Raw genomic sequence first — 48,234 nt, 5'->3', positions numbered from 1 at the left:
TAACTACTACCATATTTTATGTTTATTAATTTTTTAATAAATAAAATTTCTTTCATTATTTATTATCTTTTATATTTTTTTGTTTTTTTTAATTTCTATGAATTATCATGAAATATTCACTTAAGCGTATTTTATAGAGGGAGGATATCAATTGAAAGAATTAATAAAAAAAGAAAATATAAAGGTTAATGTAGACGTATCTAATTGGGAAGATGCGATTAGAGTATCTGGAGACTTATTGGTTAAGAGTAAGAGTATAAGTAAAAAATATGTTGAAAATATGATTGATTCTGTTAAAAAATTAGGTCCATATATAGTTATTGCACCAGGAATAGCAATAGCCCATTCAAAACCCGATAATAAAATAGTATATAAGTCTGATATAAGCCTTATAACATTAAAAAAACCTGTAGAATTTGGAAATAAAAAAAATGATCCTGTTAAGCTCGTATTTTCTTTTGCGTCGAAGGAAAGTGAAGGGCATTTACAAAACCTATCAAAAATAGCAGATCTTTTAGAAAAAGAAGGTTTTGTAGAAGAAATATCTGAATCTTCTGATGAGAATGAAATATATAATTTATTAAATAAAATTTAAGGAGGAATAATTTATGTCAAGAATTAAAGTTATGGCAGTTTGTGGATTTGGAGTTGGATCTTCAATGATTTTAAAGATGAAAATAGATGAAGTTGCAAAAAGTAATGGAATAGATGCGGAGGTTTTTACTTCTGATGTTGGTAGTGCATCTTCTACAACATGTGATTTAGTTTTTACATCTGAAGAACTTGGAGAAAGTTTAAAAGAAAAGATGAATGTACCAGTTATAATAATAAACAATTTTTTAAATAAAAAAGAAGTTGAAGAAAAGGGATTAGAAATAATGAAGGAACTTTCTAAATAAAAATAGGGGAGGAAGAAGATTATGGCTGTTATAAATTTTATAATTAATCAAATTTTTAGAGAACCTGCTATATTTTTAGGGATTATATCTTTTGTAGGTTTGCTAATTCAAAAAAAATCATTTTCAGATCTAGTTAAAGGTACTATGAAAACGATAATAGGTGTGGTAATATTAACTCAAGGAACAACTATACTTGTAAATTCAATTTCACCTTTATCAGAAGCTTTTAATGTATTGTATAAAATAGATGGTGCGGCAACTATGAATCCTATGGGAACAGATAAATTTTTATCAACATATGGTTCTCAAATAGGATTGGCAATGGTATTAGCATTTGCAATCAATTTAATCGTTGCAAGATTTACAAAGTTAAAGAATGTTTTTTTAACAGGACATATGCTTTTTTGGTTTCCATTTGTTTTCACCGCTGTTGGCGTTGAATCAGGATTAAAAGGTGCTGGATTAACTGCTTTTTCAACTATTTTGACGGCGATATATATAATAGTTACTCCAGCTTTGATCAAACCATTTGTAAAGAATGTTACTGGTGATGATTCATTTACATTGGGTCATCCAACAGTGGGATTATCATTGATTTCAGGATATCTTGGAAAATTATTTGGAGATAAGAGTAAATCTACAGAAGATATAAAATTTCCAAAACAATTGGATTTCTTAAAAGAGATCACAATAACTTCTTCTATAGTAATGTTTTTTGTTTATATAGTTGTAGGATTAATGATAGGGGCAGATAGAGCCAGTGTATTTGGTGCTGAAAAAAGTCTTGTTATATTTGCTATTATGCAAGGAGTATTATTTGGTGCTGGATTAACGGTTCTCTTAATGGGTGTAAGAATGATGCTTTCAGAAATAATACCGGCATTTAAGGGAATATCTGATAAGGTTATACCTAATGCTGTACCAGCATTAGACTGTCCAATAATATTTCCATACGCTCCAAATGCTGTAATAATAGGTTTCGTTGTATCAATGATAACATCTATAATAACTCTTGTTATAGTTGGAAAAGCAGGTTTATTTAATTATGCTGTTTTACCGCTTACAATAACTTGTTTCTTTGAAATAGGTACAGCTGCAGTAATAGGTAATGGTACTGGTGGTAAAAGAGGAGCTATAATTGGTTCAGCTGTTGCTGGAATAATTATGATATTCTTAGTAGGTTTCTCTGTTCCTATATTAAAAAATACAATATCTGAATGGATATTAATCTTTGGAGGTAATGATTTCTCCATATGGGCATTAATTTCTAGTGGAATAGGTAAGATTTTTGGTATGTAATATTGTAGGAGGTTTTTTAATGAATGATTATATTTCTTTATATATGAATCATATACGCGAAATAATAGATAAAGTTGAAAACACACAAAAAGATACTATAAAAGAAGTATCAAAATTATTTAGTAAAACAATAATGAATGGAAATACTCTATATGTTTTCGGTGCTTCTCATGCAGGAATAATAGCAGAAGAATTGTTCTACAGAACTGGCGGTCTTGCTTTAATAAATCCTATATTCAATTCTTCAATAATGTTAAATACAAGACCTGTTACTTTAACTTCTAAAATGGAGAGACTTGAAGGATATGGAACAGAAATACTTAGAAGTTCTAATATAAAAGCGGGAGACACAATATTAATTCACTCCGTTTCTGGAAGAAATCCAACTGCTATAGAAATGGCTATAGAAGCTAAAAAAATAGGAGCCAATGTAATTGCACTCACAAATATAGAATATTCTTCTAAAGTAAATTCAAGACATTCTTGTGGTAAAAATCTTTATGAATTAGCCGATATAGTTATAGATAATTGTGGAGATTTTGAAGATTCAAGCATGAAAGTTGAAGGTTTGGAACAAAAAGTAGGCCCTACATCTACTGTTATAGGAGCTTTAATAGTTAATTCAATAGTTTTGGAAACTGTCAATGATCTTATAAAAAATGATGTTGAACCACCTGTTCTTCACAGTGCAAATGTTGATGGTGGAGATGAATTTAATAAAAGAATATTTGAAAAATATGGAAATAAAATACATTATTTATAAAATTTATCTATAAAACAAAAAACTGTCCTTCTAATTAAACTCTTAGTAGGACAGTTTTATTTTTAGGGTGATATTATGATTATAAAAAAAAGAGTTTATGATATTATAGAATTTTTGTTTGATAAAGAAGAGTATACTACTATAAAAGAAATATCTGAACATTTCAAAATAAGTATGAGAACTGTTAGATATGATATAGAAAAGGCTGAAGAATTAGCAAAAAAATATGATTTTAAAATATATTCAAAACCTGGTAGTGGAATAAAAATAATCTCTGAAAATGATACAAAAGAAAAATTTTTAAATAGAAAAGAAGAAAAAGAAGAAGATACACTTTATTTTTCAAAAGAAGATAGAAAACAAATAATTCTTTTCAAACTTTTTCAAAGTTCTGAACCTATAAATATTTCAGATTTAGAAGAGGAATTATTGATAAGTTCTTTTACAATAAAAAAAGATCTTAAAGAAATAGAAAAATGGTTGAATAAAAGAAATTTAAAATTAATAAGAAGAAGAAATTTTGGCATTAAAATAAAAGGAAAAGAAGTAGATATTAGACATGGTATAACATCATTGCTCGACGAAACGAGTAGTGAAGGAGATTTATTATCTTTTTTAAATAAAATTCAAAGTAAAAAATTTGATGAAAATAATTTTTTTAATGAATTTGATAAATTAATTGGAAATATTGATATGTTTAAAATAGAAAAAAATATAAAAAAGATGCAAAAAGATTTGAATTTTAAAATGGTTGATTCAGATTATGCAGCACTTATGATACATATAGCTCTCGCAATAATGAGAATAAAAGAAGGTAAAGATATAATAATAGATGAAAATCAATTAAAAAATCTTATAAAAGAAAAAGAATTTAATATTGCCCGAATACTTGCAAAAAATTTAGAATATGATTTTAATATAAATATTCCAGAATCTGAGATAGGGTTTATAACTTTTCATCTTTTGGGATCAAAAAAAAGAGAAATAAAGAAAACATATATATCAGATTATGATAACACAAGAATTATGGCAGAACAAATGTGTAAAATAATAGATGATTATTTTAAAATAGATCTAATAAATGATCAAGAGCTAATAAATGGCCTTTCACTTCATCTCGATGCGGCAATAAATAGAGTTAAGTACAACTTACCATTGAATAATCCATTGCTTGATGAAATAAAAACCAAATATGAAGAAATTTATAAAGCATCTGAAATTGCTTCGAAAGTCATATTTACCAATTTTGAAAATGAAATAGCGGATGATGAAATTGGATATATTGCACTTCATTTTGGTGCTGCTATAGAAAGAAATTATACATATAATTTCGATAAATTAAAAGTGTTGCTCGTTTGTTCAAGCGGTATAGGAACAACAAATATTCTTAAAAGCAGAATAAAAAATATATTTGGTGAAGATATAGAAGTATTAGATACTATTTCATATGTTGATATACCGAACTATTTTTTAAAAGATGTAGACATAGATTTAATAATAACAACTATTTCAATAGAAGAAGAGAACATAAAAATTCTAAAAGTAAATCCTCTTCTACCTGAAAAAGAAATAATAGAGATAAAAAACATATTAAATAAAAGAAAAAGAGTTTTAAAGAACAAAAATGATTTTAATAAAATAGATTCAAAAAAAATAATCAATATAATAAAAAAATATTTTAATATCGATAAAGACTTAGAAAAAAATATAAAAAAAGATATAGACAATGAAATAAATAAAAAGAAAATATTAAAAAATGAAAAAAATTTGAATTTTGGCCTTGAGCATTATATAAGTTTAGATACGATAAAAATAACTAATAAAATACTTTCTTGGGAACAATCAATAAAATATGCCGGTGAAATACTTTTAAAAAATGATAAAATAAATAAAGAATATATACAAAAATCTATAGATATAATAAAAGAAAAAGGACCATACTCAGTCATATCACCAGGTATAGCTTTGATTCATGCATCTCCACAAGATGGAGTATTAGAAACGGGGTTTTCTTTTTTAATTTCAAGGCAAGGTGTAAAATTTAATTCTAAATATGATCCTGTATATTTTTTAATAATGCTTGCAGCAAAGGATAAAATAAGTCATTTAGAAGCACTTGGCGATTTAATAAAAAGTATGAATGATGATGATTTTATCAAAAAACTTTTAAATTCAAAAAATAAAAATGATGTTTATAATTATATCATGAGACATAAAAATGATTTACTTTGATAACATAAATAAATATAAATTAATCATCACTTAAATCAAATTTGTTAAAATTTATATGTACAAAATATAGTATAAAGGATGATGAAAAAAATGAATTTAATTGCAGATTTACACATGCATACATTAGCCTCAGGTCATGCATACAATACTTTGATGGAAATGGTAAAAAAGTCGGCTGAAAAAAAATTACAAGTAATAGCAATTACAGATCATGGACCACAAATGCCTGGTGCATCGCATGAATACTATTTTGGAAACTTATTAATATTGCCAGATTATATATATGATGTTAGAGTTTTAAAAGGATGTGAAGCAAATATTTTAAATGATGGAAGTTTAGATTTGCCAGAATATAGACTTGAAAATCTTGAATTTGTAGCGGCGGGTATACATCCAGAAGCTGAATTTGATTTAACTGAAAAGAAAGATATAACAAAATCTATGTTGGCTACGATAAACAAAAGTTATGTTAAAATGATTACACATCCAGATAATCCAAAGTTTCCAGTAGATTTTGACGAAATTTCTCATGCGGCATATGAAAATAATGTGATTCTTGAATTAAATGCAGGATCTTTTGATAAATTTAAAATTGGTAGAAGAGGTGTTGAAGAAGTAACTTTGAAATATCTTCAAGCCATAAAAAAATACAATGTAAAAATTTCTATAAACTCTGATGCACATTATATAGATGAAATAGGTAGAACATCGGGATTAGAGAAACTTGTTCAAAAAGTTGGTATAAAAGAAGAAAATATATTAAATAATAATAAAGAAAGACTTTTAAAATATTTAAATTTAAAATAAAGAGTTTCCAATTAATTTGGAAACTCTTTTTATAAAATATAAAAAATATATATCGCATATAAGGATATGAATATAAAACCTTCAACTTTAGAAATTTTTTTATCATTTATTGAGAATATAAATAAAATAAAAGTTATACCAATTGAGATTATTGTATCTGATATCAAGTTAAAATTTACTGATGAAATTGAAGAAGCAATTCCAAGAACAAACAATATATTGAAGATATTACTACCCAGTATATTTCCAACAGCTATATCATTCTGACCTTTTAGAGCTGCAACTATAGAAGTTACCAGTTCTGGAAGAGATGTTCCTATAGAAACTATTGTCAAACCTATAATTTTTTCAGATATTCCAATATTTTTTGCTATGATAACCGCATTATCTACTGTAAATTTACTTCCAAATATTATACATACTAAACCTATAATAGTAAAAATTAGACTTTTGATGATACTATATTGTTTTATTTCTTCTTGATTATTATCTTCTTTTGATATTTCAAATAAATAATTTATGAATATGATCATGAATAATAAAAGAATTAAACCATCAGTTCTTGATATTATTCCATCTATACCCATTAAAAGCATTACTAAAGATATTAAAAACAAAAATGGAATTTCTTTTTTTATAGTATTTTGTTTTATATTTAATGGTTTTATAAAAGCTGTTATTCCAAGTATTAATAGAATGTTTAAGATATTACTGCCAAGAACATTAGAAGCAGCTATATCACTGTTCCCCTGAATTGCTGCTATAGTACTAACAAAAGCTTCAGGAGCACTTGTACCAATAGCTGCAATTGTAAGTCCTATTATTATAGGCGGTATTTTAAATGAATAAGCTAATGAAGAAGAACCATCTACAAATTTATTGGCACCAAAAACTAAAAGTATAAAACCAAAGATTAGCAATATAAAAGGTATCAATTTATCCCTCCATTAATAAAAAAGTATTTAAATTTATTATACAGTAATTTCATTAATTAAATACCATTTAATATTAAATTATGATAAAAAAATAAGCCAAAAGGCTTATTTTTTTATATTTTTCTTATCATCTCTTCAAATATATGTCTCATATCTTCTTTATCTATTCTATCAAAAGCTTCTGCATATGATTCAATTCTTTTTCTGGTTTTTTTTAACATGAGATACACCTCCCTCTTAGATGTGTCTTATGAATTCCCAAACAATTTCTCTATTAATATCAAGTCTATCCAATACTCTGATGTTTTTTCTTTTTTCTTTCATATCAATTCCTCCCTCTGTTTTTAACTTTCATAAGTATTATATCAATATTTTTAAATAAAGTCAAGCTAAAATTTAAAATAATTTATTTTATTTTTAATATTCTTTATTTTTTTTAATTTTTATTTTAAAAAAATTAAAAAATAGAATACAAAACTAAATAATTTTAATATTATTATAAATAATGAAGTTATCTTTTTGTCAAGCTTGAAAATAATTTAAAAATGTAAATATTATGAAACATTTGAAGTTAACTCCATAATAAAAGATAGTATTTCATCAGAAAATGAAATACTATCTTTTATTTTTTAATAGCTCTAAAGCTGTTAATAATCCAGTATAAGAATAATTTAAAAAATATATATTATATTTTTCAGGATTATATTTAAAATTTTTGAGGTTCTCATTGTATATTTTCAATTCTTCGAATTTAGCATTAAAAATTTTTTTATATTCTTCCCAAAGTTCTATATCACTTTTTAAGGGAATTTCTTCTATTAATCTTTTTATATTATTATCTTTAATCAAACCATATTTTTCTTCATACAATGATTTTATAAAAGGACTTCTAAATTCATTACTTAATTTTTGTTTTATTGTAGAAAAATTGTATATAAAATCTTTTATATAGTTTTCTGAATGGTCTAAATTTATATTATTATATAATTTTTTTATACAGTCTTCGATTTCTTCCTTTTTTGCATTTTTATCCATTAATTTTAAATGTATTAGTTTTCTTTTTGCATCATTTAAGTCCTGTTCTGATAATTCATCTTTTATAAATTTAATTTTTGTATTTTTTAATTTTTTAGTATTGTTTAAAGAATTTTCTATATCAATTTTTTGAATTTTTTTGAATTTTATTAATATTATTATATAGAAAATTATATCATTTATTGTCCAATCATAAGGTTTGTTTTTTAATGTTTCAAATAAATCAAATAAGGTATTTTCATTAAATAATCTCAAAGTTTTATATTCTATGGTATTTGTATTTATACATTCATTTTTAAAATATTCAGGATAATTCTTTATTATTGTTTGATTTTCATGATTTTTTATATATATTATATCTTTTTTCTTTTTTTGAGTATCAAGACTTTTTGAATAGGCTGTTTTATATACTAAATTATTTATAAAATTTAGAATTTCTTGTTCGAAATCTTTTTTTATAAAAAAACTTTTTTCTTTATAATAATATATTTCAGATGATTCAAAAAGTTTTTTAAGATTTTTTTCGATTTTATTTTCATAGTATTCTTTTATTTTTGATATATAATTAATTTCTTTTTCAATATTTGATTTTTCTTCAAAAATCAAAATTTTGGTGAGTTTGTTCAAATCTTTTTCAATATTTTTTTCTTTTTTTAGAATTATAAAGATTTCATCATCTGTTTCTAGAATTTCTTTATAATTTAATTGTTTTTTATCATTTAAAATAGTTATCATTATATTCTTTTTTTTGTTTAAAGCTGTTGGAGAATTGTTTATGATTAATTTCTTTTTTTTACCATTTTTTGAAGTATAATATAAATTTGAAAATATTTTTTCATAACTTTTTAAAAGAGTTTTCTCCTTTTTTTTCATTAATAAATATTCATCATTTATTTTATTTATTTTTTTATTTATTTTTAGTTCATAGTCATCAAATAAAATAATTTCTTTTTCTTTTAATATAATTAATTCTTCAGATTCAATTTTTTTTAGTTTTTTCATTATATCAATTTTATGATCTATTAGTTTTTTTGTTATATTATTTATAGTTAATTTAGTTAGGGTATCTATATTTAATTTATTATTGTATAGAATTAGAGTTTTCAATATATTTTTTTCTAATTCATCATCTCTATTCAAAATTTTTTTATATTTATCTGTATCTTTTATACTTTCAAAAAAATCGTATATACATATTTGCCTCGTTAAAATATCATTTTCAAATCTTTTTAAAGTTTCATAAATTATATTGATGAGACTTCTATTAGAAATATTTTGAATTATATTTGGAAGTATTTTTAAAATTTCGGGTTTTAAAGGATGAATTTGTTCAAAAAAATTTAAGTTTATTTCATCTTTTAAGATTTCTAAATCTGAATTAATTATTATATTTGAATTGTATTTTTCATATAATCCTTTCATAGATATATTTTTCTTGAGAAGTCTTTTTATTATTACTTGTTCAATATCTTCATCTTTTATATGTATTATATTTTTAATTCTATCTGCAATACTTTTAATTTTTTCTATTTTATAAGGGTTTGATTGAGATATAAATATAATATATTTATCTTTTGATATTTCAAATTGATGTATGATTCCTTGTATTTCTAAAGAATTTAAATTAGATGATTTTATAAACTGTTCTATTTCATCTATTATTAATAAGAGTTTATTGTCTTTTATTAAAGAGTTTATAAAAGTATCTAAATTTCTTGTATTATCGGAAACATCATCAAATTTATTTTTTATATTTAAAGTATGAAGTAATTCATTTATTATTATTTGACTTAAATTTAATTTTGAATTTGCGTATAAAGAAAGATCTATTTTTACAACTATAAAGTTTTTATTTGATTTATCTATTAGACTTTTTAGCTTTTTAGATTTTATATTATTTTTGTATTCTACATTTAAACCAAATTCTAATATATAAGAAATTATTTTTGCAAAATGAGTTTTTCCAGAACCATAATTTCCATATATCCAATTTCCCACAATATTTGAATTCAATCCTTCAAAAATTTTTATCATTGAATTTTCAATATTTTCAGTAAAGATATAAGATTTTAAATTTTCTGTATCATATTCTTCTGAAAGTTTTATTATAGTTTCAATTTTATTATTAAAATTATAAGTTAATATGTCCTTTATTTTTTGCATCGTATCTCTCCTAATTTTATTTTTTCAGATATATTATACTATTTCAGGGCATATTTTGATATGTTTTTAATATTTATATGGAAAAAACCCGGAAAATTCCGGGTTTTATATTTTTAAAAAGTATTTTTCAATATAATCCCATCTTTGTTCATTATTCATTTCTGTTTCAAAGAATTCTGTCATTATATTTTTTTGTTTTTCAATGTTTTCTTTTAATTCTTTAGCTTTGGTAATTTTAAGTTCTTCTGGGAGTTCATCCATTTTTTCATATATTATTATACCATTTTGTTCGCCTTCGGTTTGTATTTCAGCCTGATGTAACATTTCAAGTATACTGGCAATTATTACAGATGGAGATGAATTTACATTTTGAATATCTATTATCATATCTCTTTCAAGTGTATTTTCTGAATAAGAATTTTCAAATATTTTTAATATATTCTCTCTTATATGAGGAGCTATATTTTTATTATATCTTAAATTGAGAAAATTATTTTTATTAAAGTATGCAAAAGGCATTTCATTTTCTTTATTATCTATAAAAAATGAAGAGAATATTCTGGTTATTTTTGAAGTTATTTCGGTTTTTGATTCATTTATCCATTCTAATTTATCATAATTTTCTCTTATATATTTTTTTAGATGATTTTCTACTGTTTGTTGTTTAACTTGACCACTTAATAGATTATCTTCTCTATCTTCTAATAAGAAAGCATTAAAAAAATCTATAACTTTTTCTAAGGTTTCTTTTGATTTTTCATAATCAAAAATTTTTAGTTTATAATATATTTTAGGTGAAACATTTTTACCAAAAAAATCTTCATTATTTCCCCAAAAAAAGTTATAAATGAACTTTTGATAAGATATATCCGGATAATTATTTTTTAGGAATTCCTTTACATCAAGTTCGTAAAAATTTTGTAAAATTTTCTTTTCATTTCCCATATAGTTAAAATCATTTTTAAAAGTTTCATTTGGTATATGCTTTATTTCTTTTACTTTTTTTTCTACAATATCTGCATCATATTTTAAAATTCCAAAATATAATTTTTGATTTCCTTCAAATATTTTTTTTAAGATTTTTTTGTTGAAATTTCTTTCTAATTGCCTTTCTACAATAAAAAGGGCTGAACGACTTTTTTGTATGGATGATGAACTTGATTCACCATTAAAAAGATGAGATATATCTCCAGAAGAAATTCTGAATTGTTTGTTTTCTGTTTCTTCTGCTCTTTTTTTTATAGCTTTATATGTATGTTCTAATTGCCATTTTGCTGGAATTGCTGATTTTTCAAGTTTATTAGAATCTTTTATTGATTTTTCATTGTAAAAAACAGTTGCTTTTGATTTATCACCATCTCTACCACTTCTACCTATTTCTTGAATATAATCTATTAATGAGTTTGGTAGTTTGAAATGTATTACTTCTCTAACATCAGGTACATCTACACCCATTCCAAAAGCTTTTGTTGCTATTACAACTGTAAGATTTCCAGATTTGAATCTTTCTTGAATATTCTTCCTTTCATTGGATGAAGTATCGCCTGTTAAATATCCAACTTTTTGTAGCTCATATTGAATCTTTCTTTTAAATTGATATACATGACTTTTGAATGGACAATAAACTATTGTTTTTATTTTATTTTTTATATTATCTTTTATTCTTAGTATTATTTTTTCATAAAGATACTCAGTGAAAGATCCTTTTATATCATCTATTTTTATTATGTTAAAATCTATATTATCTCTTCTATAATTTGTTATTATAATTTCTGGATTTCTTAAATTTAAATATTCTTTAATTTCATTTACAGTATCCAATTCGCCTTTATATATAGCAGTTGCAGTTAAAGCAAGTTTAACATATCTATGATTTGAAAGTTCTTGTAAATCTTCTAGATAATCTCCTAAATAACCATAATCTGCTCTAAATGTATTTCCCCAAGAATTTACGACATGAGCTTCATCTATTACGAATAGTCCTATTTGTCTGTTTTTAAATATTTCATTTACTGGATTATTAGCTAAAAATTCTGGTGATACATAAACTATAGAAGTTTTTCCAGATTGAATATTTTCATATATTATCTTTCTTTCTTCATAAGTTGTATCTGAATTTATTTTTTCCACAATATCCCCAAATTCTTTATTTGATTTTAATGTTTTTATCTGATCATTCATAAGTGTTTTTAAAGGGTCTATTATAATAGTCATTAAATTCATATCATGAAGAATTCTTCCAAGCATTTGATATATTAAAGATTTACCACCACCAGTTGAAGCTACGAACATCATATCTCTTGGAGTTTCTTCTGAATATAAAAGTTCATTTAAAACAAATTTAATTATATATTCCTGAGATATTTCTTCTTTTTTCAAATTTTCAGAGTATATTTCAAAACTTCTAAAATCTTCAAAATTAAAGTATTTTATCAACTTTTCTTTTAAATTCATATTTTCTATATTATTATTAAATTTCAAAGTTTTACCTCCCATTTTATATATTAATAGTTATTGTATTTATTTTTTGAATATTTTTTTCTATTCCATCATCGAAATTTATATTATCTATTTTTATCTTTTCAATATTCTTTTTAAATTCATTATATTGAGATATCAATTCTTCTTCTTTTTTTGTAATAGAAACTTTATTTTTTAATTTTTCAATAGATTCATTTATATATATTTTATTTATCATAGAAAGAGTATTTTTTTCAAAAGAAAAATAATATAAAAATATTGTTATATCTAGATTTTTATTTCCTATGGGAATTATTAAAGGTCTTTTTTTGTATAATTTTTTATGAAAAACCATAAAATCTGTTTTTAAGTAATTCACCAAGTTTTTTTCAAAAATATCTATGAATAAATCATTATTTAAAGATGTTTTTGATATTATATATTTTTCAATGGAGTCGATATCTTTTGTGTTTTTTTCAATACTACAAAAACCAAAATTTAAACTTTTTAAATATTTTATTATTAATTTATTTATTTCAAGAGATAATAAATTTTTTATTTCAAAAGATTTTTTTGATAATTTTTTTTGATTTTTGCAAATGATATTGTACACATTTATCGGATTTGTTTTACTTTTTATTGCACTATATTTTATAGAATTTATATAATCAGATCTAAATTTTTTTTCATAATTTTTAATTATAATGTCTTTTGAAAAATTTTTATTTTCATATTTTATATTTTTATGGATCAAATCTTCTAATTTTTCTAAATCATCTTCATGTATTTTAAATTCATTCAAATATTTTTTATTTATATAATTTTTAAATTTTGGTAGTTTAAAATTATCTATTACAGGATATTTAATGTATGAGAACCCTTCTGATGAATATATGTTTTGTAAATCTTTTTCATCAAGATTATACGATTCGAATATTATTTCATCTATTAAAGATTCACTTAAAGCCATATAAGAATCGAGAATATTTTTTTTATTTATAAAGGTTGAAAGTTCTTCATAGACATTATTTTTAAGGTTTAAATCATATTTATCATCATAATGAGATTCTATTGGAATATGTTCTGTATTTTGTTTCATTATTAATATATTTATTTTTGATAATAAAATTAATTTTTCTCTGATTTCAGTATTTTTTAATAATTGGGGACTTATTGGTAGATTTTTTAAGTCTCCAACTTCCAAATCAACACTTCCTGCTATGAATTTGTACAAATAAGAGGATAATTTTGAATTTAACAAAGCTAAGAATACGAATATATCTTCTTCATTTTTAAAAAACAAACTACTTCCTTTACAATCAAATATGTTGCCTTTCGGAAGATATCTAAATGTAGAGCCTTTAGATGTTGTCATTGAATATGTAATACCTTCTTTGAAATAGTATTTTTCATTTGGAAGATGATTACCATTTAATTTTAATTCCCTATAACTGTTCTCATCATAAGATATTAGCCACCAAAGATTTCCATACCATTTTTTATGAGGGCCACCTTTTACGTAATTTACCCATTTATCATTTAAATTTGCAATTTCCCAATTATATCTCAAGAATTTTTTATTGTTTCCAGTTGCTACTCCTTGTCTTATATCACATATATTTTTTAGAGGTTTGAATTTAAAAATATTTCTGAATTTGTTACTTATCCAGTATACAAAAGATAATGTTGGTATTTGTTTAAAATCACTTTGGCTTATCATATAACTATATAAATCTTCTTTTTTTAAGGCATCTTTTTTATTTTGAACATCTGTTAACTTTATAAATTTTGATTGTGAATTATCATTTTTTGATTTTTTTAATATATACATGGCAGTATCGACAAGGGCATAATCAAATACGCCACCTAAACCAAAATGTACAAATTTATCTATATGAGTATTTTTTATTATAAGATCTCTCGTATCTTTGTAAGAACTTATAAACATAAATGTTTGAGGAGTTATCATTCCAATATATCCATTGTTTTTTACCATTTCGATGTTTTTTGCTATATAGCAACTATATAAATTTTTCTTGAATTTAGCATAGTTATTTTTTATTAAATATTTTAATTCATCTGAATATTCTGATGAATCCGTATAAGGTGGATTCGAAAGTATAATATCATATTTTTGATTCAATATACTAAGACTTTTTCCCGTGTATAAAGAACCCAATAGTTTTAGTTTTTTATTCTTTATTTTATTTGGAGAGAGTATGTTTGGAGTTATATCTTCTGTATATCCGTCTTCAAAAGTTTTTATTTTTATAATTAAATTAGCTATTTGTACCGCTCTTTCATCAATATCAAAACCATAGAGGTTTTTTTCTACTATATTTTTTATAGTTTCATTTAAAGAATAGCCGTTTTCTAAGTATATTTCTTTCAGATATTCATAAGTTCTTATTAGAAAATGACCACTTCCACATGTTGGATCGTAAATTTTAATATTTTCTAAACTCATATTTTTATTTTCTTGTATATATTTTAATAAAGTATTTTCTATTAAATAGTTTATTATCCACTTTGGTGTATAAAATTGAGAATTTAAAGATATATAATTTAAATCATTTTTGTTTAGAGTATTTTCACGTATTTCATCATTATAAAATTGATAGGCCCAACCAAGGAAATCATCTTCATTCCAACAAGTTATTGTTTCAAGTATATCTAAAATTTTTATTATGGCATATCCACTGGGTAAAATTTCAATGTATTCATTAATACTATCTATATCTTTAAAAATAAAATTACATTCTTTTATGGCATCTTTATAAGCTTGTAAGACTATATCTTCAAATTTTTGATCATCTTCTTTTCTTATCAAATTATAATAATTTGAATCTTTTTTTAAGTATTCTTCTGCAAGTATAAATTTTTCTTGTAGTATTTTTATACAGAGTATAATATTTGTGTGAGTAAATGTATATTCATTGATATAATTTTCTCTTCTTTTTATTTTCTCATCATATATCGAAAGAGTTTGTTCTATGTCATTTTTTAATATATTTTTTATTTGGTTTATTTGTTTATTTATTTTTAAACTCATCATTTCCTCCGATACTAAAAATCCGGCATATTATACTGCCGGATTTATTTTTTTATAGAAAATTTATCTATGATTTCATTTATAGGAGTTATTTCATAAGGATATAAAGGATCTTCAACTTTACCAACAGCATATACTGTAAAATCTATTCTATCTTGATATACATTAACTTCTACAAAATTTAGTTTCTTCAATTCATGCATTACATGCCAATCAAGAGGTTTTGCATTATGCTTTTGATTTAATTTTGCTCCACCGCCTCCAGAGGTTATATACATTATATTATCTTTATAATGTCTTTCATAAGCATGTAAATGACCATTGAATACAGCATCAACACCATATTTTATGAACAATGGCTCCCAATATTTTCTATTATAATGGCCTTCGGGTAAATTTTCTTCCATAGGTCCATATTCTGTTCCGGTAGTCCAGAAAGGATGATGATATGCAACAAATATAAAATCTTTATTTTTATTTGTTTTTAAATCATTTTCAAGCCAAGATAATTGCTCTTTAAATTTAGGATTTGTTTCTACTACATTTGAATCCAATATTATAAAATGTGAGTTACCATAATCAAATGAATACCATTGATTTTTATAATCACCGCCACCTTCGGGATGTGAAAAAGCTTTATAATATAAAAGATCGTTATATTCATGATTTCCCAAAGCTGTATAATAAGGTATCTTTGATATTAAAGGATTGGCTGCTTTAAAAAAACCTTGCCACATCTTTTCATCATGACCTTTTTCAACATTATCCCCTGGCTTTACTATAAACTCTGGATTTATTCCAGAATTTACTATGCTATTGACAACATATTCATGTCTTTTATCAAATATTTGTGTGTCTCCATATACTATAAAAGTATAGTTTGAGATAATTGATGGTTTAGTTTTAAAAGTTTTTATAGCTGAAAAAATTTCATTTTTTGTAAAAGTATCTTTTATATTCACTATATAGTTATATTCTTGATTTGGCTCTAAATCTTTAACTTCTACATGATTTATTAGATTAGGCGTATTTATTTCATATGTTTTTATTTTTTTATTATTTGAATAGATATTTAATTGTGATTTTGCAGGAAATTCAGTTTTAAAGTTTATAGTTATTCCATCTTTTGTTTGATTAGTTAAATAAGGTTGATACAAAAATCTATTTTCTGATAAATTTAAATCTATTTCAAAAAATTTTTTTAAAGCTACTTTATCAGATTTTAATTCTCCGATTTCAACTTGTGTAAAATATTCGTTTTTATCGGTATAAAAATTTATAATCCCATTTTCATCAGTGAATCCAAAAGAAATTAAAGTCCCTATTTCGTTTTCTCTCAAATAAACAGGCAAGAGTCCAGCTTTTTTACCTGTGTTTAAACTTATCTTGCCCTTATAAGTGTCATAAGTAATTTTATTTTTTTCATAATAAAATTTTTGAATATCAGCAATATTTTTTTCTACTCTTATAAATCTTGTGAAAGTAAATTCTTCCATAGGATTTATTTTTTTATATGCTGGAGATGAAAATAATCTATTATTGTTTATAACAAGTTTTTTAATATCTCCAGTTGTTTCTGGAAAATATCCAATTGCATAAACACCATTTTGCATCATAAAAATTAAGTCATCGTTTATTCTCGAAGATGTATAGTATGGCATCTCTTTTTGATAATCTATAGTTTCCGTAAATTTTAAAAGTTGTGACTTATTAGATATATTTTTTATTTTTGTTTTAATCCATAAATCGCTATCTGTCATGTAGTATACAGTTTCTGTATAATAAGTTGAATTTTTTGATATTACTTTTATACCTTCTTTTACATTTTCGATCTTATTTATTTCAAGATCATTTTTTGAGATAAAGTAATTATGATTATTGAATAGATCTTTTTCTGATGCATTGGCTCTGAAGTTTTTTATGAAACCAGGTTGTTCAGAGTCTATTCCACCTATTACAACTGTAAACTTCTCATTTTGTAAAAAATAATTTCCAGTATTTAATAACTCACCCTTAGTGGTTATAGAAAAAGATATAACAGAAATTACTAAAATGACTGCCATTAAAAGTATTTTCTTCATTTATAACCCCCCATATAATTTATTTTTATTTCCAATATATTATACTATATATATATTTATATAACATTAATTTCTATTGCTTATTTTAAAATAATTTTATAAGATTTTTCATCTATACTTTTAATTTTTGAATTTGGATAAAAATATATTGAGGCTAAATATATATGACTTATAACTATACCTAAGTCTATATAATTTATATTTCTTATATTATTTTTATTAAATTTGATATTGATTTCATCTGGAGTATAGACTTCAAAGTACCAAGGCTGTTTGTTTACTGCTGAAGGGGCCCATCTTCCAGCTTCGATTATTTTCATTATCTGTGGAGTTTGAATGGATTTTATTTTTGCTATTTCATTTATGCTTTTTCTTTTTTGAGATTTTAAAAAGAAATTCAAGATTTTTGGGTTTTTATTCTCAGATTTTCCAAAAAACAATGTTGCTGGAGAATTTTCTTCTTTTTTTGTAGCATTCCATAAAGTGTCATATCCATATTTTGTAAGACTTAAAATTATTATTTCACCATAAAATCCGTAAGATACATAATCTTCCAAATTGCATTTTGAAAAAATTTTACCAGTTGAAAAATTACTGTTAGAATAATTCCAATTTAAACTTTTAAACGGAGTTATATTTGGAATACCTTCTAATATTTTTTCAATATTTATTGTATCATCTTTTTTAAGGGGTTTTTGCAAATATTTTCTGGTTGATTTTCTTTTTTCTATCAAATCGAATATTTCATTTTCAAACATAATTATCACCTTTTTTAGAAATTTTAAGAATTTTATTATATTATAATTATATTTCACAATATAAAAAGAATATTAAAGATATTTAAAGATTGTTTTGGATTAATAATATGATATCATAATTATGAAGTGAATTTTTTAATTTAAAAATTAATTATACGACAACGATTTCATTTTATACAAAATTAAGGAGGAGATAAAATGAACGTTTTTATAATAACTGGTGCATCAAGAGGGTTAGGCGAATCAATAGTAAAAAATCTCATGAAAAATGAAAATGAAATAATATGTATATCTCGAACAGTTAATAAAGATATAATAGAATTGGCACATGAAAAAAATGTGCGTGTTGAATATATAGATTTTGATTTAAATGATATTTATAGAATAGAAGAGTTATTTGAAGAGATATTTGAAAAAATAGAAATATCTAAAACAGAAAATTTGTATTTAATAAACAATGCAGGAGTTATAGTTCCTATAAAACCTATGGGAAAGATAGAAAATGAAGAGATTATAGATAATGTTAAAGTCAATATGATAGCACCTATTTTGATGACAAATGTATTTTTGAAAAAAACAAAAGAAATATATATAAATAAAGTTGTTTTAAACATATCTTCTGGAGCAGCTGTAAAACCAGTTTATGGTTGGGGTGCATATTGTTCCTCCAAATCTGGATTGAATATGTTTTCTCAAGTTTCAGCTTTAGAACAGGAAAAAATAGGAACGAATACAAAAATAATTTCATTTGCACCTGGAGTTGTAGATACTTCTATGCAACATAAAATAAGAAATTCTAGAGAAAAAGATTTTATAGATGTAAAAAAGTTTATAGATTTGAAAAATAATGGTATACTTTTAACACCAGGAATGGTAGCTTCAAAAATAGTAGAACTTTTAATAGAAGATGAACTTGAAAATGGGGGAGTATATCATATAAATGATTTTCTTCAATGAAGCCATTAATAAATGGCTTTTTCTTATTTAAAAGCAGGAGGTTATAAAATGATAGGACTTATATGTGAATCTGCTACAGATACTCCATTTGAAGTGCTTGAAAAGGACTATGTTAGATGGGTATCTCTTAGAGTGATCTTAGGAGAAAAAGAGTATAGAGATGTTTTGGAGATAAGTCAATTAGAAGTTCTTAAATTTATGGAAACAGACATTCCGAAAACATCTTTACCGAATTATAAAGATACTTATGATGCCTTTGAAGATCTCATAAAAAAGGGGTATGAAGAAATTTTTGCTGTTACAATATCTTCTGGAATAAGTGGAACATATAATTTATTTGAAAATATTGCATTAGAAATGAGAAAAAAGTATTCTGTTAAAATAAAGATCATAGATTCAAAAAATATTTCTATAGGAGCGGGAGTAATAGTTTATAGGATTTCTGAATTAATAGATATGGGAAAAGACTTTGAATATATACAAAATGAGATGGAGAAAATTGTAGGAGAAAAAACTAATGTATTTTTTCTCGTTCCAACATTAAAGTATTTGAAAGCAAATGGGAGAATAGGGAAAGTTTCGGCTTCTATAGGAACATTTTTAAACATAAAACCAATAATATCTGTTAATAAAGAAGGTATGTATTTTGATGTAGCAAAATCAAGGGGAATGAAAAGATCTGTTGAAAAACTTTTAGAAGTTTTTCAAAAATGGGTTGGAAATAAAAAAATAAATGCTGTTGGAATATATAAATCAGGAAATTCGGATCAGACGAATGAATATGTTCAACAAGTAATAGATGAAATAAATAAAATGAATCCAAATAAAGTATTTGTTGGAGATATATCTTCTGTTGCATTGGTACATACTGGAGATGGGCTTGTTGGTATAGCGGCAATATTGTATTAAAATTTTAAAAATTAACCAATTGTTTTATTTATTTATATATATATGAATTCTATTTTTAACTATTTTATGTTTTATTTGTTATTTCTTACAAAAGTTGTATAAGTCCGATTAAAGCTTGATTTTAATGATTAAATATGATAAAATTTCAATATAAAGTTTTTATATACATTTCCTAGGGGGTGTTTTAATGAATAAGAAAGAACTTATTTCCGCATTGGCTGAAAAAATTGGAGTATCAAAAAAAGACGCTGGAACATATTTAGATTCATTTGTAGAGATTGTATCTGAATCTTTAGAAAATGGAGAAGAAGTTAAATTAGTTGGTTTTGGAACTTTCTCTGTATCTGAAAGAAAAGCAAGAAAGGGAGTTAATCCTCAAACAAAAAAACCAATAGAAATTCCAGCAAGAAAAGTACCTAAGTTTAGACCAGGTAATGAATTAAAAGAAAGAGTAAAGTAATATATAAAGGTAAGGAGGAGAAAACCTCCTTATTTTTTTATATAAATTTGACAATATATATATGAATTTTTAATCATTTTTATGTAGACTTATATGATACGATTCGTAAACTAGGAGGGATAAAATGAAAGAAGTAGACAAAATAGATTTTTTTACATTAAATGATGAAGAAGGAAATGAACACCATTTCATGTATATAGATACTATTGAAGTTGATGGTAAAAATTATTGGATATGTGATGAAGCTTTTCCAGATGAAAATGGTGAAGAAATAGTTATAGGTGATTCTGTAGTATTTAGAATACAATCAGATGGTGAAGATACAGTTCTTGAATCTATAGAAGATGAAGAAGAATATGAAAAAGTATGTAATATTTGGGAGAAACAAATTGAAGAAATAGACTTTGAAGAGGGAGATTTTGATCTTCTCGAAGTTGAAGAAAAAGAGGAAGAATAAATTATTTGAAGGCATTACATTATGTAATGCCTTTTTTATTTGTAAATATATATAAGAAGATTATGAAGATTATGATACAATTAATTTTAGAACTATATTATAATATGATATTTTTTTGGTGGTGATGTATTTGGCTAAATATAATAAAGCTTTATTTATAATCATTATTATTATATTTTATAGTATTTTATTTTCAGAGAATTATAATGTTATAATATCAGATTATTATCCTGATGTTTTTTATATTGAAGGAAATAGAACTGGATTTGCAATAGATCTTTTAAATGAAATTGAAAATAAAACATCACTTACATTCAACATAGAAAGTTATGATTGGATTGAAGCTTATAAAAAATTTATGGAAGATGATAAATATGATGTTTTAGGTTTTATAGTTCCAAATGAATATAGAAAAGAAATGTTTGATTTTTATACTCCTGTTCATACGATTACTTCATTTTTAATGACTTTAAATGATGATGAAATTGATTATGAAAATTTAAAAGATGAAAAAATTTCTGTGATAAAAGACAGTTTTTTATACGAAGAATTAAAAAAAAGAGGATTTAAAAATATTGTTGAAGTTAATAGTAATGAAAAAGCTTTGGAGTATTTAATATTAAAAAAAGTTAGAGCTTGTGCAATTGAAGATGAAAGGACTATAGAAAAATATATTATAGAAAACGATTATAGATATAAACTTAGATATTTAGAAGAATTAAATACATATCCTATTACTTTTGTGAGTAGAAAAGATAAAAAAATAAAAATATTTGATCAAGAGTTAAAAAAAATTTTAAAAAGTGAAGAATATTATGAAATATTTAGAAAATGGCTTGGAATAGATTATTCGATGGCTTTGGAAACACAAGAAAAAGTAAAAGTGTATTATTTTATATTTTTAATAATAACTTCTGTAATAATTATAATATTAGTGCTTTTATTCATAAAATTAAAAAATACAAACAATAAAATACTTAATAAAAATAAAGTGATAACAGAAAGCTTTATAAGAGAAAAAGAATTGAAAGAACAAATGAATATATACTCAGAAAGATTGAAAAATATATATAAAATTTTTTATAATTTTGATTATAAAAAAAATATAGATCTCATACTTGATTATTCTATAAAAGAAATGGTTAAATTAGTTCCTGAAGCTGAAAAAGGTTCAATAGCCCTCATAAAAAATAATATTTGGAAGATAAAAGCCGTCAGTGGATTTCCAAATAGAGCACTTGAAGCTTGGATGCCTATTGAATCAGCTGTAAAAGTTAGCAATCATGTTAAACAAATTAATAATTTAAAAAGATATAATAATAGTCAAAACATACCTTTAGAAACTGAAAATATATTCAAAGAAATAGGCTCTTATGATATTAAATCTACTATTTTCATAGATCTTTTAGATGATAATAAGTTTATAGGTTCTATTTCCTTAAATTCTAATGAAGATATAGAATTTTCACAAGATTCCAAAGAATATCTTGAAATTTTTTCTAAGTTTATAGAAATATTTTTAAACTTAAAAAGGAGAGAGGAGCAGACATTACAAGCATACAAATATTCTCTAAAAAAACTCACCATAGTAGCAGAAAAATTTGATTATGAAACTTCTGAACATATGGGAAGAATATCATTTTTGAGTTATGAACTTTCTAAAGAGATGAATTTTGAAGAAGAATTTTGTAAAAAGATAAGGGAATATTCATTTTATCATGATATAGGAAAAATATTAATACCTATAGATTATTTAAGAAAGGATGGCAAGTTGAACTCTGATGAATGGGAAATTATAAAAAATCATACAATTTATGGAGCGAATATAATAGGTAATTCAGAAATGTTAAAAATAGCTAAAAATATTGCTTTATTTCATCATGAAAAGATGGATGGTACAGGTTATCCAATAGGATTGATGGGAGAAGAAATACCTATTGAAGCCAGAATAGTATCTGTTGTAGATGTATACGATGCTTTAAGATCCAAAAGACCTTATAAAGAAGCATTTAGTCATGAAAAAAGTATAGATATACTCATTAATGGTGATGAAAGGACTAAACCAGAACATTTTGATAAAAAAATTTTAGAAAAGTTTATTGATATAATAGAAAAAAACAAAGATTTATATGATAAAAAAGAGTAGAAAAATCTACTCTTTTTTTAATATTATAAAATTATTGTAATTATTATCATTTAAATCATCATCCAGATAAATATTAGTATATTTATCTAAATTTTTAGATACTTTTTTTGTATTTGGATCTATTTTTAAGAGTTTTTCAATCTCTTCATCTTTTAAATTTAAAATTCTTTTTCTTATATTTACTGGTATATTCTTTTCCATGAATTCATTTATTTCAATATTTTCATCATTATCATATTTTAAAAATTTTAATAGATTTAGAAAAATTTCTGACGGATAAGCTCCAATTAAACTACCTATAGGTTCAACATTATCATCAAAAAAAATGAATGTTGGAGTACTTCTTGCATTAAAAACACTAAATAATTGTGTATAATTTAAATTATAGTTTTTATAAGTAGTTTTTTTTGAAGAATCTGGTAAAATTTCAACAAAAATATATTCTGTTTTTAGCCATTTTTGTACTTCTTCATTCTTTAAAACTTCATTTTTAAACTTCGTACATGCTGGACATTTATTAGTTGAAAACATCAAAATAAGATTTCTATCCATTAATTTTGAGATCTCTATACCATTATTAAAATCATTTATCATAAAATCTTTTAAAGAATCATTTGAAAAAGAAAATAAAAATATAAATATGAAAGATAAAAAAATTAAAAAGTTTTTATTCATCATTATACCCCCTGTAAAATATTAAAAAAACCTGTACTTATTAAAATTCCAACAATAATCAAAATAGAGCCGCCTATGATTCTGAGGTGTTTTTGCCATTTAGGTTCTCCAAAACTTATTTTTGAAAAAAGTTTACTTATAAAACCACTTAAAAATAAAAATGGAATAGATATTCCAAGCGAATATAAAAATAAAGTTATTGAAGATTTAATAACATTTTCGCTTGTTGCGGCCATTGTAAAAATAGCGGCTAATATTGGACCAGAACAAGGAATCCAAACAAAAGATATTATTATACCCATTATAAATGATGAAACAAATGAATCATTTTTGAATTTTGATAGATTAATATTTGTATTTTTAAAAATTTGAATTTTTAAAATATAAATTATTCCAAATATAATTATCAAAATTCCTCCAAATAAATCTATTAACCATTTATATTTTGCGAATAATAGAGAAATACTTCCCGATATAACCCCAAGAATAGAAAAAAATAAAGATAATCCTAAAAAAAATCCTATACTTCTTTTTATAACTATACGAGGTTTCTTAATATCAGTTATTAAAATACTAAAAAAAATAGGAATTAAAGGTATTATACAAGGGCTTAAAAAAGATATTAAACCTCCAGTAAAAGCTGTCAAATAGGTAACATTTTGTTGTAGGCCAAAATTATTCAAATAATTCCCTCCTCTTTAATATACCTGGTGGTGGTATCAATTATAACATAAAAGGTCATATTATTAAAGTATATGAAAAATATTTTAATTAAATATTTAAGATAACTTTTATTAATCTTTTATTAAATAAAAGGCGTTTTTATAAAATATATTATCTAAGATATAAAAAACTTGTAATATAATTTATTATTTTTGTATTATTTTATATGTATCATAAAAGTGATATAAACAATTATTATGATTTATTATTTATTATTAGAGGTGATGCAAATGAAAGATAAACTCAATTTTTCTAACCCCAAGCTGTCATCACAATATGAATTCATAAAAGTTATGAAGATGGAGAAGGACTCTCAGTATATAAAGAAAATAGCTGAGATAAGAAGAGGTAATACTAAAGATAATGTTGAAAAAAACAAATGAGTTGATAAAATGTATTATGAAGATCCAATTTTAAAATTGGAAGATTTTTCTTTAAATATAGGAAATACTAAGATTTTAAAAAATCTTGACTTGGATATATATCCGGGAGAGATAATACTTCTTTATGGTCCAAGAAATTCAGGTAAATCTTCTTTGCTGAGATCTTTTGTACATTTAAATGAAGAGCTTTATAATAATGTCGAAGGCGTTGGTGGAATATATTTTCTTGGTAAAAGTGTTTTTGATCTCGATAGAAAATATTTGAGATCTCAAATAACTTATTCAGATCCAACTTTTGTTGAAAATCTCAATTTTTTAACTTTAAAAGAGATTTTGAATCTTTCATTGGGTTTAAAGCTAAAAGATATTTCAAAAGAATATTTTTCAATACTTGAAAAACTTGGCATATCTAAAATATTTTCTGATTTGGATAATCTCAAAGAGTATAACTCTTTAAAAAATTGGTCAATAGGTGAGAAAATCTCTTTAATAACTTTTATATCATTGGCGAGAAGGCCAAAAGTTTTTATATTTGATTCTATACTCGACCATTTAGATGATTTTTTATTAGAAGATGTTAAAGATATTCTTTATAGAATAAAAGAAGATAGAACACTTATAATTTCAACAAGAAATTTTTCGCTTTTTTCTGATATAGCTGAAAGAGTTGTTTTTTTAGATGATGGCAAAATATCTTTTGCTGGAAAAACAGAAAGTTTTATAATTAATTATCCAAAATAAAAAGCTGTATTTTATAAATACAGCTTTTTTTAACCTTTTAAGCCAGAACTCACGAGACTTTTTACGAAAAGATTTTGTATCGCAAAAAATATTATTAATGTTGGAATTAAAGCTAAATTCGTTCCCGCCATTATTACACCCCAATTATTTAATCCTTCGGCATCCATGAGCATTTTCACACCAATTTGAACGGTTTTCATGGAATCATCCATAGTTACTATCAAAGGCCATAAATACATATTCCAAGCATAGACAAAATTTATCAAAGCTGCCCCACCGAGCATTGGTTTTGAAAGAGGAATTAATATTTTAAAAAAATATTGCATAGGGCTCGCACCATCTATTTTGGCAGCATCTTCGAGTTCTTTTGGTATTGTCATAAAATGTTGTCTAAATAAAAAAGCATTTGTTGCTGAAGCTATAAAAGGAATTATTAAAGCTAAATAACTGTTTATCCATCCAAGTTTATTCATTATCATGAATAAGGGTAATATCATAACGGTTTCAGCAGGTAAAAATAAAGTTATGAATAAAATACCAAATAAAATCTTTTTACCTTTAAAATTAAAATTAGAAAATGCATAACCAGCAAGGGTTCCTGTGATAAGCTTTCCTATGGTTACGGCAATACCGATCAAAGCTGAATTTAATAATAATCTATCAAGTTTTACTAGTTTTAATGCTTTTATATAATTATCAAAATTTAATTTTTCTGGTAATAATTTTGGTGGATAAGAAAAAACTTCATTTGGACTCATGAAACTCATAGAAAAAGATAAAATAATTGGAAGCATTATTAAAATAGAAATCAATATTAAAAGTATTTCTGATACTATTAAATTCATTTTCTTTCTCGTGCTTATTTTCATAAAATCTCTCCTTATTGATAATGGACTTTATTTTCAACGTTTTTGAAATAAAAGAAAGTTACAACTCCCATTATTATAAACATAATTATACTTTGAGCTGCTGCAGGGCCTGTTTTTTGATAAGTAAAAGCATCTAAGTATAATTTATATATTAGAGTGGTAGTATCTCCTATTGGCCCACCTTTTGTCATGACATCTATTATTCCGAAAGAGTTAAACATTGCAGATGTTATAGTCATAATAACGAGATAAAATGTTATTGGAGAAAGTAAAGGAAATTTAATTTTCCACATTCGTTTCCAAAGATTAGCTCCATCTATTAATGAACTTTCTATTATTGAATCTGGTATAGATTGTAACCCAGCGATATAAAAAATTAAGCTAAATGGTAACATTTTCCAAATACTTCCCATTATAACTGCTATTAGTGCATAAGGAGAAGATGTAAGCCAATCCATATTTAGGCCAAATATCGAATTAAAAAAATAATTTAAATGTCCAACTACTGGATTTAAAAGAAAAGACCATAAAGTACCAGCTATTGCTGGTGAAATAGCATAAGGTGCAAATATAAATAATCTAAAAATTTTAGTTCCTGGTATTTTTTGATTTAATAATTGAGAAAGAAGAAAAGCTATTACGATTGTAAAAAAGACTGTTAAAATAACATATATTAAGGTTATTAGCATGGCATTCAAGTATTCTGGATTAGTAAAAAGGCTTATAAAATTTTTAAATCCAACAAATATTTCTCTATTTCCAAAAGGAGATTGTCTATAAAAACTTAATTTAAAAGAAAGACCTGCAGGCCAGTATATGAAGATTCCTATTATTAATAGTGTAGGAAATAGTAAAATATACGGTATAATTTTTTTCATTTTAATACCCCCTGTAAAAATAGGGCGGGGTTAACCGCCCTTAAAATTTAAAGTTTAATAATAAAGTTCATTGTACTCTTTTATTAATTTAGTTACTTCATCTTCGGCCCATTTTAAAGCCTTTTTATAATCCATTTCATCAGAATTCATCATCTGTATAGCAGTTTCAATTTTATCTCTTGCTTCAGGAAAGACTCCTATTAAAGCTCCATTGGTGTTATAAGTTTGTTTAGATAAAACTAATTGCATAATTGTTGTTAAATAATTAGGATTTTCTGAATAAAATCCTTCGTACATTAAATTTTCTACAGCATCTTTTCTAACAGGGAAATATCCTGTATCTAAATGCCATTTGATTTGTTCCTCTGTTGAATTTAAATATTTTAAGAATTTCCAAGCGGCATCAGTTTTTTCTTTTGAATGACCATCTACAAGCCATAGACTTGCGCCACCTATTATTGCACCACCATCGGGTGCGCCATCTGGTGTAGGTAAAAAGGCAGTACCAATATCATAACCATTTGCTTTTCCTTCTTTTGTAAATGAAGTCACATCTGAAGTTGAGAACATTACCATTGCAGCCTTTCCAGAAAGAAAAATTTGTCTCGCTGCTGACCAATCTTCTTTTTTGGTATTTAACATCAAATCATTTTTTGTCATATCATAAAAAAATTTGAAAACTTTTTGACCTTCTTCATTGTTAAATACAGCTTTTTCCGCTCTTTTAGATCTTCCATTATCATTATCAACTAAAGGGGCATCCTGAGCTGCCAATAGTTGTTCGAATATCCATGAATGTGTAGGCCAAGTTAATCCAGTTCTAATTATATTTCCATTAGAATCTTTTTTTAATAATTTTTTTGAATATTCCATAACTTCTTCAAAGGTTTTTGGAGGTTTGTTGGGATCTAATCCCGCTTCTTTAAAAAGTGTTTTATTATAAAAAAGAACAGCATTTGATGAATTAAAAGGCATGGAATAAAGTTTTCCATCTACTCTATAATAATTTAATACAGAGTTGAGAAAAACTGCTTCATCAAATGTTTTATCTTTATCTATCATATCTTGTATAGGAATTATTATTCCCCCATCGATCATAGATCTTGTTCCTATTTCATAAACTTGAACTATTTGAGGTGCTGTACCTGATTTTACACCAGCTATAAGTTTGTTTAAAGTTTCTTTATAACTTCCAGTGTACTGTGTCTTGACTTCTATATCTGGATTTTCTTCCATGAATCTATCAGCTATAGATTGAATAATTTGAATTCTTTCGCCACTCATTGCATGCCAAAAATCCACTGTTGTTTTTCCAAATATAGATAGAGAAAATAAAACAATAAAAACAATAAAAAGTTTTTTCATTTTTTAAACCCCCTTATTTAATCTTCAAATATTTTACTATGACTTATTTTATATATTTTATAGAAATATTTTGTTTTATTAATAAAAATTAATATAGTATTATAAATATAAATAAAAAGATAATTTTGTATTAATATTATACCATGATATATTGTGAAATTTAATAAAAAAAAATAGGTACGCATTTGCGTACCTATTTCAGAAGGAATTATTATTACATCATTCCGCCCATTCCACCCATTCCTGGGTTTGCAGGCATTTCTGGTTCTTCTTTAGGTTCTTCTGTTACCAATACTTCTGTTGTTAACAACATGGAAGCTATTGATGCAGCATTTTGAACCGCACTTCTTGTAACTTTTGTAGGATCGATTATACCTTTTTCAAACATATTTACAAATTCATCATTCAATGCATCGTATCCGTAAGATGAATCATCTGACTGTAAAATTTTATCTATTATAATAGCACCTTCAACACCAGCATTTTTAGCTATTTGTCTTATAGGAGCATCTAATGAAGCATAAACAACATTGGCACCTATTTTTTGATCACCTTTTAAAGATTCAACAACTTCTTTTACAGCTTCTTTGGCTCTTATTAAGGTTATACCTCCACCGGCAACTATACCTTCTTCAACAGCAGCTCTTGTAGCTGATAAAGCATCTTCAATTCTATGTTTCTTTTCTTTTAATTCGGTTTCTGTAGCAGCTCCAACTTTTATAACTGCAACTCCACCAGCCAATTTTGCAAGTCTTTCTTGTAATGTTTCTTTTTCATAATCAGAAGTTGTGTTTGCAATTTGACCTCTTATTTGTTTTACTCTATCTTCAATAGCTGATTTTTCGCCACTACCACCAACTATTATAGTATCATCTTTTCTAACTCTTATAACATCAGCTGTACCGAGCATTTCAACTGTAGCATCTTCTAAAGTCAAACCGATATCATCTGAAATTACTGTACCACCTGTCAATGTTGCTATATCTTGAAGCATAGCTTTTCTTCTATCTCCAAATCCAGGAGCTTTAACAGCAACAGATTCAAGAGTTCCTCTTAATTTATTTAGTACTAATGTTGATAATGCTTCTCCTTCTATATCTTCTGCAATTATAACCAATGGTTTTCCAGCTTGAGCTACTTTTTCGAGTACAGGAACTATTGATTTTACATTTGATATTTTCTTTTCTGTTATAAGAATATAAGGATCTTTCATTTCAGCTTCCATTTTTTCAGTATTAGTTACAAAATAAGGAGAAATATAACCTCTATCAAATTGCATACCTTCTGTGAATTCAACAAAAGTTTCCATAGATTTAGAATCTTCAACTGTTATAACTCCGTCTTCTCCAACTCTATCCATTGCTTCAGCTATTATATCTCCAATTTCTTTATTGTTTGCAGATATAGAAGCAACATGAGCTATTTCATCTTTTCCTGAAAGTTTTTTACTTACATTTTTAATTTCTTCAACGGCTTTTTTAGTTGCTTCGTTTATACCATTTTTCATCAATATAGGATTAGCACCAGCAGCTACATTCTTTAGTCCTTCAGAAATCATAGCTTGAGCGAGTACTGTTGCTGTAGTTGTACCATCACCAGCAATATCATTAGTTTTTGAAGCAACTTCTTTTACTAATTGAGCTCCTAAATCTTCAAATTTATCTTTTAATTCAATTTCTTTTGCTATTGACACTCCATCATTAGTTATAGTTGGAGAACCCCAACTTTTTTCAAGAACAACATTTCTTCCTTTAGGTCCTAATGTTATTTTAACAGCATTTGCTACTTTATTAACTCCAGCTTCTAAAGCTCTTCTTGCATCTTCACCAAATTTTAATTCTTTAGCCATTTTCAACACACCTCCTGATTTAGTCTTCTACTTTTGCAAGAACATCGTCTGCATCGATTATTATATGGTCTTCACCATCAACCTTGATTTCGGAACCAGCATATTTAGAGAATATAACTTTATCTCCAGCTTTTAAATCGAGGTCCTCTAAGTTTCCCACTTCAACTACTAAAGCAGTCTGAGGTTTTTCTTTTGCTGAATCAGGCAATACAATGCCACCTTCTGTTTTCTTTTCTTCTACTATAGTTTTGATCAACAATCTGTTTCCCAAAGGTTTTACATTCATTTGTAATACCTCCTTATATTTATTAGATGTATTTTTTTATATTTTTTAGCACTTACTTTGTTTGAGTGCTAACTATTTTTATAATATCATTTATATCGGATTTCATCAAGTTTTAAAAAAACAGATTATCCGTGTTTATAAATAATTATAGATAAATATTTTTGATTATAAACAAAAATCATTTAAATGCTAAAATAATCTTTGTTTTTGTTTATACATATATGATAACACTTCTTTTTTACGTTTTTTATGATGGTATTAGTTTTATTTAATATATTTGTAATTTAATTAATTTGATATTGAAAAATTAATATTATATCATGTTGATGGTATAATATAGTTAGTAAGACAAACCTTTTTTGGAGGATGAGATGTCTAAAAATTTAAAAAATTTAATATTGTATTCTTTTTGTAGCAGTATTTTTTGGGCCATATATAAAGTTGTCTTTAACCTTTATCTAAGGAATATAGGTTTTGAAAATGATTTTATTGGTACTATAACTTCTATTGAAATGATTGGATCTGCTTTTTTAGGTATTTTAATAGGCGTTCTTGGAGATAGATTTGGTAAGAAAAAACTTTTATACTTTGCATCTTATGGATTTGGACTTTTGCTTTTTTTAAGAGTCACCTTTCCAATTAAAACTTTTCTTTTGACTTTATCTTTTTTTTCTGGTGGCTTTATGACATCCAGAATGATGTTATTGAATTCATATATAATAGATATAACTGATAATTCAATTAGAGGAAAAGCTTTTGGTTTTAATTTTGGGGTTACTATGGGAAGTGGATTATTTGGGAATTTTCTTGGAGGTTTTTTGGGAGAATTTATTGGATTTAAAATTACTTTATATATTTCAGCAATTGCTTATATAATTTCTAATATTTTGTTGTATAATATACCTGAGAGTGATAAGAACGAGAACACAAAATTTAAAGATATATTTAACATTTCAGATTTTAAAGAAGATGAACTGTATATTTTAAAGTATTATTATATAAGAACATTTATGATAAGTTTTGGAGCAGGTCTTTTTGTAAATTTTGGGAATTTAATATTTAAAGATTTGTTCGATATGCCTCCAACTTTAATAGGTATTTCTCTTTCTATAGCTCAATTTGGTGCAGCTATGGGATCTATTTTTTCACCAGTATTTTCAAAAAAAATAGGGCCTATGAAGTATGTTATGGTTTTATCTGGTCTTGTTGTTCCACTGATAATAAGTCTTGGATTTGTTAAAAGTGCGTATTTATTTGTAATTCTTTATGCTCTGAGATTCTCTTTTATGAATATGACAAATCCAGTTACTATGACGGTTGTGCTGAGTTCTTTACCTAAAAATAAAGTTACAACAATTAACTCTTTTAGAGAGTCTTTTAATTTTTTTGCAAGATCAATTGCAGCCATTATGTTTGGTTTGATCGTATCTCTCCCCAATGGATACACGTGGCTGTTTTTGATTAGTTCAATATTTTATTTTTTTGCGTTTATTGTATTGTTTAAGTTATTTAAGCCTATAAAAAAGGGAAAGATCTTAGAGGAATTATATGGCAATAACTCTTAAAGAAAGAGCAGGAATAATCCTGCTCTATTTTTTATTCTTCAATTTCATCTTCATCTGAATTTTTAAAATCATCATTTATTTCTTTTTCAGAATTTTTTTCTTTTCTTTCCCAAAGAGTTTCTCTGTTTTTATCATCATATATGAAATTTATATCTTCTGGAATAGTTAAATTTTCACCGAATTCTTTTACTATTTCACATATTAAATCTTTTGGTAATGAAGTTATAAACCATAGATCAGAAATATATATTTTATCTTTATTTCTTACAGGGGCTTTAAATATAGCACTTTCCATTGCTTTGGCAAATATTTCATTGGATTCTTCTTTTATAAAACCTTTACCAGTATTTTCACCAAATACTTTTGCCATTTTACACCTCCTAACCTTTTTGCCTTAAATTAATATTCATCGAATCTAATTTGTTTAAGAATTTTTCTTCCACAGGGTTTATTTCTTCATCGGTTAAAGTTTTTTCATAAGATCTGTAAACTACTGTTATTGTTATACTTATTTTGTCTTCATCTATACCTTTTCCTTTATATACATCAAAGATATTTATTTTTTCTATTATATTACCGGAATCTTTTATTATTTGTTCTATTTCCTGAAACTCTTTATTTATAGGCACAGTAAAAGAATATTCTCTTTTTATTGCCGGATAATCAAAATTTTTATTTTCTTTATTTATTGGATTTGAAAATTCATATATTTTTTCAAGATTTACTTCACATATATATACTTTATCTTTTATATCATAAATCTTATCAGCGTATTGAGAGTCTAATAATCCTATAAATCCTATATAATCGTCGTTTATATAAATTTCAGCACTTTGAGAATATGAAAATCCTTCTTTTTTCAATCGTTTTATTTTTAAGTTTTTTATATTTGTAAAGTCTATCAAATTATCTAATACACCTTTAAAAGTGTAGTAATTTATCATTCTTTTATCTGTATAATCATTTGGATTTTCTTTTCCTGTTGCTACAAATGCCAAATGTGGAACTTCTTTTGTTTTTCCATCTGATGTAGTATTATAGATATTTGCAATTTCAAATAATTTTACATCTCTATTTTGATTTCTGTAATTGTAAGATAAACAGTCTAATAGTCCATAACTTACAAGTGGTCTCATATATTCATATTCAGCAGAAAGTGGATTCAATATTTTTAAATCTGATTTATCTAACCACATATTGTTTATATTCATAAAAGAAAAAGTTATAGATTCATTATAACCGTTTCCAATCATCAATGAAGCTATTTCAGATTTAAACATGAAAAAATTATTTTTATCTCCATGAAATAAAGTAGTTTCTGGAAGTTTTGACTCTATATTATGATATCCAAATACTCTTCCTATTTCTTCTATCATATCTACTTCTATTTCAAGATCCGGTCTTTTAGTTGATGGAAATATTTTCCAGCCATCTGTATTTTTTTCTTTTTTGAAATTAAATTTTTCTATTATTTTTTGAACTTTTTCTTCAGGAACTATTGTCCCAAGTTTTTCATTTAGATATGTATATCTTAAATTTATTTCTTTTGGATTTATTTTGTTTGGATATATGTCTGTAATTGTTCCATCAGATACACCATTAGCTATTTCTTCTATTAGTTTTACAAGTCTTCCCATAACAAATTCGCCATCATTTGGATCTATACCTCTTTCAAATCTATAAGAAGCGTCAGTAGATAATTTATGATACTTTGAAACTTTTCTTGTGTTTACGGGATCAAAATATGCTACTTCTAAAAGAATATTTGTCGTGTTTTCATTTATTCCTGAAAGTTCACCACCCATAACTCCACCAATTGCAAGTATCTTTTCTTTATCTGTTATAAGCGTTTCTTCTCCCATTAATTCATATTCTTTTTCATCGAGTAATAGTATTTTTTCTCCCTTTACAGCTTTTCTAACTATAATTTTATCTTTTATCAAATTTAAATCAAATGCATGAACTGGATGTCCAGTTTCTAACATTATATAATTAGTTATATCCACTATATTATTTATGCTCCTTATACCTGCAGTTGCAAGTCTTCTTACCAACCATAAAGGAGAAGCATTTACTTTTATATTTTTTATAATCGCAGCTGAATATCTTTTACAATTATTATCAGTTATTTCGATATCGAATGAATTATTTTTATTTAATTTTTTAAAACTCGGTAATTTAAAGTTTTTAGCCGTATCTATTATTTCAAGTTCTTTTGCAATTCCAGTATAAGAAAGTAAATCAGGTCTATTCGGAAAAACTTCAATTTCTATTATTTCATCATTCATTTTAAAATATTCTACAAAATCCACTCCAAGTGGAACTTCTTCTTTTATTTTATAAACTTCATCTGATTTTTCTTCAAGATCTACTTCTTCAAGGGAACAAAACATTCCTTGAGATAATTCGCCTCTCATTTTTCTCGATTTTATTTTAAAGCCATCTTTTAGAATTGCTCCATCTAAAGCTACCGGTACTAAATGATTTTTTTTAACACTTTTATCAGCCGTAACGATTTGAATATTTTCTTTTCCTATATTTACATCGCAAATTATAAGTCTATCTGCATTTGGATGATCCTTTACACTTTCTACCTTTCCTATAACTATATTTTTAATACCCTGAGCCAATTTCTCTGTTTTTTCAACATTTGTTGAATGTAATTTGATTCTATCTACTATCTCTTCAGTATTTAAATTTATATCAACATAATCTTTTAACCATTCTAAGGATATATTCATTTTTTTAGGCACCTCACTCTACAAATCTTATATCGTTTTTGAAAAATTCTCTCATATTTGAAACTCCATATTTTAACATGGCTATCCTTTCTACACCGACACCAAAAGCTAATCCTTGCCATTCATCTGGGTCGAATCCAACATTTTTCAAAACATTTGGATGAACAAGTCCGGCTCCAAGAACTTCTATCCAGCCAGTATTTTTACATACACTACAACCTTTTCCTCCACAGTTTATACAGCTAACATCAACTTCAAAACCAGGTTCAACGAAAGGAAAATAACTTGGTCTCAATAATACCTTTAAAGAATCTCCAAACATTTTTTTTGTGTATATTTCGAGAAATTTTCTAAGATTTCCAACAGTTACTTTTTTATCTATAAAAAGTCCTTCTAATTGATAAAACATAGCTGAATGTGTGGCATCTATTTCATCTTTTCTATAAACTCTACCAGACGAAACGACCGCTATTGGTGGATTCATTTTAGTCATAGTTCTTATTTGTACTCCAGATGTATGAGTTCTTAATAATGTTTTTTCGAGATTCAAATAAAAAGTGTCCTGCATGTCTCTTGCAGGATGCCATTCAGGAGTATTCAATGCATCAAAATTAAACCAAGGTTCTTCGATTTCATTTCCTTCAACCACTGTAAATCCAAGATTTGTAAATATTTCAAATGATTCTCTTATTGTTTTATTTATTAAATGTTCCTTACCATAAGAATTTTTGGCACCTCTAACTGTTACATCAACCCAGTCTTTTAATTCTTCTGATTTTTTCTTTTTTTCATTTAATTCTTCCATAAAAGAATTTAAAACATCTTCTATTTCAGATTTTAATTGATTAACTTTTTGACCATATTCTTTCTTTTTTTCTTTATCAATTTTTGAAATATTTTTCATTAATTGAGTTACTTGACCTTTTTTTCCAAGGAACTCTGATTTGAGTACTTTGAAATCTTCAAGGTTTTTTACAGAATCTATTTTATTCTTGAGATTCATCATTATCTGATCTTTGTTCAAATCCATTTGCATTTACCTCCCCAGTACTTTTTATGAAAGTTAATTTTTTTAATTTTATTGAGTTTATTATTATATTTATTATTATTGAAATTATAAGGAAAATCATTAAATCATTTAAACTCATAAACACAGGAATCATACTCAATACAATAGATAATGAATATTTAAAAATTTTGTTTTCAAAACAATTTATTAAAAGTATTGAAGAAAGTGCAAATAGTATTAAATTATTATATTTTTCTATATATATGATATTAAAAAAATTAATAAAATACATTATTGAGAAAAATATTACAATCGATACTATTTTATTAAAATTTTGTTTATGGTATTTAAATTTAATTAAAAAATAATTTTTTGCTGAAAATAATTCTAAAATAGCTCCAAAAAGCATGAAGGATAATAAATATATGAATATATTAAATTTATTTTTATATATTACAAAATCTGGAGTTTCTAAACCTTCATCTATCATAATATAATAAGGAATTAATGTTTTTTCGAGTTTAGAAATTCTCAATTCTAATAAATTTATATCATCTATTATTTTACTTTTATAATCGGCATTTTTTGGAAGGTGTATAAAAAGTGTTTTTTCTTTATATTCTATTAAAGCTTTTGCTTTGTTTGGGAAAGCATCAACTTTTTCTATTTTTTCAAGTTCATAAGGAACATAACCCTTCAATAAAAAGGGTTCGGAATCAAATTTCTTATTATAAGCAAACTCATTTAAGATGATAAAGGCAAAAAACAATAATAAAATATAAGCCATAGTTCTAAGATACTTTGGCATTTTTTACCCCCTAAATATAATTTTAAAATAAATCTTCTAAATAATCGTTTTTTTCTCCAACAAATCTATATTTTTTTATATTTATATTTTTTATATTGCAATCAACATCATCTAAAGATACTATATTACCATCTTTATCCATACATACTTTTTCTTCTGTTAATATTAGTTCATTGCCATTTGTATCTATAACTTTTTTACAAACAGCCTCTATTAATTCTGTTGAATCTGTGATAGTTAAAACGGCACATTTTTTAAGATATTCATGTACTTGTTCTGATATTTGAGGAAGTTTTTCTTTCTTTATTTGATTATCTTTAGCACCAATAAATATTAAATGTCGTCTTTCTGGTTTGTTTTTTAATATTTGTAAAATATCATCATTCCATACTTCTGGTATCACAATATGCGTAAAAGTTCTTCCAACCCATGGAGTTGTGTTTGCTACAATCTCGTTTATTGTAACTTTTTCAGCATTTTTTGAAGGATCTGTGATGATTTTAAAAAAATATTTTATATATTTTGATGGTGAATTTGTATATATTCCTATACTTTCACCAGCTTCTAAAGAGATTTCAGGAAAATTTATCTTTGGTGAACTGATTTTTATGACAGACATTTTTGATTCAAACTCTTTTATCACTTTATTTCACCTCTACGTCATCAGCAAACTCCCAAAAAGGGGTATCATGTAAATTTAAGTTTTTCCAATTATCTTGTACTATATTTAGTACAAGATAATTGATAAGTTTCCTTGATTTTTGATTCTAATCCAAAATAATTAAATTAATAGAGTTTTTTTTGTTTAATCATCCGCATTTAATATTATAACAGATTATTTATATTTTTTTAAAAACAAAGAGTTAAAAATTTTCATTTATTTATTTTGATTATTTATATTTTCTGATATAATTATATTATCCAGGCATCATGTATCCCGTTTTAAAGTAGTGATGAAAAATATTTTAATTAGGAGGGATATTCATGAAGATTTTTTTAGACACAGCTAATATTGAGGAAATTAAAAAAGGTATCGATTGGGGTATAGTTGATGGTGTTACTACTAATCCTACATTGGTAGCCAAAGAAAACACAGTTTTTGAGGACAGAATAGTTGAAATATGTAATGCAGTAAAAGGTCCTGTAAGTGCCGAAGTTGTATCCACTGATTATGAGGGTATGATAGAAGAGGCTCATAAATTGATTAAATTGAGTGAGCATGTAGTTGTTAAAATACCTATGACACATGAAGGAATAAAAGCAGTAAAAACTTTATCAAAAGAAGGTATAAAAACGAATGTAACTTTAATTTTTTCTCCTCTTCAAGCATATCTTGCCGCAAAAGCAGGTGCTACATATGTAAGCCCATTCATAGGAAGAATGGATGATATAGGTAATACGGGTATGGACATAGTAGAAGAAATAATCCAAATATTCGATAATTATGGATATGAAACAGAAGTTCTTGTTGCAAGTGTTAGACATTCAGAGCATGTTTTAGAAGCTGCTTTGGCTGGTGCGGATGTTGTTACAATTCCTTTCGATGTATTAGAAAAATTGTTTAAACATCCTATGACAGACTTGGGACTTGAAAGATTCTTAAAAGATTGGAAAAAATATCAAGAATATATGAAAAACAAATAAAAATAGCGGATTTTTCCGCTATTTTTATTTGTTTTTCATATATAATTAAATTAGTTGGAATTATTAAAATATGTCTTTAGGTGGTGAAAAATATTAATCATTTTATAAAACAAATATCAAAAATAGATCTTTTTAATTCTTTAAATGAAGAAGAATTAAAAAAAATATTTTCGGAAGATGAGTTCAATAAAGAAGAATATAAAAAAGATAGTATAATAAGGTTTAGAGGTAGTAAATTAAATGATATGCTAATTTTATTTAGTGGAGAAATAAAGACAGAAATGAATGACTTTAATGGTAAAACTATTCAAATAGAAAGAATCAAGGCTCCCGCTATTTTAGCTTCTGGTTTTTTATTTTCTCCAGAAAGAAAACTTCCTGTTAATATAATTTCTATAAAACCAACTATTATTTTGACTATAAATTCAGATAAATTAATAAAAATTTCCACTGAAAATAAGACTTTTTTAGAGAATCTTTTAAAAAATATTAGCAAAAAAATTGACTTTTTATCCCAAAAATTATGGTTAAGTTCTTTAAAGACTTTAAGAGAAAAAATTATATTTTTTTTAATTCAACAGATGAATGAGCAAAATAATGACAAATTTATACAAATGAATATAACGGTAGAAGAACTTTCAAAACTTTTTGGTGTTGCAAGACCTTCTTTATCGAGAGCTTTTTCTGAACTTGAAAATGAAGGGATAATATGTAAAAATGGAAATAGGGTGAATATTATCGATAAAAAATCTATGAAATTTAATTTTTAAGTATTGGAAGGTGAATTATATGAAATCCTTTAGAAAAGAGCTATGGTTTAATACTTCAAAGAGAAGAGAGTTTATAAATATTACTGATGAAATTGAAAAATGTTTAAAAGAATCTGGAATCAATGAAGGTATATTACTTTGTAATGCAATGCATATAACAGCCAGTGTATTTATAAATGATGATGAAAGTGGATTGCATAAAGATTTTGAAAGATTCCTTGAAAAACTGGCACCTGAAAAACCATATGATCAATATCAACATAATGGATTTGAAGATAATGCAGATGCACATTTAAAAAGACAGATAATGGGAAGAGAAGTTTTAATAGCAATAACAGATGGAAAACTTGATTTTGGGCCTTGGGAACAAATTTTTTATGGAGAATTTGATGGTATGAGAAAAAAGAGAGTTCTTGTAAAGATTATAGGAGAATAAGTTAAAAAATCATTTCCGAATGTAATAAAATATTCCTTTAATTGTTTATTTTGTATTAAATATGATGTTTTTGGTCGGGATTATGATATAATACAAAATGAAAAAACAAAAAAAGGAGTGAATTATATGAAAATAGCTATTTTTTCTACAAAAGAATATGATATAGAATTTTTAAATAAAGCAAATGAAAATTTTGGGAATGTGCATGAATTGAAATTTTTTGAGACTAAATTGAATAAAGAAACAGCATTGCTTGCTAATGATTTTGAAGTTGTTTCTGCTTTTGTAAATGATGATTTAAGTAGAGAAACAATAGAAATATTATCTAGGGGAAAAACTAAATTAATAGCTCAGAGGGCAGCTGGATACAATAACATTGATTTAAAAGCTTTGAAGGAATTTGGTATAAAAGCTGTAAGAGTTCCAGCATATTCACCAAATGCAGTTGCCGAATATACTATTGCAATGATGCTTTCATTGAACAGAAAAATTCATAGAGCTTATGACAGGGCGAGAGAAAAGAACTTTTCATTAAAAGGACTTATGGGTTTTGACATGAAAGGTAAAACAGTTGGAATAATAGGTACTGGTAAAATAGGCATGAATGTTGCAAGAATTTTAAAAGGATTTGATTGTAATATAATTGCTTATGATAAATATCCTAATCCTGATTGCGAAGAATTTTGTGTCGAATATACAGATCTCGATTCTATTTTTGAAAAATCAGATATTATAACTATACATAGTCCACTTGTTCCAGAAACGTATCATATAATAAATAAAAGAGCCATATCTTTGATGAAAGATGGTGTAATGATAATAAATACAAGTAGAGGAGAGTTGTTTGATACTCAAGCTGTTATAGATGGTATAAAATCCAGAAAAATAGGTTCTGTTGGAATGGATGTATATGAAGAAGAAAGTGATATATTTTTTGAAGATCTTTCTGATAAAGTTGTTGAAGATGATCTTTTGAGTATTCTTTTAACATTTCCTAATGTTATAGTAACTGGTCATCAAGCATTTTTTACTGATACTGCAATGAATAATATAGCATATGTAACACTTGAAAATATTTCAGAATATGAAAAAGGATTGGAACTGACTAATGAAATAAAAAGTAAATAAGGGGGATTTTTATGTATGATGAAATAAAAGATATACCTGCAATAATAATGAATGGATTAACTAATCAACAAGTTTTAAAGATAATGAGAGCGATTAAAGATATAGATGGACTTCCTAAAACGATATTTGCCACAGTTACTCCTACAAGTTCTCAATGGAAATTAGAAGATTTAGTGAAAGAATTGCAACAAGAAGATATAGAAATGAAAAAAGTTTCTAAAAGTTTAAAAGAAACAAAAATTGATTGAAATGATTAAAAAGCCCTATTTTTAGGGCTTTTTTCAATTTTAAATCTTAAGTAAAGTTTTTTTTAATATTCTAAAGTAAATGGTAATAATTTGTTAAAATGATATATATTTCAATATTGAAAAATATATTTAACAATGATATAATAAATTATGATTTGTTTTGCTAATCATCTGGAGGTGAATAGCTTGAAGTTTTCAGCAAAATTTATTTTGATAGTTATATTGTTTTCTATTGTGCCACTGATTTTATTCTGGGGATTGAGTTATAACACATCTAAAAATTCTATAGAAGAACTAACAAAGAATCAGATGGGGATTTTATCTGATAATTATTCTGAAAAGATAGAAGATTATTATTTGAATTTTGAGAGATCTTTAAACTCAATTGCAAAGATAGAGTTTATAAATTCATACTTAAAAAGTCTTTCGGGATATTTTCAGAGTTTGGACAATCCCACAGAATTATTTAGAACTGCTTATGTCGATTTAAACGAGTTCGAAGACAGGTCGGAGATGAAAAAAGTAACACAAAATATATCAGATACTATAGAAAAAGATTTTGGTGATGGTATTTATGATCTTGAGGATTATGATCTTTTTCATAATAAGTATCATGATTCTATGAAAGATTTTAAAGATGTAGAAAAACTCGAAGATATATATCTGATAGATAAAGATGGATGGATAGTTTATACAGTTCAAAAAGGTGAAGATTATGCAAGGAATGTGAATGATTTAAATAATCAAATTACAGATATGTTCTTGAAGATGAAAGAACAAACATTGGAAGAAACATATCCCGTAATAAATGATTTTTCTTATTATGATGCAAAAAATAAAGAACTCATTTTTTTTGGAATACCATTAAAAAAATATGCTATCGATGGATATCTTGTAATATCTAAGAGTATAGATACTCTTATATCTATAGTTAATTCAAATGAACAAAGTAATACTGAAGTATATTTGACAGACTATGAGGGTAAAATTTTAAACTTTAATAGTGATAAAAGTATTGATTTAAAAGAAATGCAAAACAAATCAGGAACAGCTATTTATGAATCTTTCTCCGGGGATGAGGTAATAGGTTCGTATAAAAAAATCGATACTCGTTATGGCTATCAAAAGGTCATATTGATAGAAAAACCGACAAAAATTGCTTATAAGAGTGTATATGAACTTAATAAACTGAATATAATAATTATATCAGTTACAGTAATTGCGATATTTGTCTTGGTCACTCTGTTTTCAAAATATCTAATAAAACCTGTAAAAATTATACAAAATAATGTAGAAAAAATTGCCAAAGGTGATATATCGAATAAAATAGATATTTTAAGGAAAGACGAGTTTGGATTGATAGGAAAATTATTTGAGAAGGTTAGAGGAAGTTTTAAAAATATAATACATGAAGTAAAAACTGCCACACATGATATTAATTTAGATGCCGATAAAGTCGAAGAAGGATCTGTAAAAAATATGGAAAATATAATGGATATAAAAAATTCTGTTGAAATGATTCAAAGAAATACAGAAAGTGTTGCTGCATCGGTTGAAGAAACTAATGCTAGTATTGAAGATGTTGCTGTTGGTGCCAAATCAATTTCAAGCTCTGCAAATGACCTTTCAAATAAAACACATGCAATAATGGATAAAGTAGAAGGATCAAAGAAAGAGATAAATTCTATGCTGATGAGTGTTGATGAAATAGATATCCTTATGAGAGAAAATAATCAAAGTATACAAGGTTTGTCAGATAAAACGGTATCTATAAAAGATATAACAGAATCTATACATTCTATTGCTGAACAAACAAATTTACTTGCTTTGAATGCTGCAATAGAAGCCGCACGTGCTGGTGAAGCTGGAAAAGGTTTTGCTGTAGTCGCCGATGAAATAAGAAAACTTGCAGAAGAGAGTAATATTGCGGCTGGTGATATAGAAAGTAATATAGACTTTTTAGTTAATGATTCTTCAAAAGTTGCGAAAGAGAGTGATAAAGTTACAAATAATGTTTCGCAGATTACCAATAGTATAAAAAATATTGCGATGAGTCTTGAAGAAGTCATAACTTCTGTATCTGAAATTTCAAGTATGATAGAAAATACAACTGCAAGTGCACAAGAACAAGGAGCCTCAATAGAGCAGGTTACAGAAGCTATAAGTATGATAAATAGATCTATTCAAGATATGGTAGTAGAAATACATAATGTTTTTGATAAAATAGACCATCAGGTACAATCCATAAGCGATCTAAAAGATTTATCAGTATCCTTAAACAGATCTATAAACTCATTGGATGAATTTGCCAACAAATTTAAAATATAGGAATTTCGTTAACATTGCTCAAAAAATTGGTTACTTTATTACATTTAAAGGTAACTAAAGACTATTGAAGAGTAACATAAAATAGTGTAATATTATATCAGAGATAGATCCCCCTATCCCCCCTGAGATAAACCCAGAACATTATTACCGGATCCAGCGATTAGGATCCGGTTTTTTTTATTATTTTATAGTCTGTATTTATGCAAACTCCGCATGAAGAACATTTATCCCATCTACAATCTGGAGTTAAAATTAATTCTTTTGATTTTTTCCATTCGGATTTTAAAAATTCTTCTGATATGAGAGTATCTATTATATTCCAAGGTAATTCATCATCTGTTTCATATTCTTCTATATATTTTATACAATTTAAACCCAGTCTATTCATAGATCTTGCCCAAGCTCTAAAATTGAACTCTTCTTCATTTTGTTGAAGATAACCATTTTCATTAAAAGTTACATCATATATTAATTTTCCTATATCTCTATCACCTCTTGCAACGATCGCTTCGAGATAACTTTCATAAGGTTCATGTATATTATATCTTATTTTATATTTTCTCAATTTTTTTATTATTTTGATTCTTCTTTTTATACTTTCCATATCTAAAAAAGGTGCATATTGAAAAGGTGTATGAGACTTTGGAACAAATATTGAAACATTTACAGTGATATCTTTGATCTTACTTTTATTTTTAATTTTTCTTGCAATTTGTACTATTTGTTCTATATCATCATCACTTTCTTCTGGTAACCCCATCATAAAATATAGCTTAACATTATTCCAACCATTTTCTTTTGCGATACTCACAACATTTAAAATTTCATCTTCATCTATACCTTTATTTATTAAATCTCTCATTCTTTGAGATCCAGCTTCTGGAGCAAATGTAAGCCCTGATTTTCTTCCAGTTTGTAATTTTGAACTTATATCTATACCGAATTTATCAACCCTTGAAGAAGGTAAAGATATACCTATTTTATTTTCTTCGAGATAAGGTAAAATTGAATCGATTATATCATCTAAATTTGAATAATCGAGAGTGCTTAAAGATAGTAGAGAAACTTCATTATAACCAGTATTTTCTAAAACTTCTATGATTTTATCAGATAAATATTTAGAATCTCTTTCCCTTGAAGGTCTATAAAACATTCCTGCATGACAAAATCTACAACCTCTATTACAACCTCGCATAATTTCTATTACGGCTCTTTTATGTACTATATCTATATTTGGTACGATTTGATTTATTGGTATTTCATGATCTTTAAAATCTTTTACTTTTTTTACTTTAACTCTTTTTGGAAAAGAATCTGATATTGGTACTGATATTTTAATATCTTTTTTAGTATTTTTCAAAGTATAAAACTTTGGTACATAAAATCCTTCAATTTTTGAGAAATCTATTAATTTTTCATCTCTTGTTTTATTTGATTTTAAAATTTTATTTATATCATCTATAACGGTTTCTCCATCACCAATAAAAAAAACATCTATAAAATCTGCAATAGGTTCTGGATTTGTTGTACAAGGTCCACCAGCCATTATTATTGGGTCTTCATTTGTTCTTTCATGTGAATATATTGGAATATTTGCGAGATCTAATAATTTCAGTACATTTGTAAAACTCAATTCATACTGTAAAGTTATTGCAAGCATATCAAAATTATTTATAGGTTCCAGTTTTTCTAGTGAAAATAAAGGTATTTTATATTCTTCCATCTTTTCAATCATGTCTTTCCAAGGTAAAAAAACTCTTTGAGCATAAATATCTTTATCTTCATTAAATAATTGATATAATATATGAAATCCAGTATGAGACATCCCTATATCATATATATCAGGAAAACATAATCCTATTTTTACTTTTGAATTTTCTTTATTTATTTGATTATATTCTCCACCTAAATATCTTGAAGGCTTTTGAACTTGATGAATTATTCCTGTATTAAAAAGAAATTCGCTTATTTTCAATTTTATTCCTCCTGAAATATAAAATAAAAGGGGCTATTAGCCCCATATATTATACATTAAAATCACATATTTTCCACAATTTTCTTGGTATCTCTTGCAATCATCAATTCTTCATCTGTAGGTATTATCAATACTTTAACTTTTGAAGAATCAGTTGAAATGATTCCTTCTTTACCATTTAAAGTCTTATTTTTTTCTTTATCTAATTCAACACCAAATATTTCAAGGTATTCACAGACTTTTTCTCTGAATTCAATTGTATTTTCACCAACACCAGCAGTAAATATCAATACATCAAGACCCTTCATTGCAGTTGCATAACTACCTATATACTTTGCAAGTCTATAAACATAAACATCTAAAGCGAGTGCCGCTTTTTCATTTCCATCATCTTTAGCAGCTCTTATATCTCTCATATCAGAACTCAAATAATCACTTATTCCATAAACGCCACTTTTTTTATTAAGTATATCATCTACTTCATCCATAGAATATCCATTTCTCATTAGATAAATAGGAATTGCTGGATCTATATCTCCAGATCTTGTTCCCATTATAAGTCCTTCAAGAGGGGTAAAACCCATAGAAGTATCCACAACTTTTGCATTTTGTATGGCTGCAACTGAGCCTCCATTACCTATATGAGCACTTATGATTTTTATATCTCTTTTTCTCAAACAAAGTAATTCGGCAGCTCTTTTTGCTACGTATCTGTGAGAAGTTCCATGAAAACCATATCTTCTGATTTTATATTTTTTATAAAGTTCATATGGTAATGCATACATAAAAGCTTTAGGCGGCATTGTTTGATGAAAAGCTGTATCAAAAACTCCAATTTGAGGAACTTCTGGTAAAAGCTTTTGAGCAGCTTTAATCCCTGTGATATTTGCTGGATTATGTAATGGAGCAAGATTGATATTATCCTCCAAAGCTTTCATAACCTCATCAGTTATCAATACAGACTTCGAAAAATCTTCTCCGCCATGCACAACTCTATGACCAATGGCGTCTATTTCCGACATGCTTTTTAAACAACCCTTTTTTTCATCTGTTACTAATTCTATAACTCTTTTTAAAGCTTGTTCATGATTCTCGAAATAATGTTCTTCTTCGAACTTTAAATTTCCACATTTTTGTTTGATTTTTGAATCTGGAAGACCTATTTTTTCTACCAAACCTTTGCATAATAACTCTTCATCATTCATATTTAAAACTTGATACTTTAGCGAAGAACTTCCGGTATTTATTACTAAGATTTTCATATGATCCCTCCTACCTAAATATAAATTTCGATATCCCTCATATGAGGGATATCGAAATATTGAATATATTTATATCTATTATATTTTTCCAGCAGATCCTAAAATATCTATTCTATCCATTACAACTTGTTTGGTATAGTCCATAGCAACTTTATAATATTTTCTTGGGTCAAATTGTTTGGAATCATTATCTAAGTATTCTCTCAATCCAGCTATATAAGCTATTCTTAGGTCTGTATCGGTGTTAACTTTGTTTATACCAAATTTAACAGTTTCTTTTAATACATCTGAAGGAACACCTTTTGAACCACCAAAATCGGCACCGTGTTCTTCAGCTATTTTAACATATTCTTGAACAACACTTGATGCACCATGAAGTACCAATGGTTTACCAGTTATTTCCTTAACTTTCTTCAATCTATCATAATCTAGTTTTGCTTCGCCTTTAAATTTAAATGCACCATGAGAAGTACCTATTGCAGGAGCAAAAAAGTCTATTTCAGATTCAGCACAGAATTTTTCAGCCTGATCTACATTTACGAGTACATTTTCAGCAGCTTCTACATTATCTTCTATACCAGCCAATTGTCCTAATTCTGCTTCTACAGAAACTCCAGCAGCATGAGCAATTCTTGCAACATCTTTTGTTATTCTCAAATTATCTTCGAAATCATAATGTGAAGCATCTATCATGACTGAAGAATATCCAGCTTTTATACAAGCCATTATTATATTAAAGTCTTTACCATGATCTAAATGTAAAGCAACTGGAATATCTAAATCATTTGCAAATTCTTTTACCATATTTACAAATATTCTTGCACCTTTAAAATAATCTCCCATACCTGCATATTTTATTGCACCTTCACTTGTTTCTATTATAGCAGGTGATTTTTTTTCTGCAGCACCTGCAAGTATTGCCTGTAAAAATTCTAAATTGTTGATATTAAATGCAGCTACTCCATAATATTCTTTACTAGCTTTATCGAGTATTTCTCTTGTATTAACATAAGACATTTTAATACCCTCCTTTATTGTTTGAAATAGTATCTTTCTAAATTCTAAAAACGTTTATTTAAAGTAATTTTAAACGATGTTAAAAGGGATATTTACCTCCATAGGTTATAATTAAATTGTT

41 protein-coding genes are annotated in these 48,234 nt (G+C 25.5%); 20 read left to right on the top strand and 21 right to left on the bottom strand.

Going from position 1 to position 48,234, the window contains the following annotated elements:
- The first annotated feature begins 151 nt into the window (after nt 1-151).
- From C7380_RS11070 to C7380_RS11045, 6 genes are all read left to right on the top strand, one after another.
- Entirely contained in the window at nt 152-595 is a 444-nt protein-coding gene (locus C7380_RS11070; RefSeq protein ID WP_158274889.1) for a PTS sugar transporter subunit IIA, read from the top strand.
- A 13-nt stretch (nt 596-608) separates the two neighbouring features.
- Nucleotides 609-899, top strand: coding sequence for a PTS sugar transporter subunit IIB (locus tag C7380_RS11065; protein WP_109605901.1), 291 nt, complete (start codon nt 609-611; stop codon nt 897-899).
- 21 nt (nt 900-920) lie between these two features.
- Nucleotides 921-2,198, top strand: a complete 1,278-nt coding sequence (gene ulaA / locus C7380_RS11060) for a PTS ascorbate transporter subunit IIC (protein WP_206050591.1) — start codon at nt 921-923, stop codon at nt 2,196-2,198.
- A gap of 19 nt (nt 2,199-2,217) precedes the next feature.
- The gene (locus C7380_RS11055; RefSeq protein WP_109605897.1) at nt 2,218-2,961 is read left to right on the top strand and encodes a sugar isomerase domain-containing protein; all 744 of its coding nucleotides are present in this window, start codon (nt 2,218-2,220) and stop codon (nt 2,959-2,961) included.
- A 75-nt stretch (nt 2,962-3,036) separates the two neighbouring features.
- Nucleotides 3,037-5,193 carry a BglG family transcription antiterminator gene (locus C7380_RS11050; RefSeq protein ID WP_109605895.1) on the top strand — a complete coding sequence of 719 codons (2,157 nt, stop codon included), beginning with the start codon at nt 3,037-3,039 and terminating at the stop codon, nt 5,191-5,193.
- 90 nt (nt 5,194-5,283) lie between these two features.
- Entirely contained in the window at nt 5,284-6,000 is a 717-nt protein-coding gene (locus C7380_RS11045) for a phosphatase (protein WP_158274888.1), read from the top strand.
- 29 nt (nt 6,001-6,029) lie between these two features.
- On the opposite strand, the gene C7380_RS11040 is transcribed toward C7380_RS11045, so the two are convergent.
- From C7380_RS11040 to C7380_RS11015, 6 genes are all read right to left on the bottom strand, one after another.
- A complete protein-coding gene (locus C7380_RS11040) occupies nt 6,030-6,935 on the bottom strand; it encodes a calcium/sodium antiporter (protein ID WP_206050590.1) in 906 nt (301 codons plus the stop codon).
- Nucleotides 6,936-7,550: 615 nt separating this feature from the next.
- On the bottom strand, nt 7,551-10,133 hold the full coding sequence (locus C7380_RS11035; protein ID WP_109605891.1) for a DUF6079 family protein: 2,583 nt from the start codon (nt 10,131-10,133) through the stop codon (nt 7,551-7,553).
- Between the two features lie 105 nt (nt 10,134-10,238).
- Nucleotides 10,239-12,614: a RecQ family ATP-dependent DNA helicase gene (locus C7380_RS11030; protein WP_158274887.1), complete on the bottom strand. Its 2,376-nt coding sequence runs from the start codon at nt 12,612-12,614 to the stop codon at nt 10,239-10,241.
- Between the two features lie 16 nt (nt 12,615-12,630).
- Entirely contained in the window at nt 12,631-15,645 is a 3,015-nt protein-coding gene (locus tag C7380_RS11025; protein WP_158274886.1) for an Eco57I restriction-modification methylase domain-containing protein, read from the bottom strand.
- A 44-nt stretch (nt 15,646-15,689) separates the two neighbouring features.
- On the bottom strand, nt 15,690-17,726 hold the full coding sequence (locus tag C7380_RS11020; RefSeq protein ID WP_109605885.1) for a purple acid phosphatase family protein: 2,037 nt from the start codon (nt 17,724-17,726) through the stop codon (nt 15,690-15,692).
- 80 nt (nt 17,727-17,806) lie between these two features.
- A complete protein-coding gene (locus C7380_RS11015; RefSeq protein ID WP_109605883.1) occupies nt 17,807-18,484 on the bottom strand; it encodes a nitroreductase family protein in 678 nt (225 codons plus the stop codon).
- Between the two features lie 198 nt (nt 18,485-18,682).
- Here C7380_RS11015 and C7380_RS11010 point away from each other — a divergent pair, with 198 nt between their 5' ends.
- The 5 genes from C7380_RS11010 to C7380_RS10990 all read left to right on the top strand — a co-directional run bounded on the left by C7380_RS11010 (nt 18,683) and on the right by C7380_RS10990 (nt 23,413).
- Nucleotides 18,683-19,441: a (S)-benzoin forming benzil reductase gene (locus C7380_RS11010; protein ID WP_109605881.1), complete on the top strand. Its 759-nt coding sequence runs from the start codon at nt 18,683-18,685 to the stop codon at nt 19,439-19,441.
- 48 nt (nt 19,442-19,489) lie between these two features.
- Nucleotides 19,490-20,350 carry a DegV family protein gene (locus C7380_RS11005; RefSeq protein ID WP_158274885.1) on the top strand — a complete coding sequence of 287 codons (861 nt, stop codon included), beginning with the start codon at nt 19,490-19,492 and terminating at the stop codon, nt 20,348-20,350.
- A gap of 187 nt (nt 20,351-20,537) precedes the next feature.
- Nucleotides 20,538-20,810: an HU family DNA-binding protein gene (locus tag C7380_RS11000; RefSeq protein ID WP_109605878.1), complete on the top strand. Its 273-nt coding sequence runs from the start codon at nt 20,538-20,540 to the stop codon at nt 20,808-20,810.
- A gap of 124 nt (nt 20,811-20,934) precedes the next feature.
- Nucleotides 20,935-21,267, top strand: a complete 333-nt coding sequence (locus tag C7380_RS10995) for a DUF1292 domain-containing protein (protein WP_109605876.1) — start codon at nt 20,935-20,937, stop codon at nt 21,265-21,267.
- 130 nt (nt 21,268-21,397) lie between these two features.
- The gene (locus C7380_RS10990; protein ID WP_158274884.1) at nt 21,398-23,413 is read left to right on the top strand and encodes an HD domain-containing phosphohydrolase; all 2,016 of its coding nucleotides are present in this window, start codon (nt 21,398-21,400) and stop codon (nt 23,411-23,413) included.
- Nucleotides 23,414-23,419: 6 nt separating this feature from the next.
- Here C7380_RS10990 and C7380_RS10985 read toward each other — a convergent pair whose 3' ends face one another.
- Together C7380_RS10985 and C7380_RS10980 are read right to left on the bottom strand one after the other, a co-directional pair.
- Nucleotides 23,420-24,088: a thioredoxin family protein gene (locus C7380_RS10985; protein WP_158274883.1), complete on the bottom strand. Its 669-nt coding sequence runs from the start codon at nt 24,086-24,088 to the stop codon at nt 23,420-23,422.
- A gap of 2 nt (nt 24,089-24,090) precedes the next feature.
- The gene (locus C7380_RS10980; protein WP_109605870.1) at nt 24,091-24,771 is read right to left on the bottom strand and encodes a cytochrome c biogenesis CcdA family protein; all 681 of its coding nucleotides are present in this window, start codon (nt 24,769-24,771) and stop codon (nt 24,091-24,093) included.
- A 270-nt stretch (nt 24,772-25,041) separates the two neighbouring features.
- On the opposite strand from C7380_RS10980, the gene C7380_RS13575 reads away from it, so the two are divergent.
- Both C7380_RS13575 and C7380_RS10975 read left to right on the top strand, forming a co-directional pair.
- The gene (locus C7380_RS13575; protein ID WP_158274882.1) at nt 25,042-25,194 is read left to right on the top strand and encodes a hypothetical protein; all 153 of its coding nucleotides are present in this window, start codon (nt 25,042-25,044) and stop codon (nt 25,192-25,194) included.
- Between the two features lie 9 nt (nt 25,195-25,203).
- Entirely contained in the window at nt 25,204-25,935 is a 732-nt protein-coding gene (locus C7380_RS10975) for an ATP-binding cassette domain-containing protein (protein WP_109605868.1), read from the top strand.
- A 29-nt stretch (nt 25,936-25,964) separates the two neighbouring features.
- On the opposite strand, the gene C7380_RS10970 is transcribed toward C7380_RS10975, so the two are convergent.
- The 5 genes from C7380_RS10970 to C7380_RS10950 all read right to left on the bottom strand — a co-directional run bounded on the left by C7380_RS10970 (nt 25,965) and on the right by C7380_RS10950 (nt 31,182).
- Nucleotides 25,965-26,804 carry a carbohydrate ABC transporter permease gene (locus C7380_RS10970; RefSeq protein ID WP_109605866.1) on the bottom strand — a complete coding sequence of 280 codons (840 nt, stop codon included), beginning with the start codon at nt 26,802-26,804 and terminating at the stop codon, nt 25,965-25,967.
- An 11-nt stretch (nt 26,805-26,815) separates the two neighbouring features.
- Nucleotides 26,816-27,682, bottom strand: coding sequence for a carbohydrate ABC transporter permease (locus C7380_RS10965; protein WP_109605864.1), 867 nt, complete (start codon nt 27,680-27,682; stop codon nt 26,816-26,818).
- A 54-nt stretch (nt 27,683-27,736) separates the two neighbouring features.
- Nucleotides 27,737-29,047, bottom strand: coding sequence for an ABC transporter substrate-binding protein (locus C7380_RS10960; protein ID WP_109605862.1), 1,311 nt, complete (start codon nt 29,045-29,047; stop codon nt 27,737-27,739).
- 214 nt (nt 29,048-29,261) lie between these two features.
- A complete protein-coding gene (gene groL, locus C7380_RS10955; protein WP_109605861.1) occupies nt 29,262-30,896 on the bottom strand; it encodes a chaperonin GroEL in 1,635 nt (544 codons plus the stop codon).
- 19 nt (nt 30,897-30,915) lie between these two features.
- Nucleotides 30,916-31,182: a co-chaperone GroES gene (locus tag C7380_RS10950; protein WP_109605859.1), complete on the bottom strand. Its 267-nt coding sequence runs from the start codon at nt 31,180-31,182 to the stop codon at nt 30,916-30,918.
- A gap of 371 nt (nt 31,183-31,553) precedes the next feature.
- Between C7380_RS10950 and C7380_RS10945 the strand changes: the two genes are divergently transcribed.
- Nucleotides 31,554-32,747, top strand: coding sequence for an MFS transporter (locus tag C7380_RS10945; protein ID WP_109605857.1), 1,194 nt, complete (start codon nt 31,554-31,556; stop codon nt 32,745-32,747).
- 31 nt (nt 32,748-32,778) lie between these two features.
- Here C7380_RS10945 and C7380_RS10940 read toward each other — a convergent pair whose 3' ends face one another.
- From C7380_RS10940 to C7380_RS10920, 5 genes are read right to left on the bottom strand one after another with little or no spacing between them, the layout of a single operon-like run.
- Nucleotides 32,779-33,117: a hypothetical protein gene (locus C7380_RS10940; protein WP_206050589.1), complete on the bottom strand. Its 339-nt coding sequence runs from the start codon at nt 33,115-33,117 to the stop codon at nt 32,779-32,781.
- Between the two features lie 10 nt (nt 33,118-33,127).
- Nucleotides 33,128-35,488, bottom strand: coding sequence for a phenylalanine--tRNA ligase subunit beta (gene pheT, locus C7380_RS10935; protein ID WP_109605854.1), 2,361 nt, complete (start codon nt 35,486-35,488; stop codon nt 33,128-33,130).
- A 13-nt stretch (nt 35,489-35,501) separates the two neighbouring features.
- The gene (pheS, locus tag C7380_RS10930) at nt 35,502-36,518 is read right to left on the bottom strand and encodes a phenylalanine--tRNA ligase subunit alpha (protein WP_170110829.1); all 1,017 of its coding nucleotides are present in this window, start codon (nt 36,516-36,518) and stop codon (nt 35,502-35,504) included.
- Entirely contained in the window at nt 36,475-37,305 is an 831-nt protein-coding gene (locus C7380_RS10925) for a hypothetical protein (RefSeq protein WP_109605850.1), read from the bottom strand. The genes pheS and C7380_RS10925 overlap by 44 nt, the downstream gene beginning before the upstream one ends.
- Before the next feature lie 22 nt (nt 37,306-37,327).
- Complete coding sequence (locus C7380_RS10920) at nt 37,328-37,948, bottom strand: hypothetical protein (protein ID WP_109605848.1); 621 nt, start codon at nt 37,946-37,948, stop codon at nt 37,328-37,330.
- A 341-nt stretch (nt 37,949-38,289) separates the two neighbouring features.
- On the opposite strand from C7380_RS10920, the gene fsa reads away from it, so the two are divergent.
- The 6 genes from fsa (at nt 38,290) to C7380_RS10890 (ending at nt 43,859) form a co-directional block, all read left to right on the top strand.
- On the top strand, nt 38,290-38,949 hold the full coding sequence (fsa, locus tag C7380_RS10915) for a fructose-6-phosphate aldolase (RefSeq protein WP_109605846.1): 660 nt from the start codon (nt 38,290-38,292) through the stop codon (nt 38,947-38,949).
- An 83-nt stretch (nt 38,950-39,032) separates the two neighbouring features.
- Nucleotides 39,033-39,719 carry a Crp/Fnr family transcriptional regulator gene (locus C7380_RS10910; protein WP_109605844.1) on the top strand — a complete coding sequence of 229 codons (687 nt, stop codon included), beginning with the start codon at nt 39,033-39,035 and terminating at the stop codon, nt 39,717-39,719.
- Nucleotides 39,720-39,738: 19 nt separating this feature from the next.
- Nucleotides 39,739-40,155, top strand: a complete 417-nt coding sequence (locus C7380_RS10905; protein WP_109605842.1) for a secondary thiamine-phosphate synthase enzyme YjbQ — start codon at nt 39,739-39,741, stop codon at nt 40,153-40,155.
- Between the two features lie 126 nt (nt 40,156-40,281).
- On the top strand, nt 40,282-41,283 hold the full coding sequence (locus C7380_RS10900) for a 2-hydroxyacid dehydrogenase (protein WP_109605840.1): 1,002 nt from the start codon (nt 40,282-40,284) through the stop codon (nt 41,281-41,283).
- 11 nt (nt 41,284-41,294) lie between these two features.
- Nucleotides 41,295-41,531, top strand: a complete 237-nt coding sequence (locus tag C7380_RS10895; RefSeq protein WP_109605838.1) for a DUF3783 domain-containing protein — start codon at nt 41,295-41,297, stop codon at nt 41,529-41,531.
- Nucleotides 41,532-41,717: 186 nt separating this feature from the next.
- A complete protein-coding gene (locus C7380_RS10890; protein ID WP_158274881.1) occupies nt 41,718-43,859 on the top strand; it encodes a methyl-accepting chemotaxis protein in 2,142 nt (713 codons plus the stop codon).
- 160 nt (nt 43,860-44,019) lie between these two features.
- Here the strand turns inward: C7380_RS10890 and C7380_RS10885 are convergent, their stop codons facing one another.
- From C7380_RS10885 to fba, 3 genes are all read right to left on the bottom strand, one after another.
- Nucleotides 44,020-45,834 carry a TIGR03960 family B12-binding radical SAM protein gene (locus C7380_RS10885; protein ID WP_109605834.1) on the bottom strand — a complete coding sequence of 605 codons (1,815 nt, stop codon included), beginning with the start codon at nt 45,832-45,834 and terminating at the stop codon, nt 44,020-44,022.
- A gap of 62 nt (nt 45,835-45,896) precedes the next feature.
- The gene (locus C7380_RS10880) at nt 45,897-47,096 is read right to left on the bottom strand and encodes an acetate kinase (protein WP_109605832.1); all 1,200 of its coding nucleotides are present in this window, start codon (nt 47,094-47,096) and stop codon (nt 45,897-45,899) included.
- Between the two features lie 78 nt (nt 47,097-47,174).
- Nucleotides 47,175-48,113, bottom strand: a complete 939-nt coding sequence (gene fba / locus C7380_RS10875; protein WP_109605830.1) for a class II fructose-1,6-bisphosphate aldolase — start codon at nt 48,111-48,113, stop codon at nt 47,175-47,177.
- Nucleotides 48,114-48,234 lie beyond the last annotated feature (121 nt).

It is taken from the genome of Oceanotoga teriensis, assembly GCF_003148465.1.
GTDB lineage: Bacteria > Thermotogota > Thermotogae > Petrotogales > Petrotogaceae > Oceanotoga > Oceanotoga teriensis.
Note: the sequence above shows the minus strand (reverse complement) of the source record. Positions and strands in the feature narration are given on the sequence as shown.

Excerpts from the sequence above, each read along its gene's own strand:
- C7380_RS10965 (WP_109605864.1), bottom strand. The coding sequence starts at position 27,682 with ATGAAAAAAATTATACCGTATATTTTACTATTTCCTACACTATTAATA.
- pheT (WP_109605854.1), bottom strand. The coding sequence starts at position 35,488 with ATGAATATATCCTTAGAATGGTTAAAAGATTATGTTGATATAAATTTA.
- C7380_RS10995 (WP_109605876.1), top strand. The coding sequence starts at position 20,935 with ATGAAAGAAGTAGACAAAATAGATTTTTTTACATTAAATGATGAAGAA.
- C7380_RS10940 (WP_206050589.1), bottom strand. The coding sequence starts at position 33,117 with ATGGCAAAAGTATTTGGTGAAAATACTGGTAAAGGTTTTATAAAAGAA.
- C7380_RS11010 (WP_109605881.1), top strand. The coding sequence starts at position 18,683 with ATGAACGTTTTTATAATAACTGGTGCATCAAGAGGGTTAGGCGAATCA.
- C7380_RS10925 (WP_109605850.1), bottom strand. The coding sequence starts at position 37,305 with ATGCCAAAGTATCTTAGAACTATGGCTTATATTTTATTATTGTTTTTT.
- fba (WP_109605830.1), bottom strand. The coding sequence starts at position 48,113 with ATGTCTTATGTTAATACAAGAGAAATACTCGATAAAGCTAGTAAAGAA.
- C7380_RS10970 (WP_109605866.1), bottom strand. The coding sequence starts at position 26,804 with ATGAAAATAAGCACGAGAAAGAAAATGAATTTAATAGTATCAGAAATA.
- C7380_RS11020 (WP_109605885.1), bottom strand. The coding sequence starts at position 17,726 with ATGAAGAAAATACTTTTAATGGCAGTCATTTTAGTAATTTCTGTTATA.
- C7380_RS11045 (WP_158274888.1), top strand. The coding sequence starts at position 5,284 with ATGAATTTAATTGCAGATTTACACATGCATACATTAGCCTCAGGTCAT.
- fsa (WP_109605846.1), top strand. The coding sequence starts at position 38,290 with ATGAAGATTTTTTTAGACACAGCTAATATTGAGGAAATTAAAAAAGGT.
- C7380_RS10905 (WP_109605842.1), top strand. The coding sequence starts at position 39,739 with ATGAAATCCTTTAGAAAAGAGCTATGGTTTAATACTTCAAAGAGAAGA.
- ulaA (WP_206050591.1), top strand. The coding sequence starts at position 921 with ATGGCTGTTATAAATTTTATAATTAATCAAATTTTTAGAGAACCTGCT.
- C7380_RS10950 (WP_109605859.1), bottom strand. The coding sequence starts at position 31,182 with ATGAATGTAAAACCTTTGGGAAACAGATTGTTGATCAAAACTATAGTA.
- C7380_RS11025 (WP_158274886.1), bottom strand. The coding sequence starts at position 15,645 with ATGAGTTTAAAAATAAATAAACAAATAAACCAAATAAAAAATATATTA.
- C7380_RS10880 (WP_109605832.1), bottom strand. The coding sequence starts at position 47,096 with ATGAAAATCTTAGTAATAAATACCGGAAGTTCTTCGCTAAAGTATCAA.
- C7380_RS10985 (WP_158274883.1), bottom strand. The coding sequence starts at position 24,088 with ATGAATAAAAACTTTTTAATTTTTTTATCTTTCATATTTATATTTTTA.
- C7380_RS11035 (WP_109605891.1), bottom strand. The coding sequence starts at position 10,133 with ATGCAAAAAATAAAGGACATATTAACTTATAATTTTAATAATAAAATT.
- C7380_RS10960 (WP_109605862.1), bottom strand. The coding sequence starts at position 29,047 with ATGAAAAAACTTTTTATTGTTTTTATTGTTTTATTTTCTCTATCTATA.
- C7380_RS11065 (WP_109605901.1), top strand. The coding sequence starts at position 609 with ATGTCAAGAATTAAAGTTATGGCAGTTTGTGGATTTGGAGTTGGATCT.
- C7380_RS11015 (WP_109605883.1), bottom strand. The coding sequence starts at position 18,484 with ATGTTTGAAAATGAAATATTCGATTTGATAGAAAAAAGAAAATCAACC.
- C7380_RS11000 (WP_109605878.1), top strand. The coding sequence starts at position 20,538 with ATGAATAAGAAAGAACTTATTTCCGCATTGGCTGAAAAAATTGGAGTA.
- C7380_RS10945 (WP_109605857.1), top strand. The coding sequence starts at position 31,554 with ATGTCTAAAAATTTAAAAAATTTAATATTGTATTCTTTTTGTAGCAGT.
- C7380_RS10900 (WP_109605840.1), top strand. The coding sequence starts at position 40,282 with ATGAAAATAGCTATTTTTTCTACAAAAGAATATGATATAGAATTTTTA.
- groL (WP_109605861.1), bottom strand. The coding sequence starts at position 30,896 with ATGGCTAAAGAATTAAAATTTGGTGAAGATGCAAGAAGAGCTTTAGAA.
- C7380_RS11050 (WP_109605895.1), top strand. The coding sequence starts at position 3,037 with ATGATTATAAAAAAAAGAGTTTATGATATTATAGAATTTTTGTTTGAT.
- C7380_RS11005 (WP_158274885.1), top strand. The coding sequence starts at position 19,490 with ATGATAGGACTTATATGTGAATCTGCTACAGATACTCCATTTGAAGTG.
- C7380_RS11055 (WP_109605897.1), top strand. The coding sequence starts at position 2,218 with ATGAATGATTATATTTCTTTATATATGAATCATATACGCGAAATAATA.
- C7380_RS10895 (WP_109605838.1), top strand. The coding sequence starts at position 41,295 with ATGTATGATGAAATAAAAGATATACCTGCAATAATAATGAATGGATTA.
- C7380_RS10975 (WP_109605868.1), top strand. The coding sequence starts at position 25,204 with ATGTATTATGAAGATCCAATTTTAAAATTGGAAGATTTTTCTTTAAAT.
- pheS (WP_170110829.1), bottom strand. The coding sequence starts at position 36,518 with ATGGATTTGAACAAAGATCAGATAATGATGAATCTCAAGAATAAAATA.
- C7380_RS13575 (WP_158274882.1), top strand. The coding sequence starts at position 25,042 with ATGAAAGATAAACTCAATTTTTCTAACCCCAAGCTGTCATCACAATAT.